The 57251-nt window shown below is 66.3% G+C and carries 51 protein-coding genes and 1 pseudogene (1 of these 52 running past the window's edge); 28 read left to right on the top strand and 24 right to left on the bottom strand.

What is annotated here, in order from left to right; genetic code table 11:
• The 7 genes from KYC_RS29665 to KYC_RS15545 form a co-directional block, all read left to right on the top strand.
• On the top strand, nucleotides 1–5 hold the 3' end of the coding sequence (locus KYC_RS29665; protein WP_008163969.1) for a hypothetical protein. 166 nt of this gene lie to the left of the window's left edge; only the last 5 of its 171 coding nucleotides appear in the window; its start codon lies beyond the left edge, outside the window; its stop codon occupies nucleotides 3–5.
• Nucleotides 6–44: 39 nt separating this feature from the next.
• A complete protein-coding gene (locus tag KYC_RS15570; protein ID WP_008163968.1) occupies nucleotides 45–2303 on the top strand; it encodes a phosphocholine-specific phospholipase C in 2259 nt (752 codons plus the stop codon).
• Between the two features lie 200 nt (nucleotides 2304–2503).
• Nucleotides 2504–3340 carry a hypothetical protein gene (locus KYC_RS15565; RefSeq protein ID WP_008163967.1) on the top strand — a complete coding sequence of 279 codons (837 nt, stop codon included), beginning with the start codon at nucleotides 2504–2506 and terminating at the stop codon, nucleotides 3338–3340.
• A 2-nt stretch (nucleotides 3341–3342) separates the two neighbouring features.
• Nucleotides 3343–4947 (top strand): hypothetical protein, encoded by a 1605-nt coding sequence (locus tag KYC_RS15560; protein WP_043518620.1) that lies wholly within the window; start codon nucleotides 3343–3345, stop codon nucleotides 4945–4947.
• A gap of 113 nt (nucleotides 4948–5060) precedes the next feature.
• Nucleotides 5061–5564 carry a sigma-70 family RNA polymerase sigma factor gene (locus tag KYC_RS15555; RefSeq protein ID WP_008163965.1) on the top strand — a complete coding sequence of 168 codons (504 nt, stop codon included), beginning with the start codon at nucleotides 5061–5063 and terminating at the stop codon, nucleotides 5562–5564.
• On the top strand, nucleotides 5561–6496 hold the full coding sequence (locus tag KYC_RS15550) for a FecR domain-containing protein (RefSeq protein ID WP_008163964.1): 936 nt from the start codon (nucleotides 5561–5563) through the stop codon (nucleotides 6494–6496). The genes KYC_RS15555 and KYC_RS15550 overlap by 4 nt, the downstream gene beginning before the upstream one ends.
• 102 nt (nucleotides 6497–6598) lie before the next feature.
• Complete coding sequence (locus tag KYC_RS15545; RefSeq protein WP_238531942.1) at nucleotides 6599–8992, top strand: TonB-dependent siderophore receptor; 2394 nt, start codon at nucleotides 6599–6601, stop codon at nucleotides 8990–8992.
• 701 nt (nucleotides 8993–9693) lie between these two features.
• On the opposite strand, the gene KYC_RS15535 is transcribed toward KYC_RS15545, so the two are convergent.
• Nucleotides 9694–10470, bottom strand: coding sequence for an IclR family transcriptional regulator (locus tag KYC_RS15535; RefSeq protein WP_008163954.1), 777 nt, complete (start codon nucleotides 10468–10470; stop codon nucleotides 9694–9696).
• Nucleotides 10457–11257, bottom strand: a complete 801-nt coding sequence (locus KYC_RS15530; RefSeq protein ID WP_008163952.1) for an IclR family transcriptional regulator — start codon at nucleotides 11255–11257, stop codon at nucleotides 10457–10459. Before KYC_RS15530 ends, KYC_RS15535 begins: the two co-directional genes overlap by 14 nt.
• A 192-nt stretch (nucleotides 11258–11449) precedes the next feature.
• Here KYC_RS15530 and KYC_RS15525 point away from each other — a divergent pair, with 192 nt between their 5' ends.
• The 6 genes from KYC_RS15525 to KYC_RS15500 all read left to right on the top strand — a co-directional run bounded on the left by KYC_RS15525 (nucleotide 11450) and on the right by KYC_RS15500 (nucleotide 19020).
• Entirely contained in the window at nucleotides 11450–12616 is a 1167-nt protein-coding gene (locus tag KYC_RS15525) for an acyl-CoA dehydrogenase family protein (RefSeq protein WP_008163950.1), read from the top strand.
• 102 nt (nucleotides 12617–12718) lie between these two features.
• Nucleotides 12719–13702, top strand: coding sequence for a Bug family tripartite tricarboxylate transporter substrate binding protein (locus KYC_RS15520; RefSeq protein WP_008163948.1), 984 nt, complete (start codon nucleotides 12719–12721; stop codon nucleotides 13700–13702).
• Nucleotides 13703–13723: 21 nt separating this feature from the next.
• Nucleotides 13724–14695, top strand: a complete 972-nt coding sequence (locus KYC_RS15515) for a Bug family tripartite tricarboxylate transporter substrate binding protein (RefSeq protein ID WP_008163946.1) — start codon at nucleotides 13724–13726, stop codon at nucleotides 14693–14695.
• 3 nt (nucleotides 14696–14698) lie between these two features.
• Nucleotides 14699–15868: an acyl-CoA dehydrogenase family protein gene (locus tag KYC_RS15510; protein ID WP_008163945.1), complete on the top strand. Its 1170-nt coding sequence runs from the start codon at nucleotides 14699–14701 to the stop codon at nucleotides 15866–15868.
• A gap of 18 nt (nucleotides 15869–15886) precedes the next feature.
• Entirely contained in the window at nucleotides 15887–16882 is a 996-nt protein-coding gene (locus KYC_RS15505) for an acrylyl-CoA reductase family protein (RefSeq protein ID WP_008163943.1), read from the top strand.
• Nucleotides 16883–16899: 17 nt separating this feature from the next.
• A complete protein-coding gene (locus KYC_RS15500; protein WP_008163941.1) occupies nucleotides 16900–19020 on the top strand; it encodes an acetate--CoA ligase family protein in 2121 nt (706 codons plus the stop codon).
• Nucleotides 19021–19128: 108 nt separating this feature from the next.
• On the opposite strand, the gene KYC_RS15495 is transcribed toward KYC_RS15500, so the two are convergent.
• Nucleotides 19129–19761, bottom strand: a complete 633-nt coding sequence (locus KYC_RS15495; RefSeq protein ID WP_238531941.1) for a lysozyme inhibitor LprI family protein — start codon at nucleotides 19759–19761, stop codon at nucleotides 19129–19131.
• 267 nt (nucleotides 19762–20028) lie between these two features.
• Complete coding sequence (locus tag KYC_RS15490) at nucleotides 20029–20790, bottom strand: hypothetical protein (protein WP_008163936.1); 762 nt, start codon at nucleotides 20788–20790, stop codon at nucleotides 20029–20031.
• A gap of 65 nt (nucleotides 20791–20855) precedes the next feature.
• Between KYC_RS15490 and KYC_RS29900 the strand changes: the two are divergent.
• Nucleotides 20856–21125, top strand: a pseudogene (locus tag KYC_RS29900) (anti-virulence regulator CigR family protein); the annotation flags it as partial.
• 294 nt (nucleotides 21126–21419) lie between these two features.
• On the opposite strand, the gene KYC_RS15480 reads toward KYC_RS29900, so the two are convergent.
• The gene (locus KYC_RS15480) at nucleotides 21420–22349 is read right to left on the bottom strand and encodes a LysR family transcriptional regulator (RefSeq protein ID WP_043518605.1); all 930 of its coding nucleotides are present in this window, start codon (nucleotides 22347–22349) and stop codon (nucleotides 21420–21422) included.
• 93 nt (nucleotides 22350–22442) lie between these two features.
• On the opposite strand from KYC_RS15480, the gene KYC_RS15475 reads away from it, so the two are divergent.
• Together KYC_RS15475 and KYC_RS15470 are read left to right on the top strand one after the other, a co-directional pair.
• Nucleotides 22443–23423, top strand: a complete 981-nt coding sequence (locus KYC_RS15475) for a Bug family tripartite tricarboxylate transporter substrate binding protein (RefSeq protein ID WP_238531940.1) — start codon at nucleotides 22443–22445, stop codon at nucleotides 23421–23423.
• Nucleotides 23420–25009: a sulfatase family protein gene (locus tag KYC_RS15470; protein WP_008163928.1), complete on the top strand. Its 1590-nt coding sequence runs from the start codon at nucleotides 23420–23422 to the stop codon at nucleotides 25007–25009. Before KYC_RS15475 ends, KYC_RS15470 begins: the two co-directional genes overlap by 4 nt.
• Before the next feature lie 69 nt (nucleotides 25010–25078).
• On the opposite strand, the gene KYC_RS15465 is transcribed toward KYC_RS15470, so the two are convergent.
• The 3 genes from KYC_RS15465 to KYC_RS15455 form a co-directional block, all read right to left on the bottom strand.
• Nucleotides 25079–27490 (bottom strand): TonB-dependent siderophore receptor, encoded by a 2412-nt coding sequence (locus KYC_RS15465; RefSeq protein WP_043518602.1) that lies wholly within the window; start codon nucleotides 27488–27490, stop codon nucleotides 25079–25081.
• A gap of 125 nt (nucleotides 27491–27615) precedes the next feature.
• Entirely contained in the window at nucleotides 27616–28596 is a 981-nt protein-coding gene (locus KYC_RS15460; protein WP_167310258.1) for a FecR family protein, read from the bottom strand.
• A complete protein-coding gene (locus tag KYC_RS15455) occupies nucleotides 28593–29105 on the bottom strand; it encodes an RNA polymerase sigma factor (protein WP_008163922.1) in 513 nt (170 codons plus the stop codon). Before KYC_RS15455 ends, KYC_RS15460 begins: the two co-directional genes overlap by 4 nt.
• Nucleotides 29106–29382: 277 nt before the next feature.
• Between KYC_RS15455 and groES the strand changes: the two genes are divergently transcribed.
• The 3 genes from groES to KYC_RS15440 all read left to right on the top strand — a co-directional run bounded on the left by groES (nucleotide 29383) and on the right by KYC_RS15440 (nucleotide 32502).
• Nucleotides 29383–29670: a co-chaperone GroES gene (gene groES, locus KYC_RS15450; protein ID WP_006221616.1), complete on the top strand. Its 288-nt coding sequence runs from the start codon at nucleotides 29383–29385 to the stop codon at nucleotides 29668–29670.
• A 37-nt stretch (nucleotides 29671–29707) separates the two neighbouring features.
• Nucleotides 29708–31348 carry a chaperonin GroEL gene (gene groL, locus KYC_RS15445; protein WP_008163905.1) on the top strand — a complete coding sequence of 547 codons (1641 nt, stop codon included), beginning with the start codon at nucleotides 29708–29710 and terminating at the stop codon, nucleotides 31346–31348.
• A 209-nt stretch (nucleotides 31349–31557) separates the two neighbouring features.
• The gene (locus KYC_RS15440; RefSeq protein WP_008163903.1) at nucleotides 31558–32502 is read left to right on the top strand and encodes a YihY/virulence factor BrkB family protein; all 945 of its coding nucleotides are present in this window, start codon (nucleotides 31558–31560) and stop codon (nucleotides 32500–32502) included.
• Here the strand turns inward: KYC_RS15440 and KYC_RS15435 are convergent.
• From KYC_RS15435 to KYC_RS15395, 9 genes are all read right to left on the bottom strand, one after another.
• A complete protein-coding gene (locus KYC_RS15435) occupies nucleotides 32499–33545 on the bottom strand; it encodes an Ldh family oxidoreductase (RefSeq protein ID WP_008163901.1) in 1047 nt (348 codons plus the stop codon). The genes KYC_RS15440 and KYC_RS15435 overlap by 4 nt on opposite strands.
• Nucleotides 33546–33554: 9 nt before the next feature.
• On the bottom strand, nucleotides 33555–35075 hold the full coding sequence (locus tag KYC_RS15430) for a mannitol dehydrogenase family protein (protein ID WP_008163899.1): 1521 nt from the start codon (nucleotides 35073–35075) through the stop codon (nucleotides 33555–33557).
• A 60-nt stretch (nucleotides 35076–35135) separates the two neighbouring features.
• Nucleotides 35136–36671: a UxaA family hydrolase gene (locus KYC_RS15425; protein ID WP_008163898.1), complete on the bottom strand. Its 1536-nt coding sequence runs from the start codon at nucleotides 36669–36671 to the stop codon at nucleotides 35136–35138.
• 31 nt (nucleotides 36672–36702) lie between these two features.
• Nucleotides 36703–37569 (bottom strand): fumarylacetoacetate hydrolase family protein, encoded by an 867-nt coding sequence (locus tag KYC_RS15420; RefSeq protein ID WP_008163895.1) that lies wholly within the window; start codon nucleotides 37567–37569, stop codon nucleotides 36703–36705.
• Between the two features lie 33 nt (nucleotides 37570–37602).
• Nucleotides 37603–38349 (bottom strand): SDR family oxidoreductase, encoded by a 747-nt coding sequence (locus KYC_RS15415; RefSeq protein ID WP_008163893.1) that lies wholly within the window; start codon nucleotides 38347–38349, stop codon nucleotides 37603–37605.
• 14 nt (nucleotides 38350–38363) lie between these two features.
• Nucleotides 38364–39773: a TRAP transporter large permease gene (locus tag KYC_RS15410; RefSeq protein ID WP_008163891.1), complete on the bottom strand. Its 1410-nt coding sequence runs from the start codon at nucleotides 39771–39773 to the stop codon at nucleotides 38364–38366.
• A gap of 51 nt (nucleotides 39774–39824) precedes the next feature.
• Nucleotides 39825–40451, bottom strand: a complete 627-nt coding sequence (locus KYC_RS15405; RefSeq protein ID WP_008163889.1) for a TRAP transporter small permease — start codon at nucleotides 40449–40451, stop codon at nucleotides 39825–39827.
• Nucleotides 40452–40515: 64 nt separating this feature from the next.
• On the bottom strand, nucleotides 40516–41490 hold the full coding sequence (locus KYC_RS15400; protein ID WP_008163887.1) for a sialic acid TRAP transporter substrate-binding protein SiaP: 975 nt from the start codon (nucleotides 41488–41490) through the stop codon (nucleotides 40516–40518).
• Nucleotides 41491–41641: 151 nt separating this feature from the next.
• Nucleotides 41642–42349 (bottom strand): FadR/GntR family transcriptional regulator, encoded by a 708-nt coding sequence (locus tag KYC_RS15395; protein WP_008163885.1) that lies wholly within the window; start codon nucleotides 42347–42349, stop codon nucleotides 41642–41644.
• Between the two features lie 172 nt (nucleotides 42350–42521).
• Here KYC_RS15395 and KYC_RS15390 point away from each other — a divergent pair, with 172 nt between their 5' ends.
• The 3 genes from KYC_RS15390 to pyrF are packed head-to-tail and all read left to right on the top strand — an operon-like array spanning nucleotide 42522 to nucleotide 45114.
• Nucleotides 42522–42920, top strand: a complete 399-nt coding sequence (locus tag KYC_RS15390) for a diacylglycerol kinase (protein ID WP_008163883.1) — start codon at nucleotides 42522–42524, stop codon at nucleotides 42918–42920.
• A gap of 48 nt (nucleotides 42921–42968) precedes the next feature.
• Entirely contained in the window at nucleotides 42969–44288 is a 1320-nt protein-coding gene (locus KYC_RS15385) for an NAD(P)/FAD-dependent oxidoreductase (RefSeq protein ID WP_008163882.1), read from the top strand.
• A gap of 7 nt (nucleotides 44289–44295) precedes the next feature.
• Entirely contained in the window at nucleotides 44296–45114 is an 819-nt protein-coding gene (gene pyrF, locus KYC_RS15380) for an orotidine-5'-phosphate decarboxylase (protein ID WP_008163880.1), read from the top strand.
• A gap of 89 nt (nucleotides 45115–45203) precedes the next feature.
• On the opposite strand, the gene KYC_RS15375 is transcribed toward pyrF, so the two are convergent.
• The 6 genes from KYC_RS15375 to ribBA all read right to left on the bottom strand — a co-directional run bounded on the left by KYC_RS15375 (nucleotide 45204) and on the right by ribBA (nucleotide 49655).
• Entirely contained in the window at nucleotides 45204–45770 is a 567-nt protein-coding gene (locus KYC_RS15375; protein ID WP_008163879.1) for a CinA family protein, read from the bottom strand.
• Nucleotides 45767–46273 (bottom strand): phosphatidylglycerophosphatase A family protein, encoded by a 507-nt coding sequence (locus tag KYC_RS15370; protein ID WP_043518608.1) that lies wholly within the window; start codon nucleotides 46271–46273, stop codon nucleotides 45767–45769. Before KYC_RS15370 ends, KYC_RS15375 begins: the two co-directional genes overlap by 4 nt.
• A gap of 66 nt (nucleotides 46274–46339) precedes the next feature.
• Nucleotides 46340–47305, bottom strand: a complete 966-nt coding sequence (gene thiL / locus KYC_RS15365; RefSeq protein WP_008163874.1) for a thiamine-phosphate kinase — start codon at nucleotides 47303–47305, stop codon at nucleotides 46340–46342.
• A gap of 167 nt (nucleotides 47306–47472) precedes the next feature.
• Nucleotides 47473–47976, bottom strand: a complete 504-nt coding sequence (gene nusB / locus KYC_RS15360) for a transcription antitermination factor NusB (protein ID WP_008163872.1) — start codon at nucleotides 47974–47976, stop codon at nucleotides 47473–47475.
• Complete coding sequence (gene ribH / locus KYC_RS15355) at nucleotides 47945–48469, bottom strand: 6,7-dimethyl-8-ribityllumazine synthase (protein ID WP_008163869.1); 525 nt, start codon at nucleotides 48467–48469, stop codon at nucleotides 47945–47947. The genes nusB and ribH overlap by 32 nt, the downstream gene beginning before the upstream one ends.
• A gap of 10 nt (nucleotides 48470–48479) precedes the next feature.
• A complete protein-coding gene (ribBA, locus tag KYC_RS15350; RefSeq protein ID WP_008163867.1) occupies nucleotides 48480–49655 on the bottom strand; it encodes a bifunctional 3,4-dihydroxy-2-butanone-4-phosphate synthase/GTP cyclohydrolase II in 1176 nt (391 codons plus the stop codon).
• A 149-nt stretch (nucleotides 49656–49804) separates the two neighbouring features.
• Between ribBA and KYC_RS15345 the strand changes: the two genes are divergently transcribed.
• From KYC_RS15345 to phnE (KYC_RS15320), 6 genes are all read left to right on the top strand, one after another.
• Nucleotides 49805–50623 carry an HAD-IIB family hydrolase gene (locus tag KYC_RS15345; RefSeq protein ID WP_008163864.1) on the top strand — a complete coding sequence of 273 codons (819 nt, stop codon included), beginning with the start codon at nucleotides 49805–49807 and terminating at the stop codon, nucleotides 50621–50623.
• 13 nt (nucleotides 50624–50636) lie between these two features.
• The gene (locus KYC_RS15340; protein WP_008163862.1) at nucleotides 50637–51449 is read left to right on the top strand and encodes an IclR family transcriptional regulator; all 813 of its coding nucleotides are present in this window, start codon (nucleotides 50637–50639) and stop codon (nucleotides 51447–51449) included.
• Nucleotides 51450–51595: 146 nt separating this feature from the next.
• Nucleotides 51596–52594 carry a phosphate/phosphite/phosphonate ABC transporter substrate-binding protein gene (gene phnD / locus KYC_RS15335; RefSeq protein WP_008163859.1) on the top strand — a complete coding sequence of 333 codons (999 nt, stop codon included), beginning with the start codon at nucleotides 51596–51598 and terminating at the stop codon, nucleotides 52592–52594.
• A gap of 6 nt (nucleotides 52595–52600) precedes the next feature.
• Nucleotides 52601–53371, top strand: coding sequence for a phosphonate ABC transporter ATP-binding protein (phnC, locus tag KYC_RS15330; RefSeq protein WP_008163858.1), 771 nt, complete (start codon nucleotides 52601–52603; stop codon nucleotides 53369–53371).
• A complete protein-coding gene (gene phnE / locus KYC_RS15325; protein ID WP_008163856.1) occupies nucleotides 53371–54255 on the top strand; it encodes a phosphonate ABC transporter, permease protein PhnE in 885 nt (294 codons plus the stop codon). Before phnC ends, phnE (KYC_RS15325) begins: the two co-directional genes overlap by 1 nt.
• A complete protein-coding gene (gene phnE, locus KYC_RS15320; RefSeq protein ID WP_043518597.1) occupies nucleotides 54252–55076 on the top strand; it encodes a phosphonate ABC transporter, permease protein PhnE in 825 nt (274 codons plus the stop codon). Before phnE (KYC_RS15325) ends, phnE (KYC_RS15320) begins: the two co-directional genes overlap by 4 nt.
• A 58-nt stretch (nucleotides 55077–55134) precedes the next feature.
• On the opposite strand, the gene KYC_RS15315 is transcribed toward phnE (KYC_RS15320), so the two are convergent.
• A partial coding sequence (locus KYC_RS15315) for an autotransporter outer membrane beta-barrel domain-containing protein (RefSeq protein WP_043518596.1) occupies nucleotides 55135–57251 on the bottom strand: 2117 nt, incomplete at its 5' end.

Here is a 57251-nt window from a genome sequence, read left to right as displayed (position 1 = left end):
CTTGACACCCTACGCCCTGCCCAACCTCACGCGAGAGTAGTCCAATGACCAAGAGCTCCCCCCCGAATTCTGCCGATGTTTCCCCCGAACTGCCGGGACGCCGGCATTTCTTCCGTGCGTCGGCCAAGACTGCCGGCGCGCTGTCGGCGATGGCTTTGCTGCCTGCGTCCATCCAGCGCGCTCTCGCGATTCCCGCAGCGGTCGAAAGCGGCACCATCAAAGACGTGAAGCATGTCGTGATCCTGATGCAGGAGAACCGTTCGTTCGACCATTACTTTGGCACCATGCGCGGCGTGCGCGGTTTCGGCGACCGCTTCCCCATTCCGCTCGCCAACGGCAAGCCGGTGTATTTTCAGCCTAACCCCACCGTCGGCGGCCCGGATATCCAGCCCTTCCGCCGTGACTCCAGGATAGCCAACGCGCTGATCGGATCGGGCACGCCCCACAATTTTCCCGATCAGCAGGCCGCGTGGAACCAGGGAAAGATGGACCGCTGGATCCAGTTCAAGAACCAGGCGACGATGGGCTTCTATATGCGCGAGGACATTCCCTTCCAGTTCGCGCTGGCCGATGCCTTCACAATTTGCGACGGCTACCATTGTTCTATTCTCACTGGCACCGACCCGAACCGCATCGTTTTCTGGTCGGGGTCGAACTTCAATCCGGAACTTAGAAAAGCGGGCATCAACTGCACGGATACGGATTCCGAGCCCGTCAACTCGCGCTGCTGGCCAAGCCCGTCCGTCTGGGCAGCGGGCCGCGAGCAGCAGTTGGACGGGTCGGGTCAAATCGACCCCCTGACGGGCAACTACAACTACAAGTACAAGAACAGCGCCTTCAAGTGGGACACCTTGCCGGATCTGCTGGAACGCGCAGGCGTCAGCTGGCACATCTACCAGAACATGAACAACAACTGGACGGGCGCCATGCACGGTTGCCTGGCCTTTGAAAGCTTCCGCAACGCCCAGCCGGGTTCGCAAATCTACGAACACGGTCTGACCGGAGGCCCCGAGAAGGCCGACGGCGCTGTCAATTTCCTTGCCCAGCTCAAGCAAGACGTAGCGAACGGCACCTTGCCGCAAGTGTCATGGGTATTGCCCACGCAGGATCTGGCCGAGCATCCGGGCAGCAAGGAAGGCGTCGCCGGCGCGGCCGACTTCATCTCAGACGTATTGGACGCGCTGACGTCCAATCCCGAGGTGTGGAGCAAGACCGCCCTTTTCGTGACCTTCGATGAGAACGACGGCTTCTTCGACCATCTGCCGATGCCTGCTGTGCCGTCCTACGACGCCAGCGGCGTCCTGATGGGCAAATCCACGGTGCCGTTGGATGGCCTGTACTTCGATGCCACCTCAGGCAACTACCTGAAGGCCGAGGACACCACGAGCGGCAAGATCAGGCCGTGGGGCCTGAGCTCACGCGTACCGATGTACGTAGTGTCGCCTTGGAGCAAAGGCGGCTGGGTCAATTCGCAGGTGTTTGACCATACCTCGGTGGGCCGATTCCTGGAGCAGCGTTTCGGCATTGCAGTGGATGCCATCAGCCCTTGGCACCGCGCAGTTTGCGGCGACCTCACCTCCTGCTTTGACTTTGTCAGCCCGAACGATACTTCCGTCCCCAAGCTTCCCGACACGAGCAACTATCCCGCGATCAATGCGGCTCAGAGGCTGCTGCCCACGGCTCCCGTAACCCAGGCCCCGGCCACGCCGCAGCCGCTCTTCCAGGAGGTCGGCACGCGTCTCTCCCGGGCGCTGCCGTACGAGTTGCACACCAGCGCCAGGATCGGCCAGGATGGCGCCGTCCAGTTGCTGTTCAGCAATACGGGCAGTGCCGGGGCGGTATTCCATGTCTACGACAAGCGCAATCTGGATCTGATTCCCCGCCGGTACACCGTCGAAGCGGGCAAAACACTGTCGGACGTTTGGAACGGCGGTGATTACGACCTGTGGGTCTACAGCAGCAATGGGTTCGTACGGACGTTCTCCGGCAACACGCAACGTGGCATGGCTCTCGAAGTGCAGGTCTGCTACGAACTCGCGGCCAACAACCTCTACGTGAAACTCACCAATCGTGGCACCGCCACGGTGCAAGCCGCGCTGCAGGCCAATGCCTACCGCACGGATGGACCCTGGACCTTGGCGGTCGAGCCGGGCACCGTCGCGGAACACCACTGGTCCATCGGCGACAGCGGCAATTGGTACGACTTCACCGTTGCCGCCGAGGGCTTCGAGCGCCGCTTTGCCGGAAGAATGGAGAACGGCCGCGATGGGGTCAGCGACCCCGCGATGGCGCACCATCTCTGACGGACCCGGCATGAACGTCTGGGCCCGCATCCCGGTGCGAGCCCAGACGCGCGGAATTGAAACAAGCCTGGCCCTGCAATGTTACTTTGCGATACATTGCAGGGCTTTGGCAGAAAAAACAGGCCCGGTTGCTCCCCGCCTGCCGCGAAACTCTGATGTCGATGCGCCCGCTCTTATCCCGTTCGTTGCTCCTCCGCCTGATGACCATGCTGCTCTTGATGGGGGGGCTTTCCGCTTGCGCGGTCAAGACGAACTCACGGGGCAACCTGGTCTACAGCGTCGATACCGCCGCCTTGTTTGGCACCGAGATCGGACAATTCCCCTTGCAGGACGGCGGCCAGGGCACGCTGCGCCGCGAAGGCAAGAATTTCTCGGTGAAGCTGTCGGGCAATCAGCGCGTAGTGCCCTTGAACAATGTGGACTCGGCCCGCGTCGCGCGCACTGAAAACGTGGGTTCGCGCACCGTCGTCGTCATCGAGACGCAGCGGCGCAACTGCGACTACCGCTACACCGTGCTCGCCATTGAAGGGTCCGACGTGCTGTCTTGGGACCTGGGCAACTGCCGCGACCGCCCTGTCGTGCTGGCGCAGGACGATCGCAGCGCCCTGACTTTCGATTTCCCGAAGGGCTCGGCCATCGAGCGCTTCGTCTATACGCAGGACGGCCGCATGCGCCGAGGCAACGTGAAGAAGGTGGCGGGCCTGAACCCGCGCGCCAAACCGTTTGCCGACGAATCGCTGTACCCGCCCGGCTATCAGGATTCGCTGCGCCTCTACGGCGTGTATCCGCCCCCCGCCGCGCCCGCCGCGAAATCAGGCAGGTCGGGCCGGTCCGGCAAACCCGGCACGGCAAGCCGCAATGCCGCGGCGCAAACCGGCGCGAACCCGGCCGCGGCGTCGGCCCGGCCCGACTCGGCCTCCGCTCAGCGCACACCAACTGCCGGCGCGCCCCGCACTACCGCCAGCTCGCGCGCGCCGTCCCAGCTGGACCTGCCTGACGAGGAAATCACTTCAACCCGGATCGACCTGAGGGATTGAACGTGAAGCAAGCTCAGATTCGCCAGCTCCTGTTCCTGATTGTGCTGACGGTGATCTACCTAAGCTTCGAATTGGGATTCAACGCGCGACTGCTGGACGTGGTGGGCAGCCGCGCCACGCCGCACGACATCGAAGAACTGGAGTTCTTCGGCCGTACGCTGTCCGGCATCGCCGCCGCGCTGGTGGTGCTGCAACTGCTATTGACGCGCCGCCTTGCCACCGGCGGCCGGCCGTCGTACCTGAAGATCGCCGTGGCATGCGCCGTGACCGCGCTGCTGGTGTTCAGCGCCATCAAGATGCTGGTCAATGTGCTGGTGGACACGCGCGACGGGGATTTCCGCCGCGTCGCCACCAACTCGGGCCTGCTGCAGCGCTCGCTGGTCCAGGGCGACCTGCATCTGGACGGGCTGGTCGACGACGACGTCTACGCGCGGCCCGAGGGCAAGGCGTTCCTGGCCGTGTTCCAGGTGCTGCTGTCCAATATCGACAACCTCGACGAAAAGGTCGAACCCAAGAAGCGCCAGGTCATCCGCACCGACCTGCAGCGGCAGATGAAGACCTTCACATTCGATGACCGCGAAGTGCGCATGACGGCGCCCGGCATACGCGGCTATCACCAGGTGTACACCAGCGTCATGCAGTCCGTGGGCGAGCGGTGGCGGCAGTATGCCGGCGTGCCGGTGGCGAACGACATCAACCTGGCCCGCGAGCAGGACCGCGCCTGGGGCGACTACCGGCGCAGTCTGTCGCGCCGGGGCTGGACGCCCCAGAACGTGCCGGCGCGCTATCAGAGCCGCGTCGTGCAGGACGTGCGCAAGCGCGTCCCGGTGCCGGCCGATTGGCAGCCGCATGACCGCGCCACCTTTAATGAGGCGGTGGCGCAGCAGTATTGGAAGACCATGCGCAGCAAGACCGTGCGGGTTGAAGGCGACGCCATTCCGCCCGGCCTGTCGTACGAGGACTTCGTGGCGCGGCCCGGCGTGCAGAGGCTGCTGCGCCAGACCTTGATGGTGCCGGCCAACATGCCCGTGGCGCCGAACTACACGGACCCGGCCAGCTTCAAGCGCCTGTACGACGGCATGCTGGACCGCGCCGTGGACGAGGCGATGCCGCGTTTTTCCGCCAGCAGCGCGGACTTTGCGCGCGGCGGCCAGCACTATCAGCTGGGCCAGGACGCCGCGCGCGCGGCGATCGTGCCTCCTGTGGCGCTGCTGTGTTCGCTGTTGGGCGCCGTGGGCCACTTCGCCAAACTGCTCTACCTTATCGCCAAGTTGATCGTGTGGCTGCGCACGCCGGCCGGTCAGCAGCCCAGGCGCACCGCGACGCGGGCGGCGGGGCTGGCGCTGGTGTTGACGCTGGTTTGCGTGTGGACGGCGTTCTCGTTCATGCAGAATGGCGTCACACGCAGCGAACTGTTCCAGCAGATGTCGCGCACCGACGCCAGCGACGACGATGAGTCATTGGGCCAGGCCCTGCAGCGCCGCGTGCTGGCCAATATCGCTCATGTAGTGGTGGTGGGCCAGGCCTATACCTATCCCTTTAATGAAGCCGTACGCACGCACGTGCTGGGCGGCTTGCGGTTCGGGTATCACGGGGACCCGGCGTGAAGGTTCGGCCGCCGGTTTGCTGATCCGGCGCGCAATGTTGCGTAGATGCCGCGCAACGATCTAATTAATAGTATTTCTCATTCTTATTGGTTAGACTTGCGGGCATCTTGACCATGCCCGACCCGCTCACCCTCCCCGCGATCGAATCCCTGTACCGCCACCATCACGGCTGGCTGCGGGGATGGCTGTGCCGCAAGGTCGGCGACGCCAGCGACGCGGCCGACCTGGCGCAGGACACCTTCGTGCGCCTGATGGCCGGCCGTCAGGGCGTGGTGCTGCGCGAGGAGCCGCGCGCCCTGATCACCCAAATCGCAAAGGGCCTGCTGGTGGACCACTGGCGGCGCCGCGCGGTGCGGGAGGCCTATCTGGAAGCAGTTGCCCACCTGCCGGAGCCGCAGGCGCCGTCGCCCGAGACGAGCCTCATCATCATCGAGACCCTGATCGAGATCGACGCCATGCTGAGCCGGCTGCCGGCCGTCACGCGCGATATCTTCCTGCTGGCTCAGCTTGAGGGCTTGACGCTGGCCGAGATCGTCACGCGCACCGGCAAGCCGCTTATCACCGTGCGCCGCCATCTGCACAAGGCGCTGACCGCCTGCATGGCGGTTGCGGCATGAGCGCCGCCGAGGGCGCCGTGGACCGCGCTTTGCTGGACGCTGCGGCCGACTGGGTCATCCGCCTGCGCTACGAAACCCCCGATGCCGATACCCGCGAGGCCTTTGCGCGCTGGCTGGGCCAGAGCGACGCGCATGCCCAGGCCTGGGAACGCGCCCAACGGGTGCTGGGCCATTTCGACCTCGTTCCCGCCGGCATCGGCCGCGACGTCCTGCGTTCGCGCGGGCGCCGCTCGGTGGTGCGCGCCCTGGTCGCGGGCGGCCTGCTCTTGCCTGCCGGCTGGATGGCCTGGCGCCGTGCGCCGGTCTGGACGGCCGATCTGCGCACGGCCACGGGCGAACGGCGCGACTGGATTCTGGACGACGGCACGCGCGTCGTGCTCAACACCGGCAGCGCCGTGGACGTGCGTTTCACGGCCACCGAGCGCCGGCTTGTCCTTCTGGCCGGCGAACTGCTGCTGACCACCGGCAAGGACGCGGTCCGGCCCCTGCTCGTGCAGACGCCTTACGGCGACGTCCAGGCGCTGGGCACACGCTTCAGCGTGCGCCTGAACGAGCCTGGCTGCCAGGTCGCCGTATTCGAGCACGCAGTCGAAATCCGCCCGCGCCATGGCCAGCCGCTGCGGCTGGACGCCGGCCAGGCCGCCCGCTTTACCGAGGCGGGCGCAGACACGCCCCTGGCCGCCAATGCTGACGACACCGCCTGGGAGCAAGGCATGCTGGTCGTGCGCAACCAGCGCCTGACCGATGTGGTGGCCGAGCTTGGCCGCTACCGTCCCGGGGTGCTGCGTTGCGACGCCGAGGTCGCCAACCTGCGCCTGACGGGCGCGCTATCGGTCAGCGACACCGATTCGGCGCTGCGCGTGCTGGCCGCCCGCCTGCCGGTCAAGGTGCGGCGCGTCAGCGCCTATTGGGTCACGGTCGGCCCCCAATAAAAAAAGTTTGTCGGGCATGAGCACTTTTTCTTTCTCGTGCGGCTAGGGATAAGACACCGCTTCGGCGGGCGAATTTTCCCAGATGACAGAAAGGACGAAAGAGTGACTGCACGCAATCACGCCGGGTCGGGCCCGCGCAAGCTTTGGACGTTGTCGGCGCTGTGCGGCGCCCTGGTGGCGGGTTCCATGGCCCTCCCGGCCATCGCACAGGCCCGCCCGGTCGCCATCGCCGCCGGCCCCTTGAGTTCGGTGCTCGCCAGCTACGCGGCCGCCGCGGGCGTGCAGCTGGTGTTCGACCAGGCCCAGCTTGCCGGCCGGCAAAGCCCCGGCCTGACCGGCGACTACGGTGTGCAGGAAGGCTTCGACCGCCTGCTGGCCGGCAGCGGCTTTCGCGTGGTGTCCGATGGCGCCGGCGGCTACGCCCTGCGCCGCGAATCCAACATCAGCGAACTCGCCCCCGTCACCGTCTCTGGCGACGCAGTGCGCGCCACCAGCGAGGGCACCGGCTCCTACACCACCGAGGCGGTCACGATCGGCAAGGGTCTGCAGCGCCTGAAAGACATCCCGCAGTCGGTGTCCGTGGTCACGCGCCAGCAACTCGACGACCAGAACCTCAACAGCCTGGGCGACGCGATGCGCAACGTCACCGGCGTGACCGTCGAGACGCTCAGCTCCGGCGGCGGCATGTCGGGCTTCATCTCGCGCGGCTACTCGCTGGACAAGCTCCAGGTCGATGGTCTGTCCACCCCGGCCGGCGCCGGCAACCTCTCGCCGGGCTTCGATCTGGCCATCTACGACCGCATTGAAGTGCTGCGCGGCCCCGCCGGCATCTACCAGGGCACCGGCGAACCCGGCGGCTCGATCAACCTGGTGCGCAAGCGGCCCTTGCAGGATTTCGCCTTCAGCGCCCAGGCCAGCGTCGGATCCTGGGACTATTACCGCGCCGTGGCTGATCTGAGCACCCCCTTCGACAGCGAAGGCAAGGTGCGCGGCCGCTTTATCGCCGCCTACGAAGACCGCGGCTCCTTCGTCGACCGCGTCGAATCGCAGCGCCCGACCCTGTACGGCATCGTCGAAGCCGACCTGACCTCCCGCACCACGGTCGCGGCGGGCATCACTCACCAGCGCATGCGCGCCACGCCTGCCTTCGGCCTGCCGGCCTACGCCGACGGCGGCCTGCTGGACGTGCGGCGCTCTACCAACCTGAGCGCCGACTGGAACCGCATCGAAGAAGAGACCACCGAACTCTTTGCCGACCTCGATCATCGCCTGGATAGCGGCGGCCGCCTGAAGGCCAGCGTCTTTTATCGCGACACCGACACCCCCGTGCGCGACTTCACCTGGCCCAACCGCGCCGTCACGCCCGCCACCGGCGACACCAACCTGGTCGCCTGGTCATACCGCAACCACTGGAAAACGACCGGCGCCGACGTCAACTTCAACCAGCCCTTCCAGGCCTTCGGGCGCGAACACTCGCTGCTGCTGGGCGCCGATTACAGCTACACCCACAAGAATTTCACGTACGGTGGCGGAACGATCTTTCCGACCAACATCTACCGGCCCGTCACCAACATGCCCAAGCCGGACATGGAGCAGGTCAATGGCAACGACGGGCGCGTCAGCGAATTCGGCCTCTACACGCGCGCCAACCTGCAACTGGCGGACCCGCTCAAGCTCGTCGTCGGCGCACGCCTGGCCTGGTGGAAAAACGACGCCCGCAGCAACAACGTGTACTTCGGCGACTTCAGCCAGAACGTTGACCGCATCGACGCCCGCACATCCCCCTACGCCGGCCTGATCTTCGACCTGACCCCGCAATGGTCGGCCTATGTCAGCTACACCGACATCTTCCAGCCCCAGACAGCCACCACCGCCCAAGGCGCCACCCTTCAGCCGCGCACCGGCCGCCAGGTTGAAACCGGCGTCAGGGGCGAATTGCTGGACGGCCGCCTGAACACCCACGCCGCCCTGTTCCAGATCGTGGACCGCAACCGCGCCATGACCGACCCGGACAACCCGCTCTACTCCATCGCCGCGGGCAAGGTGCGCAGCCAGGGCTTCGAAACCGAAATCAGCGGCTCCCCGCTGCCGGGCTGGGAAATCATCGCCGGCTACGCCTACACCAACACCAAGTATCTTGAGGCGCCCGCTGCCACCAAGGGCCAGGCCTACAGCCAGATCACCCCGCGCCACGCCATCAACCTGTGGACCCGCTACCACTTCAGCCAACCCGAGCTGCAAGGCTTCTCGGTCGGCGCCGGCGTGCGCTTCAACAGCGGCTTCTACCAGCAAACCGGCAACGTCCGCTGGGACCAGGGCAGCTACACCACCGTGTCCGCCCAGGTCGGCTACCGCTACAACAAGCACTTCGACGGCACCCTCACCGTCGACAACCTCTTCGACCGCGTCTACTACGAAAAACTCGGCGGCGGCTCGCGCCAGAACTACTATGGCCAGCCGCGCAGCGTCATGCTGACTGTGCGTTATCAGTATTGAGCCAAAGCGCTACCGTCTGAACTGCCCCCGAAGGTCGGACAAGATCCGAGCTCGGGGGTGCTTGCAGCGATAACTGGCAACAAGCGTCTGCTGCACATTAGTCATTGTTTTGCCCGCCGATGCGGGACCGTACGGCATCTGCCGCGGCAAGTCGCGTATTTGACAGCCAAGCCGACCACTGCCGTGATCACCAACATCGTCACAACCGCGGCCCCAAGCACGACGGAATACTCTACGTCGGCCGCCTGCTCACAACATCCGATTTCGACGTTTCGCTCCACCCACTCCCAGATCCACCGCGGGATGGGATTCCAAGCGTCCGAACTGCGGATCCAGATGTAAGCCAATGCCAGGCTCGACACGGTCAACCAGGCCAGTAGCGACAGGCACCGCAGGAATCGTCGCATCAATTCACCCCGCCGCACCGGACATTTACGATCCCATATGCCTTCAGAGTGCTCCCCGCGATAGAGGCCCCGCCGCAGGCGTCGACCGACAGGCCCCGTCCCTTCAGTTTGCTCATAGGCTGGTTATTCAACACGAAATCCCATTCAATCATTTGCCGCTCCACAGTAGTTTGTGGACTTAGCATGACTGTTGGGCAACGCAAAAGCTATCAGCGTTGTCTGAAAAAACCACGCGAGCATCCGCAGGAGGCGGAAGATGCGCCGACGTCCCCGCCCGGGGCGGCCGCCACCGCGTCAGGGCAGTCCCAGCAGCCTTTCGGTCTCCCTGGCCAGGGAGACCAGGCGCGGGCCGATGTCGGTGGCGCGTTCCCCGTAAGGACCGTCGCCTGCCGGCACGCCGCAATTGAAGACGTACAGCAGCGATTGGTAGGACCGTCCCAGCGGCGCGGCAAAGCCGTACGCGTCTGGGCGCCATTCCTGGTTGTTGCCGCAATAGCCCTTGCGCTCCAAGTCGCGGCGCGCTACCGCCAGACTGGGAAAATGCGTCTCGTAATGCTGGGGATCGGCCACGCGCAGCTGATTCAGCACGGTGGCCCGCTCTTCGTCCGAAACTCGCGCCAGCCACGCCTTGCCAGCGGCGCTGGACAGCAGTGGAAGCGAAGCGCCGATATCGGGCCGGGTCTGCAAGGCCTCGTTTGAGCGGGCGGTTTCCACATACACCATCTGCAGGCGATCGCGCACCACCAGCGACACGGCGCCGCGCGCGTGATCGGCCAGTTGCTTCATCAGGGGCCGGGCGAGTTGCCGGATCTGCATGCTGGCCAGCAAGGGGTAGCTCAGCGCCAGCGCCGAAGCGCCCAACCGGTAACGCGCGGGCTCGCCTTCGCGCTGTAGGAAGCCCAATTCCACCAACGTGTGCGTCAGGCGCGCGACCGTGCTGCGCGACAACCCTGTTTGCTGCGCGAAGTCCTTGTTGGCCAGGACAGGCCTGTCGGCCCGAAAGCAGGCAAGGATATCTATGCCGCGCGCCAGCGTGGTGGTGAATTCGCGGTCTGGATCACGCGTCGTCATTCTGACGCTCCAGCATTTTTTCCACCCGCGCCACCAGCGTGAGCAAGCGAGGCGCGATGCGCGCCCGCAAGTCGCCCGCCCGTAGCCGCGTCACCGGCACGCCACAGTTGAACACCAGCGCCTGGCCGTCGACGCGCGTGCGCATGGGCACTGCCACCGCATGCACGTCCGAGTGCCAATCGCCCTGCCCCACGCAATAGCCGTGTTCGGCATAGTCGCGCTGCGCCTGCTCCAAATCGGGCGCATGACGCCGCCAGATCGCCGGTTCCTGGCGCCGCAGCGCCGCCAGCACGGGTTCGACCTCGTCGTCCGGCGCCTGCGCCAGCCAGGCGCGCCCCATGGCCGAGGGCAGCAGCGGCAGCAAGGCGCCGATGTCCGGACGGAACGACACCGCGTCGTGGCCGCGGCAGGTTTCCACGTACACCATGCTCAAGCCATGATGCATGCCCAGCGAGGCCGAGCCGCCTGCCGCATCGGCCAGGCGCTTCATCAAGGGACGCGCCAATTGCCTGACCTTGATGCTGGCCAGGAGCGGATAGCTCAACGACAGCACCGCGGTGCCCAGGCGATAACGGCGCAGGCCGGCGTCATAGCGCAGCAGTCCGCGCTGCATGAGGGTGGTGGTCAACCGGGAAATCGTGGCCTTGGACAAACCGGTGCGGTCCGCCAGTTCTCGGTTGCTGAGCGCCGGTTCGCCGTGCCGAAATGCCTGCAACACCGACAGCCCATGCGCCAGCGTGGTGGCGAAAGCGGGGTCGGCGTGGCGCTCGCCTGGGCGGGTGGTCATGGTCGCGGTCCTGGATGCGGGGCGCGCGCGATATGCGCTTGTACTCCTGCCGATCATAGTGCAGCGGCCGCCATGCAGGCGCGTGTGGCGTTCAAGATATCGAAACATTTGTCTCAAATCCGGCAGCCTTTTGCTAGCCTGGATTCAACACGGCGCGGCACGCACCAGCGCCGGACAAAACGGAGACACGCCATGATCAGGGACCCAGACGGCTTCCCGCCATTCCTCGAATCGCTGCGCCGCTATGTGCGCGAAAAGCTGGTGCCGCGCGAAGCGGAAGTCGCCCGCCTGGACGAAGTGCCGCAAGAACTGGTTGCCAGCATGGCCGCGCAGGGACTGTTCGGCTATTCCATTCCCGAGCAATACGGCGGCGCGGGCATGACCACCGAAGAGCTGATCCTGGCCGCCATGGAGCTGTCGCAATGCTCGGTGGCGTTTCGGGCCCGCGTCGGCACTAACACCGGTATCGGATCCGAGGCGCTGGTGGCGGACGGCACCGACGCGCAAAAGGCCCGGTACCTGCCCCTGCTGGCGTCCGGCGAACTGACCGGCTGCTTCGCGCTGACCGAGCCACAGGCGGGCTCGGACGCCACCGCCCTGCGGACCAACGCCGTGCGCGACGGCGACCACTACGTCTTGAACGGCGAAAAGTGCTTCATCACCAATGCGCCGCTGGCGGGCCTGTTCACGGTCATGGCGCGGACCGATTCGCAGGCGCCCGGCGCCAAGGGCATTACCGCCTTCATCGTGGAACGCGGCACGCCCGGCCTGTCCACCGGACAGCCTTACGACAAGATGGGGCAGGCGGGGTCTCCCGTATCCGCCGTGCACTTCCAGGACTGCCGTGTGCCCGCCGCCAATATCATCGGCGGTCAGGAAGGCCAGGGTTTCAAGACCGCGATGAAAGTGCTGAACAAGCAGCGCATCCATCTGGCCGCGCTATGCATCGGCCCCGCCATCCGCATGCTGGACGACACGCTGCGCTTCGTAGCCGAGCGCCAGCAGTTCGGCAAGCCGCTGATGGACTTCCAGCTGATTCAGGCCATGCTGGCCGACTGCCAGACGGAGATCCAGGCGGCCCGCGCGTTGGTGCTGCAAACCGCCCGCGAGCGCGATGCAGGCATGGACGTCACGCTGAACGCCTCGATCTGCAAATACTTCGCGTCGGAGATGTGCGGCCGCGTGGCGGACCGCTGCGTGCAGATGCACGGCGGCTACGGCTACGTTGCCGACCATGGCATTGAACGCTTCTACCGCGATGTGCGCCTGTTCCGCCTGTACGAAGGCACCAGCCAGATCCATCAATTGACCATTGCCCGCCATACGCTGACCCAGGCGGGCTACGCGCCCGGCCGCTAGAGCTGGCGCAAGACCCGCGTTCGTTTGCACAGGCCTCAGGGCCACCCCGGGACCGCAGCCGCAAGAAGCCGGCGGCCCGCCCAACCAAAGGAGACTTCCATCATGCTGCACAAGCACCTGCCGAAGTGGATCGGCGCCGTGGCCGCCGCCTTCACCTGCGCCGCCCTGCCCCCGCAAGCCGGGGCGGCGTACCCCGACAAACCGGTGAGACTGATCGTGCCGTTCGCCCCTGGCGGCTCCACCGATATCCTCGGCCGCCTGCTGGCTGAAGCCTTGCATCCCATCCTGGGCCAGCCGGTCATCGTCGAGAACAAACCCGGCGCCGGCGGCAATATCGGAGGCGACTTCGTTGCCAGGTCCGCGCCCGACGGGTACACCCTGCTCCTGGCGGCGGCGGGCCCCACCGTCATCAATCCAAGCCTGTACGCCAACATGCCGTTCAATCCGGCGAAGGATCTGGCTCCCATCACCTGCCTGGAACGCGAGCACAACCTGATGGTGGTCACCAAGTCCATGCCGGTGAAGACGCTGCCGGAGTTCCTGCAATACGCGCGCAACAACCCTGGCAAGCTGTCCTTCGGATCGCCGGGCAACGGCTCGCCCGCGCAACTGGCCGGCGAATTGCTCAAGCAGCAAACGGGCATCCAGGCAGAACACGTGCCCTACAAGGGCACTGGCCCCGCCATAACCGACCTGGTGGCCGGCCATATAGATTTCATGATCGACAACATGCCGGCGCTGCTGCCGCAGGTCAAAGCGGGCGGCCTGCGGGCACTGGCCGTGCCCAGCGACCAGCGCGCCACGGCAGCGCCCGACATTCCCACCTTCGATGAGGCCGGCCAAAAGGGTTTCGTGGTGATGGCCTGGAAAGGCCTGATGGCGCCGGCGGGCACCGACCCTGCGGTCATCGAGCGGCTGCACGCAGCCGTGGTCAAGGCCCTGCAGGATCCACAGTTGCGCGCCCGCTTCCAGGAGCTGGGCGCCGAGCCGCTCGCCAGCTCTCCGGCGGAATTTGCCAAACAGATCGCCGACGAAACCGCCTGGTGGGGCAAGCTGGTGCAAGCCACCGGCGCCCGCATCCAATAAGCCGATTGCTGGGAGAAGACCATGCAACGCACTCTTCGAACGCTGCGCGCGCTGGGCGTCATTGCCCTGCTGGGCGCGACTGGCGCGGCCCAGGCCGCCGCCTACCCCGACAAGCCGGTACGCCTGATCGTGCCGTACGCGGCAGGCGGCGGCACCGACACTGCGGCGCGCATGATCGCGCGCAAACTGGCGCCATTGCTGGGCCAGCCGATAGTGGTTGAAAACAAGCCCGGCGGCGCCACGCAGATCGGCACCGCCTATGTCGCCAGCGCCGCGCCCGACGGCTACACCTTGCTGATGGGTACGGCCAACCTGGCGACCAACAGCGTGCTGTACACCAAGCTGCCCTATGACGTGAAGAAAGACCTGGCGCCGGTGATCTGGGCCACGGACGTACCGGTCTATCTGCTATTGCCGGCTGCCAACCCAGGCCGCAGCCTGCAAGACCTGAAACGCGCTGCCGCGCTGCAACAGGGCCTGACTTATTCCACCGCCGGCACGGGAAGCATCCCGCATCTGGCGGGCGAACAGTTTGCACACCAGACCGGCATTGCGCTGCGGCACATTCCCTATAAAGGCAGCAGCGAGGCCGCCACCGCGCTCGTCGGCGGACAAGTCCAGATGAGCTTCGACAACTTGCCCCCGGTTTACGCGCAGGTCAAGGCGGGCCGCCTGCGGCCCATCGGGATCGCGGCGCAGACCCGCAATCCCGACCTGCCGGATGTTCCCACACTGGCCGAGCTGGGTGTGCCGCTGTCGGCCTCGTCCTGGTGGGGCGTGATGGCGCCGGCCGGCACCTCCAAGGACGTGATCGCCCTGCTGAACCGGCAAATCAACACCGTGTTGGCGGACCCCGAAGTGCGCAGCTACTTCACGGGCTTGGGCATGCAGCCCACCGGCGGCACGCCCGAAGCCTTCGGCAAACACATCGCCGATGAAACCGACAGATGGCGCACCGTCGTCAAGCAGGCCGGCGTGAAGATCGAGGAATAAGCCATGCAGCCCCAACAAGAACGCAACGGCGGCGACGCCCCGCAAGACCTGTGCGCGCGCATGCGCCGCTTCGTGGAAGAGGTGGCCATCCCCGCCGAGTCTCCCGCCATCGCCCGCGACGTGGAGGCGCTGGACCGCTGCGTCGCCCGCCTGCGCGTCCAGGCCCGCGAGGCCGGCCTGTATGCGCCGCAACTGCCCAGGGAATGGGGCGGTCTGGGCCTGGGCTGGCGCGCCCTGGCCCAGCTGCTTGAAGAAGCGGGGCGCGGCTTCCTGGGGCCCGCCGCCCTGAACTGCGCCGCGCCCGACCAGCCCAACATGCTGACGCTATTGCGCCTGGGCGCCCCGGCCCAGCTGGAACGCTTTCTCGCGCCGCTGGTGCGCGGCGAACAGCGCGCCTGCTTCGCCATGACCGAGCCCGCGCCCGGCGCCGGGTCCGACCCATCCATGCTGCGCACCCGCGCCGAGCGGCGCGGCGCGCGCTGGGTGCTGAATGGGCACAAGCAGTTCATCAGCGGCGGCGTGGGCGCGGATTTCGCGCTGGTGCTGGCGCGCGCCGATACCGGCGCCACGCTGTTCCTGGTGCCGGCCGACACGCCGGGCTACCGGGTCGTGCGCGACATCGGCATGGTCACGGGCTACCAGATCGGCGGCCACGCCGAGATCGTGCTGCAGGACTGCGAGCTTGGCGACGAGGCCGTACTGGGCGAACCCGGCCGTGGCCTGGAATATGCGCAGTTGCGGTTGGAGCCGGCCCGCCTGTCCCATTGCATGCGCTACATCGGCCGCGCGCGGCGCGCACTGGAGACCGCCCAAGACTATGTGGTGCGGCGCGAGTCCTTCGGTTCCCGCCTGGCGGACCTGCAGCAGATCCAGGCCATGGTCGCGGACTCGCACATCGACCTGCACGCCGCCCGCCTCATGACGATGGACTGCGCCGACCGCATGGATGCAGGCCTGCCGGTCAAGCAGCACAGCGCAATGACCAAAGTGTTCGTGTCCGAGGCCGTGAACCGCGTGGCCGACCGCGCCGTCCAGATGATGGGCGCGTCGGGGCTGTCCGACGATACCCCCGTGGCCATGGTCTGGCAGGAAATGCGCCCCTTCCGCATCTATGACGGCGCCAATGAACTGCACCGCGCCACGCTGGCGCGCCGGCTGCTGGCGCAAGCCTGAACCCCAACGGAGACAAGCATGCAACATCCCGAATTTCAGGCCTACCGGCTGCACGCTGGCGCGGCTGGCGATACGCCGCAAGGCCGTTACGACACGCTGACGCCGGACCAGCTGTCCCCGGGCGACACGTTCATCAAGGTCGCCTATGCGGGCCTGAACTACAAGGACGCGCTGGCCCAGGCCGGACGCGGCGGCATCATCCGCGAGTATCCGCGCATCGGCGGCATCGACCTGTCGGGCACCGTGGTGCATTCCGCCGACCCGTCGCTCACGCCCGGCCAGGAGGTCGTGGTGCATGGCTTCGGCATCGGCGTGGATTGCGACGGCGGCTATGCCGAATACGCGCGGGCCCGGCACGACTGGGTTCTGCCGCTGCCCGCCAGCATCGGGCTGCGCGACGCCGCCGTGCTGGGCGCAGCCGGTTACACGGCCGCGTTGTCACTGCACTGGATGGAGCATTGCGGGCTGACGCCCGAGCGGGGAGAAGTGCTGGTCACCGGCGCTACGGGCGGCGTCGCCGGCATCGCCATCGACATCCTGAGCCAGCGCGGCTATCGCGTCTGCGCCATGTCCGGCAAGCCCGATGCAGAAGACTATCTGCGCGCCCTGGGCGCACAGGAGGTGATCGCCCCGCCCGACCTGTCGGCCGGTATCAAGCCGCTGCAAAGCGCGCGCTGGGCCGGCGTGGTCGATTCCGTGGGCGGCCCGCTGCTGGCCCATGCACTCGCCAGCCTGAAGCCGGACGGCGTGGCCGCCGCTTTCGGCAATGCGGGCGGCGCGGAACTGCCCACCTCGGTCATTCCTTTCATCCTGCGCGGCATCAAGCTTCTGGGCATCAACGCCAACAGTCCGATGCCGCTGCGGCGCATCGTATGGAACAAGCTCGCCACCGAATACCGCCCCGCGCGCCTGGACCTGCTCGCGCGCGTCATCGAACCCCTCGAACTGCCGCAGGCGCTGGCCGCCATGCTCGAACGCGGCAGCATCGGCCGCAGCGTCGTGCGCTTCTCCTGATTGATCCTTGCCACACCATGACTCAGCCTTCCGACACCTCCCTGTCCCGCCTCTTCGATCCGCATAGCATCGCCATCGTGGGCGCTTCGGCCACGCCGGGCAAGATTGGCGCGATGCCTATCACCTTGCTGCAGCAGCACGGCTATGGCGGCCGCATCATTCCCGTCAACCCGCGCGCCGACATCATCGCCGGCCTTCCTGCCCTGCCCGGCCTGGACGCTTTGGACGACGCCGTGGATCTGGTCATCCTGGCCGTGCCCGCCGCCCACGCCGCGCAGGCGCTGGAACGCGCACGGCCGGGCCAGGTCGGCGCCGCCGTAGTGTTCACGTCCGGCTTCTCCGAGACCGGCGCGGACGGCGCCGCACAGCAGGAACGGCTCTGCATCATCGCGCGCGAGCGCGGCATCCGGCTGCTGGGCCCGAACTGCCTGGGCTTCATGAACGTGCGGCGCAATGTCTACGCCACCTTCTCGCCCGCCCCCGCCAACGGCGTGGTCGCCCCCGGCGGCATCGGCATGGTGTCGCAGAGCGGCGCGTTCGGCGCCTATGCCTACAGCATGGCGCGCGAGCGCGGCCTGGGCCTGTCGCACTGGATCAGCACCGGCAACGAGGCCGACATCGACGTTGCCGATTGCATTGAATGGCTGGCGCGCGACGCCGATACTCGCGTCATCATGGCCTACATGGAAGGCTGCCGGGACGGCGCCAAGTTGCGCCGCGCCCTGGCCGCGGCGCGCATGGCGGACAAGCCCGTGGTCGTCACCAAGATCGGCCGCACGCAGGCCGGCGCACAGGCCGCGGCCTCGCACACCGCCGCGCTGGCAGGCGACGACGCCGTGTACGACGCCCTGTTCCGCCAGTACGGCGCCCTGCGCGCGCGCACCATCGACGAATTCTTCAACCTGGGTTATGCGCTGGATACCTGGCAACGCCCCCCGCAAGGCCGACGCCTGGGGATCGTCACCATTTCCGGCGGCGTCGGCGCGCTGATGGCCGACGAGGCCGCCGACATCGGACTGGCGCTGCCTGAGCCTGCTGCCGACACGCAAGCCAGGCTGCTGCAACGCGTACCCTTCGCCAGCGGCCGCAACCCGGTGGACGTCACCGGCCAGGCCGTTTCCGAGCCCGGTCTGCTGCTGGCCACCGCCGACGACATGCTGGCCGAAGGCCGCTACGACGCCCTTGCGGTCTTCTTGGCCGCCGCCGGATCCTCCGAAGCCTTGTGGCCCACCTTCGAAGCCTTCGCGCAGCAGATGCAGGCCCGCCATCCGGACGTCCCGCTGGCGATCAGCGCCCTGTTCCCTCCCGCGCGCCGCCGCGAACTGGAACGCCAGGGCTGCCTGGTGTTCCCCGATCCCAGCGCCGCCATCCGCACGATAGGCGCGGTAGCGGGCCTCGGTGCGGAGCCCACCCCCTGCGAGGTTGACACCAGCCCCGCGACAACGGCCGCCGGCGCCCTGCCGCTGCTGGACACCTACAACGAAGTACAGGCCATGGAACTGCTGCGCGAAGCCGGACTCCCCGCAATGCCTTGCGTGCTGGCCGTTGACGCCGACGCTGCGGTGCGAGCCGCCGCCGGCCTGGACGCTCCCTGCGTGCTCAAAGTGGTGTCGCCCGACATCACGCACAAGAGCGACGTAGGCGGCGTCAAGCTCAACGTGCGCAGCGAGAGCGCCATACGCGACGCCCACGCCGACATCCTGGCCTCGGCGCGCCAGCACCGGCCCGACGCCCGCATCGACGGCGTCCTCGTGGCGCCCATGGCGCCCAAGGGCGTGGAGTGCATCGCTGGCGTGCATTGCGATCCGGTGTTCGGACCGGTAGTCATGTTCGGACTGGGCGGCGTGTTCGTCGAGGTGCTCAAGGACGTGAGCTTCCGCCTTGCGCCCTTTGGCCGCGAAGAAGCCCTGGCGATGATCCGCGAAATCAAGGGCTACGCGCTGCTGCAAGGCGCGCGCGGCGCGCGCCCGTGCGATATCGGCGCGCTGGCCGACGCGCTGGCGTCCCTGTCCCGCTTCGCCCACGCGCGCCGGGCGGACTTCAGCTCGGTGGAAATCAATCCGTTGCTGGCGCTGCCCGAGGGGCAAGGCGCGGTGGCATTGGACGCCGTGGTGATACGGGATAGCAGCCGTGGATAAGGGCCTATCCGTGATGCCTTGAAGGCGTTGCGCCGCATCGCCCCAAAGATCCATCCATGCCGTGCTGTCAATGCAGCACGGCATGGAGAAACGCAATTCGGCTATCGCTCAGCGTATTGGGAAGAACGTGCCGCCCAGGGTTCCGTTCAAGCCGCAATAGGGCGGACCAGATGTACCCGCGCCGGGCGGCTGTTCCGCGACGACCAGCCCGTCGCCTTGGCGTTGCAGGTTCAATACCCAGCCCTTGGTGTCGACGCTCTTGACCTGCAGGCGCTCGGCCTTGGCCTTGCCGGCGGCCTCCACGTTGCACGACCAGCGCCCCTTGTGCGGCTCTGCGGCCGAACCCTCATACAGAATGTCGCCGTCAGGCTTCTTCCAGAGCGTGATCTCGCCGGAGATGTTGCGCCACCTGCCGCTAAAGCCCTTGCGTTCGCCCAAGTCCAGCGAGGCAAGAAACGCATCCCGGTACTTCAGGCGGCTAGCGAGTTCCTCGACCGGCTTGTCTTTGTCGAACGGCTTCTCGAAGGCGTCGTCGCGCACCTTGGTGAAATAGCGCTGGTCGCGCAACAACGCTTCGGCCGTGATGGAGTCCAGCGATTTGCGCGCTTCGTTGTAGCGCTTGGCGATGCTCGCATCGAGCGCTGCGAGTTTCGGATCCGCGCAGATGGCCTTTTCTGCTCCCGTGCGCGCGTTGGCGCAGTCGAACGAAGGCAAGACCTCCGGCGCGGCCGTGGCGGTCAAGGACAGTATGCACAGCGCGGCGGCGCAGGCGGCAGGGATTAGGTTTTTGCTCATCATGGTGTCGCGGATGATAGCGAGAATTCTCGCAACGCAGGGGAAATATCATCCTGCGCTCGGTGAACCGGCCAGGAGGGCTGGCCGGGGTGCGCAAGGCGGCGAGCCCGCGCTCAAAGCAGGCGGCACATTTGTGCGTTCTATCAGGAACCAAGCTGCGCTACGCCAACCAGTGATTCTTGATGCCGTCGGACGGATGGCCGCGCGGTTAACTCATAGCGTCATGACGGCCTGGTCCTCGATCTGGAAAAACAAAGCGCGCGGCCCGAGAAAGCCCGCGTCGTCCAGATACTCGAAAGCGACGCTTTGGCCCGGGGCGGCCACCTGCCCGAAGTGTTCGACCCTGTACATCACGCCCCCGATGCGATAGTTGTGAACCAGCGTCGAAACGTTCGAGTTCGACGTGCGCACGCGGTAGGTCACGACCTCCTCGACCTGGCCGCGCACGCCGTGCTTGTACCGGGCGCGCTTCAGCGTCGGGCTGCGCATTCCCAGGACGAGCCCCATAAGCACAAAGAATGCGGACAGCAGGATCATGGGACCTAGAAACAGGCTACCGGCCAGCGGCAACAGCGCAAGCGCGTAGAACAGCTTGCGCACGCCCAGTTCCTCCTTGCGCACGGCCTGGCGATCGGCATCGCTGACTTCCTCGACCGAATTCCAGGTCTGCGCGCTCATCGGGTACTCGGCTCGCAGCAACACCGGCGGCGTGCCGGGCTGCAGCGTCAGCAGATGCAGGCGCACCGGCAAATCCGTCAGCGCAGCAACCGCCACGGGCCGCAAGCCATTTCGCGTATCCCTTGATATCTCGTTCCAGAACGGCAAGGCCACGTCCACGCGCTGCCCGCCGAAGGTGTAGCAGATGCCAGGCCTCTCGGACGGGCCAAAGCCGGTCAGGTGACCGGCAACGATCTGCTTGGACAGTTGCCCCTTCAACGCCTGATTGAAGCGCCGCCAAGCGCGCGGCAGCCGCATCAATCTGCGTCCAAGAAACACCGCAAAAGCCGCCATCGCCGCTGCACACACCAGAACCACCACGCCACGCAGGTATCACCGTCTCCACCGCCCGGAGTTACGCACTCGAGTATGGACTTTCCGGTTACGGTTCGCTGCCGCCAGGTGTTCGCAAGAACCTGGCGCGCGGTAAGCCACTGCCCCCAGGAATCGCCAAGAAGATGGTGCCAGCCACGATGTTGGCGCGGCTCCCCGTTTATCCGGGCTACGAGTGGAGAGTAGCCGGTACGGACCTCGTCCTTGTAGCGATCGCTACAGCGGTCGTCGCGGACGTCCTCCTCGGCGTTTTTGATTGATGGCCAACTGAGCGCCATCCAGTAAGGCGGATGGCGGCTATGGGTCGCAAACAGTCGGACGATAGAGCGCATTCGGCGCTGGGGACGCCGTGCGGACAAACCGCCAGTCACAAACTGGATCGGCAGACGTTCGTAGCACCAATGAAATGAGTTTCCCCGCACAACTATCCGATCACCCGCCGCCACTTGGATCATCCAGTTTCCGAACGCATATCCGGCACCCACTACTCAGGCTAGCGCCAATCCGCTCACCCGCAGCCCATCGTCTTCGACGCCCTACGGCATCTGGAATAGTTAGCGGACCTCGGGTTCGCGCGCCTGCCCCAGCCAGTCCAGCGCGGCCTGGACTGCGGGCATCCGCGCTCCCTGCTGGCGATAGATGGCGCCGATTGCACCGAAATTCGCGTCGATACGTACAGGCAGGACATCCAGCGAGCCCCTGTCTCGGTAAAACCCCGCGATGGCGGTCGGCATGACCGCGAGCGAATCGCTCTGGCCGATATGGGCCAGAGTCGCCAGCAACGAATTCGTATGTATACGCGCCGGGGGCACCGGCAAGCCGGCCTGCTCGAATGCACGCTCAAGCCGTTCCCGCAACATTGTGCCCGGCAAGGGCAAGATCCACGAACGCCCCCGCAGGTCACGCAGCTGCTGGCCGCGCAGGCTGGCCAGCGCGTGGCCCGGCGCCGATACGATGCATATCGGTTCATCGTGCAGGTGCATTGCCTCACATTCGGCTGGAAGCGGACGTCCGCCTAACCGGCCCAGCACGATATCCAGTTCGTCCACAGACAGCCTGTCCAGGAGGTTGTCCAGCACTCCCTCCACAAGCGTCACTTCCAAGGCAGGCATGCGCTGGCACAGCGCGGCAATCAAGCTCGGCGCCACAGTGACTGCCGCCGAGGGCAGCGTGCCCAGCCGCAGCAATGTGGTTCCGCGTTCCTGCGCAGCCTGCAATTCCTCTGCAACCCGCACTGCCGAGCCAAGCGTGTGGCGGGCGTGCAAGATCATGACGGTTCCAGCAGCGGTGGGCCGGGTGCCCTGACTGGTGCGCTCGAACAAGACATAGCCCACCTGCTCCTCCAACTGCGTCAACGCCTTGGACGCCGCCGGCTGAGACATGTGCAGCCGGCTAGCCGCACGCCCCAGGTTGCGCTCTTCATCCAGAGCAATCATCAATTCCACATGGCGCGGCTTCAAATGCGTACCAAGGCGAGCGGGCATGGCTTAGATAACCAAACAGTTATGGCCTATTAAGTTTATTTCATTTTTTCGGCATGAACGCGCCGCTCATACTATGGTCGCCGGGTCTCAAGAATGGCGTGGCAGGAGACAAACATGAAAACAATATGCGCTGCAATTGCAGCCTGTATCACCCTGGCCTCGCCAGGTGCACACTCTGCCGACGCTTATCCGGCCCGGCCCGTGCAGTTGATAGTGCCGTTCTCGCCGGGCGGCGCAGTGGACGTGCTCGCAAGGCAATTGGCGCAACGCATGCAAGCTCAAGGCTACACAATAGTGATCGAGAACAAACCTGGCGCCGGGGGCAACATTGCCGCCAGCCAGGTGGCGCGCGCAAGCCCCGACGGCTACACCTTGCTGATGGGCACGACCAACACTCACGGCATCAACAGCGCCTTGTATCCCACCATGCCGTACGACCCGATCAAGGACTTCGCACCTGTCGGCATGGTCGCTGAAAACGTTGTGGTGCTGCTGGCGAACCAGAGCTTTCCAGGCAAGACGTTGCAAGAGGCCGTGGACGTGCTGCGGAAGAATCCCGGCAAGTACACCTACGCTTCGCCCGGTGTGGGCACCGTGCATCAGCTTGCGATGGAGCAGCTCAAACAAGCCGCCAACCTGGACGTGGTGCATGCGGCGTACAAAGGCGCGGGCCCCGCCATGAGCGATTTGGTTGCCGGCCATGTGCCGCTGATGATCGGCGGCATTGCGCCGGCCTTGCCATTCCTGTCCGATGGCCGCGTCCGCATCCTTGGCGTCGCCAACACAGAGCGCTACCCTACCCTGCCCGATGTTCCGCTGTTCTCGGAGGTCGCTCCCGGAGTGAGCGTGCGGTCGTGGATAGGCCTGTTCGCGCCGGCCGGTACGGCGGCACCGGTTGTAGAGCGTCTGAGCGCCGATCTGCGTGCCGTGTTGCAGGATCCCGGATTCGCCGCCACCTTACAGCCGCTGGGAATGGCCCCGCGTCCGATAACGCCGCAGGCGTTTGGCGACATGGTGCGCGATGACATGCCCAAATGGAGCGCAGCGGTCAAAGCGTCCGGAGCCACGCAATGAAGCCGAACCGCCCCGTTAATTTCCTGCTGTTCATCACCGACCAGCATCGTGCCGACCACCTCGGCGCCTATGGCAACCGCGTGGTCGCGACGCCTCACCTGGACAAATTGGCCGCTGGTGGATGGCGCGCCGGCAATATGCATGTGGCAACCCCCATATGCATGCCCAATCGTGCCAGCCTGATGACCGGTCGCTATCCGTCCACGCATGGCGCACGGCATAACGGCATTGCGCTATCGCTGCGCAGCAGGACCTTCGTGGACATGTTGCGGTTGGCCGGATGGCGCACCGGCGTAGTGGGAAAGCTCCACCTGCAGAACATGACAGACATTCCACCGTCCTGGCCCGTGCGCGCGGAGGATCGTCTTGCGCTGGAAGCCGTTACGCCGGATACCAGCGGGCGATACGACCAGGAGAACCGGCGCGCCTGGCTGGAACGCGATGACTACGATCTGAGCTATCCGTACTATGGATTTCAGCAGGCTGATCTTGTGGACGATCATAGCGATCAACCGCATGGGCACTACCGCTACTGGCTGCGCCGCAATCACCCGGAAGTGGAGTCGCTGATCGGCTTTGAGGCCGCGATCGCGACGCCGGAATATGAGCTGACTCGCATACGCCAGGCTTGGCGGACCCGTGTTCCCGAGGAACTGTATCCCACGGCCTACATCGCGGACCGGACCATCGAAAAACTGCAGGAGTACGGCCGCGGCGATAGTCCTTTTTTCCTGCAATGTTCATTTCCCGACCCGCATCATCCCTTCACGCCGCCGGGCCGATACTGGGACATGTACAGGCCCGAGGAAATGGAACTTCCGGAGTCGTTTCACGCAGGGCATTCCCCTGCGCCGCACGTGGCCTGGCTGCGGGAACAGCGCGATAGCGGCAAGGCCGTCAGGAATACGCCCGCCATCTTCGCTTGCAACGAGCGCGAGACGCGCGAAGCGCTTGCGTTGAATTATGGATCCATCAGCAATATCGACCACCATATTGGACGCGTGCTGGAAGCGCTTGAGCAAAGCGGCCAGGCGGAAAACACCCTTGTGATCTTTACTAGCGATCACGGCGACTACTTGGGCGACCATCAACTGATGTTAAAAGGCCCCATTCACTATCGAGGCCTGACCCGGGTGCCGTTCATCTGGCGGGACGGAGCCCGCACCACCGGGGGTTCCGCCAGCGATGCACTGGTTAGCACGATCGACATTGCGCCTAGCATCCTGGCGCGCGCGGGCGTACAGCCCTACAACGGCATGCAGGGGCACGATCTTGCAGCGGTCATGTCGGGCCAAGCAGCCGGTGTGCGTGATGCGCTGATGATCGAGGAGGAAGGCCAACGAGTCATCCTGGGTTTCGACCGCCGGATTCGCTGCCGCACACTCCTGGCGGAAAACCATCGCCTAACCATATACGACGGCGCGGGTTGGGGCGAACTATACGACCTGCGCCATGATCCGCACGAGCTGCAAAACCTCTGGGACGAGCCGCAAAGCGCGCAGGTTCGCGCGCGCCTGTTGGAGGCGCTGTCTCGCGAAATGCTGTCCAACATTGACACGAGTCCCTACCCTACTGCGTTGGCGTAATCGCCATGCTGCGATTGAGGTGATCAGATCCAGGGTCCGCTAACGCTAGCCGCAACCCTTTACTCCGCATCACCACGCGTATTCCATCGTCGCGTACATCGTCCTGCCTTGCCCGTACTGGCAACCCATCATGCTGTAGCAAGACGCCACGTACTGCTTGTCGAACAAGTTCGACGCATTCAAGGACAGCGCTAGCCCGCGGCCCGGCGTGAACTCATAACGCAGCATTGCGTCGACCACCGTATATGACGGCACCTTGAACGTATTCTCGCGGTCGCCATAGCTGCTGCCGACATATCGCACGCCGCCGCCCACGCGCAGACCCGCCAGCGGGCCCGCCACCGGCAACCGGTAATCCACCCAGACCGACGCCATCTGCTCCGGCACTCGCACCGGCCGGTTGCCCTGAATGCCGGGCTCCGTGGAACGCTTCACCTTGACGTCGTTCCAGGTATAGCTGGCCATCACATCCAGGTTCGGCGCCAATCCCACCTTCGCCTCCAGTTCCACACCGCGCGAGCGCGTCTGCCCTTCCTGGATGTTGAAGCCCGGGTGCGCGGGATCGGGCGTGCTGACATTCTTCTTGGTCAGGTCGAACAGCGCCAGCGTGTACAGCGCGTTCATCTGCGGCGGTTCGTACTTCAGGCCGATCTCATACTGCCGGCCCATTTCGGGCTTGAAGACCTGATTATCGAAGGTGCGTCCTGTGGCGGGCAGGAACGACTCGGAATAGCTGATGTAAGGCGCCAGGCCCGTGTCGCTCAGATAGACCAGGCCGGCCCGTCCGGTGAATTTCTCGTCGTTCTGCACGGGCGCCGACGCCCAGGTGGCGGTGTTTTCGTTGCGCACCCAGTCATAACGCCCACCAAGCAGCACCACCCATTTCTTATCCAGCTTCAGCTGATCCTGCAGATAGAGACCCGTCTGCTGCACCGTTTGACGGTACTCGCTGGCCGGAAACATCATCATGTCCGTATTGCCGTAAACCGGCGTGAACAGGTCCAGCGGCGCTCCCATGCCCAGCTGCTGCCATTGGGAGTACTTGACGCGGCTGTAGTCCAGGCCCGCGAGCAGCGTGTGATCGACCGGGCCCGTGCCGAACTTCGCCTGCAACTGGTTATCCACTGCCAGCACGTCGCCGCTACCGCTACGCGAATCGGCGAACCGGCTGGCCAGCCGCTTGTCGGCATCTGCCCAACCCAGGACGAACAGCTCGTCGCTGCTGTGTCGCACATGCGAATACCGCAAGTTCTGGCGCACCGTGAAGACATCGTTGAAGCGGTGCTCGAACAGATAACCGACCGATGTCTTCTCATTGACCGAGCGGTCGAAATCCGGCTCCCCGATGTAGCGGTGCCGCGGGATCCTGCCGTTGGGGTTGTCCAGCACCGTGCCTTCCGCAGGCAGGGCGTTGGCGAAGTTTCCAGTCTGCTTCTGGTACTCCGTCAGGACCGTGAATTCGGTGGCGCCGCTGGGCCGCCACGTAAATGTCGGCGCGATGAATGTGCGTTCGTTGTGGATCTTGTCGACCTGCACGTCATTGCTGCGCATCAGCCCGGTCAGGCGGTATGACCATACCCCGGCGTCGTCCAGCGGGGCGCCGATGTCGAATGCCGCATGCGAATAGTCGTGCGTACCACCCTGCACCTGCACCTGATACAACGGCGCGCGCGGCGCCCGCTTGGTGACCAGATTGATCTGCCCGCCCGGATCGGAGGCGCCATACAGCACCGAACTAGCGCCGCGCAGCACCTCGATGCGTTCCAGTCCATACGGCTCCGGTGCGTCCCAGCCCAGGTAATCGCTGGGAAAGCTGCGCAATCCGTCGCGCAGCAGCCGGCCTGTGCCTTGCTGAAAGCCCCGGATGATGAGCTGGTCGGCGATGATCTGCCCCCCCGCCACTTCGCTGGTCACGCCCGGCGTATACCGCAGCGCCTGCGTCACGGTCTTGGGCTGCTGCGTCTCGATCTGCTCGCTCGTCACGATCGACACCGAAGCGGGAACTTCAATCAGCGGCGTGTCCGTTTTGGTCGCCGTCGCGCTGCGGTACGCGATATAGCCGTCCGCAGGCCCGTAGGCGGTGGCCGTGGCGCCCTCCACGAGCACCGGCGCCAGGTGGGTGGCGCTATCAGACGCCTTGGGCAGCGGACGGATCGTCACGACGTTGCCCGAGATGTCGAAGGTGAATCCGCTGCCCGCCAACATCTCGCTCAGCGCACGCGGAGCCGGCATCTGTCCACGAACGGCACTGGCGCGCGCGGCACGGATCATCGCGCCGTCAACGGTCACCTGATAACCGGACTGCGCGCCAAAGATCACCAGCGCATCGGCCAGCGCCTGGGCCGGGATGTCGAAGGAGACCGCCTGCGCCACGCCGGCCTGCGCCGCCGCATTCCCAGGTGTCCCGATGGTCAGACCCGCGATGGCGATGGTGCTTGATACGACGCCGTGCGCCAGGCGCATCCCCACTTTCTTCTTCATTCTAATTAACTCCGATTGTGCGAAATCCCGCCGGTCTGATCAGGTGTCCTGGCCGGGGTCTATCCACACAACGAAGCAGCAAACGGATTTTTCGGTAATTCCCTACGAATCGTGGGGACAAAGGCTCAGGAGGCCTGGCCGTTAAGCGACACGATGAGCAGCCAGGGCGTGATCTGGCGCACTCGGCCGCCGTGCGGGCGCACGATCAGCTCGGCCGCGGCAGCGGGGTCGCTGGTGTCGAAGATGCCCGTCACGCTGAGATCGCGCGGCACATCGCCCAGCAGCACGATCTGGCCTGCGTAACGGCGACGAAGATCCTCGATCACGTCGGGCAAGGGCCGATCGACGGCGACCAGCCGCGTGCGGGTCCAACTGCCCACCACCTCCGGCGCGATCTCTCCCCTGGCCGCTGGCGCATTGGCCGACATGCGCATCCATTGCCCGGTGGCCAACACCTCGCTGGCGGCCTGCGGTTCTGTATGCTCGACCTGCACTCGCCCATGCTTGACCGCGACGTCGGTGTCGCGCTCGCCGATCCGCACGTTAAAGCCCGTGCCCAGGACTGTAACGCGCGTGCCATTGGCGGCCACCTCGAATGGCCGGGTGGGATCGGGAGTCACCTCGAAGAACGCCTCGCCGGCATAAAGCGTGACCTGCCGGCCGGTGGCGGAAATGTCTGCGCGCATCGCACTGCCGGGCGCAAGACGCACCCGGCTGCCGTCCTCCAGGCGAATGTCCGCTTGGCTCGTCGAGTCCGTAATGAAGTCTGCCCGGACTTGCAGCAAGACGATGGGCACGGCCAGCCACGCCAGCGCGGCCAGACAGGCGCCGGCGACCACGTGGCGCAGACGCGGCCGCGGCAGCCTTGCGCGCCCAACGGGCGCGGCAGTTTCAGGCTGCGGACGCTCAGTCGGCAATTGGCGGATCAGCGCATCGACGTGGACCGTCTGGCGCCAGGCGCCGTCGTGCAGCGGATCGGCCATGCGCCATGCCTCGAAGCGCTCACGCAAGTCGGGGTCGCCGGGTTCGTCATCGAGCAGGATGCTCCAGTCCACCGCGGCGCGCAGCGCGGCATCCCAGGCAGCGTCGTGGTCTTCGTGCTTCACAGGCGGCGCGACAAACATTGGATGCAATGCAATTTGGCTTCGGCGATCAATTGATGCGTGAAGGTCACGGACAGACCCAGTTGTTGGGCGACCTCCCGCAGTTTCAGTCCGTCGACGGTATGCAAAGTGAGGGCAAGCCGGGAGCGCTCGGGCAACTCGTCCAGGCTTTCAAGGACCAGATTCATGTCTTTGCGAGCGGAGACGGTCGCTTCCGGCGAGGGAGATCTATCCTGTAGCGTCGCGGCCAGCACCATGGGATCGCTATCGGCCTCGACGCAGTCGCGCTTGCGGGCGCGCAACCAATCCAACGCCAGATTCCGCACTGTGCGGTAGAAATACCCAAGCGGTTCCGCCAGCGAACGCCCCTGCTCGACCGCCTGCACACGCTCCCAGGCGTCTTGCACGATGTCTTCGGCACTAGCGCGATCACGCACGAAACTATCGGCGTAGCTTACCAGTTCGCTTCGGTGCAACTTGTAGAAGCGCACGGAATCAAGTTCGGAACTCACGTGACGGAATCGGTAGGAGTGCCAGTGGGCGGGAAAGGTCGCAATTCTAAATGACAATGATTTTAGTTTCTAGAACTGGCGCATTGGCCGCAGCCGTCCGAACAGAAATTCCAAACTCAATGAAATTCGACATTCCCCAAATATGTAACAGCGCCCCCTCCCCCCCTTGAACCCCGGAACATCATCCCTATAATTAGCACTCGACACCGGTGAGTGCTAACAGCCCTCCCGGGGCTAACCGATCATTCACTTACTTTTTAGTTAACAGGAGTTCCTCATGGCCTTGCGTCCCCTGGGCGATCGCGTGATCGTCAAACGCCTCGAAAACGAGCGCAAGACTGCCTCCGGCATCGTCATCCCCGACAGCGCCGCTGAAAAGCCTGATCAAGGTGAAGTCGTGGCCGTCGGCCCCGGCAAGAAGACCGAAGACGGCAAGATCCTGCCGGTCGACCTGAAGGCTGGCGACAAGGTTCTGTTCGGCAAGTACGCCGGCCAGTCCGTGAAGGTTGATGGCGAAGAACTGCTCGTCATCCGCGAGGACGAAATCCTCGCCGTGGTTCAGTAAACCCCGCCTCAAACGAATTTTCGAAGGAAGCTAAGAAATGGCTGCCAAGCAAGTATTGTTCGGTGATGACGCCCGCGTGCGCATCGTCCGTGGCGTGAATGTCCTCGCCAACGCTGTCAAGACCACCCTGGGCCCCAAGGGTCGCAACGTCGTGCTGGAGCGCTCGTTCGGCGCCCCGACGGTGACCAAGGACGGCGTGTCCGTCGCCAAGGAAATCGAACTGAAGGACAAGTTCGAAAACATCGGCGCCCAACTCGTCAAGGACGTCGCGTCCAAGACCTCCGACAACGCCGGCGACGGCACCACGACCGCCACCGTGCTGGCCCAGGCCATCGTTCAGGAAGGCCTGAAGTACGTTGCCGCCGGTTTCAACCCGATCGACCTGAAGCGCGGCATCGACAAGGCTGTCGCCGCCGCCGTGGCCGAACTGCAAAAGCAATCCAAGCCGGTCACCACCAGCAAGGAAATCGCTCAAGTCGGTTCGATCTCGGCCAACAGCGATTCCTCCATCGGCCAGATCATCGCTGACGCGATGGACAAGGTCGGCAAGGAAGGCGTCATCACCGTCGAAGACGGCAAGTCGCTGGAAAACGAGCTGGACGTCGTCGAAGGCATGCAATTCGACCGCGGCTACCTGTCGCCCTACTTCATCAACAACCCGGACAAGCAAGTCGCCGTCCTGGACGACCCGTTCGTCCTGATCTTCGACAAGAAGATCAGCAACATCCGCGACCTGCTGCCCGTGCTGGAACAAGTCGCCAAGTCGAGCCGTCCCCTGCTGATCATCGCGGAAGACGTCGAAGGCGAAGCGCTGGCCACCCTGGTTGTGAACAACATCCGTGGCATCCTGAAGACCACCGCCGTCAAGGCTCCTGGCTTCGGCGACCGCCGCAAGGCCATGCTGGAAGACATCGCCATCCTGACGGGCGGCACGGTGATCTCCGAAGAAACCGGCATGTCGCTGGAAAAGGCCGGCCTGGCTGAACTGGGCCAAGCCAAGCGCATCGAAGTGGGCAAGGAAAACACCACGATCATCGACGGCGCTGGCGACAGCAAGTCGATCGAAGCTCGCGTCAAGCAAGTTCGCATCCAGATCGAAGAAGCCACGTCCGACTACGACCGTGAAAAGCTGCAAGAACGCGTGGCCAAGCTGGCCGGCGGCGTTGCCGTGATTCGCGTTGGCGCTGCCACCGAAGTCGAAATGAAGGAAAAGAAGGCTCGCGTCGAAGACGCCCTGCACGCCACCCGCGCTGCAGTGGAAGAAGGCGTTGTGGCTGGCGGCGGCGTTGCGCTGCTGCGCGCCAAGCAAGCCATCGCTGGCCTGAAGGGCGACACGCCTGACCAGAACGCCGGTATCAAGCTGATCCTGCGCGCTGTGGAAGAGCCCCTGCGCACCATCGTCACGAACGCCGGCGAAGAAGCCAGCGTCGTGGTCAGCAACGTGCTGAACGGCAAGGGCAACTACGGCTACAACGCCGCGACCGGCGAGTACACCGACCTGGTCGAGCAAGGCGTGCTGGATCCCACCAAGGTGACCCGCACCGCCCTGCAAAACGCTGCCTCCGTCGCCAGCCTGCTGCTGACGGCTGAAGCCGCCGTTGTGGAACTGGCCGAAGACAAGCCCGCTGCTCCGGCCATGCCCGGCGGCATGGGCGGCATGGGCGGCATGGACTTCTAAGTCCCGCTTCCCTTGCAAGGCCTCCCCGGCTCCGGCCGGGGAATGCAGTATCCGAGAAACCCCCGGTCCTTCGCCCCGGGGGTTTTTCTTTGCCTGTTGTTTCAGGCGCGCGCCATTCCCCGCGCGGGCACACGTTTGCCAACAATCTGCGGTTTCGCCGGCCGGCATGCGTCCCTACAATGAAGGCTCCCCAGACGGAGCCCTGCCCCATGCGATTGCCCAAGACCCTGCTGCGTATGCTGCGGCCCTCCGAGATCGGCGGACTGCTGATGGACTCGGCCAAGCAGTGGTCCAGCCATCGCGCCTCCAGCAAGGGAGCGGCGCTGGCGCTGTACATGGTGTTTTCGCTGGCGCCGATGCTGCTGCTGGTGATCGCCGTGGCGGGCGCGTTCTTTGGCGAAGACGCCGTGCGCTCGGAATTGGTCTCGCAGCTGCGCGACCTGATCGGCGAGCGCGGCGCAGAGGTGATCCAGACCGTGCTGGCCAGCGCCCACGAATCGGGCGGCGGCTGGATTGCCGCGCTGATTTCCATCTTCGTGCTGATCTTCAGCGCAACCACTGCCTTCGCGGAACTGAAGGCCAGCCTGGACGACCTGTGGGAGGTGTCGGGCAAGCAGAAGAGCGGCCTGCATGGCATGGTGCACAGCCGCATGCTGTCGTTCGGCCTGGTGCTGGTGCTGGCGCTGTTCCTGCTGATTTCCCTGACGGTCAACGCGGGGCTTGCGGCCGCGCGCGGCATCTATGGCGATCTGTGGACCAGTTCGACTTTCGCGCTGGTGGCTGAGTGGATATCCAATCTGTTTTCTTTCTCGGTCGTGGCGGCGCTGTTCGCTGTGATCTACAAGCTGTTGCCCAGCGCGAAGATCTCGTGGCCGGACGTCATCCCCGGCGCGATCGTGACCGCCGCGCTGTTCTTGCTGGGCAAGTGGGGTATCGGCGTGTACCTGAGCCGGGGCGCGGCCGTCTCGGCCTACGGCGCCGCAGGGTCGCTGATCGCGCTGCTGCTGTGGATCTACTACTCCGCGCAGATCTTCTTCTTTGGGGCGGTGTTTACGCGGCAATTCGCGCTGCGTTTCGGCAAGGCGGAAAGGCCGCGCGCGGCCGAGCCGCAAGCCGCCGGCCCCGCGAATCCCACGCCCGGTTCCGACGCCTAACGCGTGCGCGGCAGCGCCACGCCCAGCCGGCCGCTCCAGTCCTGCATCTCGGCCCACAAGGCCGGCGGCACCGGCAGTCCGTGCTGCAGGCGTTCGGCCTGCGCCGCGGCCTCGGGACCACCCGGCATGCGCGGCGATCCGGGCGCCTGCGATAGTTCCCGCGCCATCCCGGCCACCACCGCGGCCAGCGCCGCGCCGCCGGCGAACCGCGCGGGGTCGATGACGATGAAGAAGGCGCCCAGTTCGCGCGGGCGGTCCAGCGCTTCATACATGGACGAGATGTGCGGTCCGAACGGATTGCCGTTCAGCGGTCCACAAAGCAGCTCGACCATCATCGCCAGCCCGTAACCCTTGTAGCCGTATTCTTCACCGCCCAGCGGGCGTAGGGCGCGCGCGGCTTGCGCGTCGGTGCAATCCTGGCCTTGCGCATCCAGCGCCACGCCCGGCGGCAGCGCCACGCCGTCGCGGCGGGCGTTCATGACGCGGTTCCAGGGGATGGCCGTCGTGGCCATGTCCAGGCAGAGCGGATCGGCGTCCGCGCACGGAAAGGCCAGCGAGATGGGGTTCGTGCCGAAGAAGGGCTCGCGCCCGCCAAAGGGCGCGGCGATGGAGTCCGAATGCGTGAAGGCGATACCGATGTAGCCCTGCCGGGCAGCCGCCCGGCTATACAGGCCGATCGCGCCGCAGTGCGAGGAGTCGCTGACGCCCACCGCCGACACGCCCGCGGCGCCGGCCAGTTCGATCGCCAGTGCATTGGCCTTATGGGCCACCACGATGCCCTGCCCTTGCCCGCCATGCACCTGGGCCGTCGCCGGGCCGGTGTGCTTGATGCCGATCTGCGGCCGGGCGAGGATGGAGCCGTGCGCCACGCGGTTCAGATAGTGGGGCAGGCGTGCGATGCCATGCGAATCAATGCCCCACAGGCTGGTCTGGGCCAGGCTGCGCGCCAGACAGCGCGCGTCTTCGTCGGGGAAGTCCTGAGCCAGCAGGCAATCCGCGCCCCAGCGTTCCCATTCGGCGGCATCGACCCGGCTGGCATCCATGCCCGATTCCTAGATGGCCGCCTGCACGGCGCGGATCACGCCCAGCTCGCGCAGCGCTTCCAGGTGCGTGGTGAGGCTGGAGACGAACTCGGTGGAATCGCCCAGGTTGCCGAACACCGGCTTGAACCTGGCCAGCACCGTCGCCCGCCGTTGCGCCGCCTGCGCAGGCGATGCGGCGCGCGCGGCGACCTCGGCGCGCGACAGCAGCTTGGCCAGCCGCGCGGCGATCGGATCGTGGATGTCGTGGCGGCCGCCCTGCTCGTTCTCGCCGCGCAGGTAGTGCAGCCAGGCCGCCACCGCCAGGGTCAGCCGCTGGATATCCTGACCGGCGCGCAGGCGCTCGCGGATCGTGTCCAGCAGGCGCTGGGGCAGCTTCTGCGACCCGTCCATGGCGATCTGCTTCAGCGGATGCGGCAGCGCCGGATTGGAGATGCGCTCCAGAAAGCGCCGGCGGTATTCCTCCAGTCCCGCGTCGGGGATGCCGCGCAGCGTCGGCGCGATCTCTTCGCGCATCATGGCTTCGACGTAGGCGCGCAGGACCGGGGTGTTCACGGCTTCGGCCATGGTCTGCAGGCCCAGCGTCGCGCCCAGGTAGGCCAGCGCGGAATGCGGCCCGCTGACCATGCGCAATTTCAGGCGTTCATAGGGCGCCGCGTTGCGCACGAAAGTGGCGCCGCCCAGGGCATCCCAGGCGGGGCGGCCCGCGGCGAACTTATCCTCGATGACCCAGTTCAGGTAGGGCTCGCCCAGCACCGGCCAGGCGTCTTCCACGCCGAGCCGGCCGGCGATCCGCTGCCGGTCGTGATCCTGCGTGACGGGCACGATGCGGTCCACCATGGAATTCGGGAAGGTGCAATGGCGGTCGATCCAGTCGGTCAGGGTCACGTCGACCCGCAAGGCGAAGGCTAGCACCAGGCTGCGCAGGATGTCTCCGTTGCCGCGCAGGTTGTCGCAGGACAGCAGCGTGACCGGCGGCAGGCCGCGTTCGCGGCGCAGCGCCAGGCCATGGACCAGGATGCCGATGGTGCTGCGCGGACGCAGCGGGTTTTCCAGGTCGTGCAGGATGTCGGGGTCGTCCCAGCACAGGTGGCCTGTGGCCGGTTCGTGGCTGTAGCCTTTTTCCGTGACGGTCAGGCTGACGATGCGGGTCTGCGGATACGCAATGCGTTCCAGCACCGCGTTGGGGTCTTCGTCGGCCACCATTACCCGCAAGACCGATCCCACGACGCGCAGCTGTTCGCGTTCCTGGCCGTCGGGGCCGGCGTCGCGCACGGCCAGCGTGTACAGGCCGTCTTGCGGGGTCAGGGCGTCGCGGGTGGCGGGGCGGCGCAGCGACACGCCCAGGATGCCCCAGCTGAGGTCGCCGCTGGCCTGCATGGCCTGATCGGTCACGACCGCCTGATGGGCGCGGTGAAAGGCGCCCAGCCCCAGGTGCACGATGCCTGGCGTCAGCCGGCTGCGGTCGTAGCTGGGCTTTTCCACGTCTGCGGGCAGACGCGGCAACGACTCCGTATTCAAACGTTCAAGCATGGATGAGCAACGCCAGATATGGGGGCAACGCCAGGGTATAGCATGCCCCGTGCCGTCTCGCTACATCACCGCGCCAAGTTGCCAGGGAACGAACTCGTTTTGCCCGTAGCCGTGCGTCTCGCTGCGGGTGCGCCGGCCCGACGCGGTCTGCAGCATCAGCTGGAAAATGCGCTCTCCCATCTGCGCCACGCTTTGCGCGCCGTCAACGACTTCGCCGCAATTGATGTCGATATCGTCGGACTGGCGCTGCCACAGCGCGGTGTTGGTGGACAGCTTCAGCGACGGCGCCGGCGCGCAGCCATAGGCGGACCCGCGGCCCGTGGTGAAGCAGATCAGGTTGGCGCCCCCTGCCACCTGGCCGGTGGCGGACACCGGGTCGTAGCCCGGGGTATCCATGAACACCAAGCCACGCGTATGCACCGGCTCGGCATATTCGTAGACATCGGTGAGATTGGTCGTGCCGCTCTTGGCGATCGCCCCGAGCGACTTTTCCAGGATGGTCGTCAGGCCGCCCGCCTTGTTGCCGGCCGAGGGATTGTTGTCCATCTCGGCGTCGTTGCGGGCGCAATACTCCTCCCACCATCGCACGCGCGCCAGCAGCTTGGCCGCCACGGCGGGCGTTTCGGCACGGCGCGTCAGCAGGTGTTCGCCGCCGTAGATCTCGGGCGTCTCGGACAGGATGGCCGTGCCGCCGTGGCGCACCAGCAGATCCACCGCCGCGCCCAGCGCCGGATTGGCGCTGATGCCGGAATAGCCGTCGGATCCGCCGCATTGCAGCCCCACGGTCAAATGGCTGGCCGGGACGGCCTGGCGCTGGACGCGGTTGGCCTGGTCCAGCATGCGCTCCACCAGCTCGATGCCGCGCGTCACGGTCTTGCGCGTGCCGCCGGTGTCCTGGATGTTGAAGGTGTGCAGCATGCCGCTTTCGCGCAGGTGCTCCTGTTCCATCAGGCCGCCGATCTGGTTGGTTTCGCAGCCCAGGCCCACCACCATCAGGCCGCCAAAGTTCGGATGCCGCGCATAGCCGCCCAGCGTGCGGCGCAGCACGCGCAGCGGCTCGCCGTCGCTGCCGGTGGCGCAGCCCGCGCCGTGCGTCAGCGCCACCACGCCGTCGACGTTCGGACAGGAGGCCAGCGCCTCGGGCCGGATGTCGCGCCGGAAATGGTCCGCGATGGCGCGCGCCACCGTGGCCGAACAGTTCACGCTGGTCAGGATGCCGATGTAGTTGCGGGTGGCGACACGGCCGTCGGCGCGCACGATGCCATCGAACAGGGCCGGCGCCGCCACATAGTCCGTGGCCTGCGCACCCTGCCCGATCGCATAGTCGCGCTCGAAGTCCGAGAACTCCAGATTGTGCGTGTGAACGTGCTGGCCCGGCGCGATGGCCTGCCGCGCCACGCCAATGATCTGGTTGTAGCGCCGCACCGGCTCGCCCGCCGCGATGGCGCGCACGGCCACCTTGTGGCCGGGCGGCACCAGGCCCGCAACCGTCACCCCCTCGCTGTCCAGGCGCGTGCCGCTGACGAGCTGCCGCCTGGCGATCACCACGTTGTCCGCCGGGTGGATGCGTATGACTGCCGTATCGGTCTGGGACATGAAAACTCCGGAGAGCAAGGGGGATGTTCGATCAGCCGTCTATCAAGGCCGGATCCCAGGCATGCACGCGCTGGCGCTGTTCGCCCAGGCCGGCGATGCCCAGCTTCATCTCGTCGCCCGCCTTCAGGTAGACGGGCGCCGGCTTCTGCCCCATGCCCACGCCGGGCGGTGTGCCCGTGCTGATCAGGTCGCCCGGGTACAGCGTCATGAAACGGCTGACGTAGGCCACCAGTTGCGCCACGCCGAACACCATGGTGCGCGTGCTGCCGTTCTGATAGCGCTTGCCGTTCACTTCCAGCCACATTTCCAGATCCTGCGGATCGGGAATCTCGTCCGCCGTGGCCAGCCACGGGCCGACCGGGCCGAAGGTGTCGCAGCCCTTGCCCTTGTCCCAGGTGCCGCCGCGTTCGATCTGGTATTCACGCTCGGACACGTCGTTCACCACGCAGTATCCCGCCACGTGCTTCATCGCGTCGGCCTCGCTGACGTAGCGCGCCTTTTGGCCGATGACCACGCCCAGCTCGACTTCCCAGTCGGTCTTAACCGAATCCTGCGGCAGCACGACCGGATCGTTGCAGCCCACCACGGCCGACGTGGTCTTCATGAAGATGACCGGTTCGGCCGGCACCGGCAAGCCTGATTCGGCGGCGTGGTCCGCGTAGTTCAGGCCGATGCAGATGAACTTGCCCATGCCGCTCCAGGGCGGCGCCATGCGTCCCGGCTGCGCGACCAGCGGCAGGGACGACGGATCCAGCGCACGCAGCGCCGCCAGTCCGGCGGGACTCAGCGTGTCGGCCGTGATGTCGGAGACCACCGAGGACAGGTCGCGGACCTGGCCCTGGGCATCAATGAGGGCGGGCTTTTCAGCGCCTTTGGCGCCATGGCGCATCAGTTTCATAGCAGGTTCCTTGTTGCTGCGGTAAATGGGAATTCAATTGGACCAGCCGCCGTCGATCACCTGGGCGGTGCCGGTGGTGAAGGCGGATTCGTCGCTGGCAAGATATACCGCCAGCGCGGCGATCTCTTCGGCGCGGCCGATGCGGCCCATGGGCTGGCGCGCCGTGAACGCCGCTTCCACCGCCGCCACCGGCTGGCCGCTGGCCTGCGCCTGCGCGTCGATGCGCTGGCGCAGCGACGGCGATTCGACGGTGCCGGGGCAGATCGCGTTGCAACGGATGCCCTGAGCGACGTAGTCCGCGGCCACGGCCTTGGTCAGGCCGATCACCGCGGCTTTGGTGGCGCCGTAGGCGCAGCGGTTGGGCGCCCCCTTGATGCTGCCCGCCACCGAGGCCATGTTGACGATGGAGCCCGAGCCGCGCGCCAGCATGGCCGGCAGGCAGGCCCGGATCAGCAGGTACATGGACCGCACATTCAGGTTGAACGAAAAATCCCAGGCATCTTCGTCGCAATCCAGGATGGTGCCCGCATGCACGAAGCCCGCGCCATTGAACAGCACGTCGACCGCGCCGGCGTCCTGCGCCAGCGCACGCACGGCGCGCGCGTCGGTCACATCCAGCACTTGCGTGCGGCAGCCGGACAAGGTTTCCAGCGCGGTGCCGTTCAGGTCCACGGCCAGCACGTCTGCCCCCTCATGCGCGTAGGCCAGGGCCACGGCGCGGCCGATGCCCTGCCCCGCTGCGGTGACGATGGCGGTCTTGCCTTGCAGTCTTCCAGACATGAGCTTGCTTCCTTTTATTTGCCGGCCATGCCCATCGCGGTGGGCAGCCACAGAGTGATCTGGGGGATGTAGGTAATGGCGATCAGCGCCGCGAACAGCGGCACCAGCCACGGCAGGATGGCCATCGTGGTGCGCTCGACGGACAGCTTGGACACCCGCGCCAGCACGAACAGCACCATCCCCATCGGCGGATGCAGCAGGCCGATCATCAGGTTCAGGGTCATGATCAGGCCGAAGTGGATGGGGTCGATGCCCAGCTTCAGCACGATTGGCAGAAGAATGGGGACCAGGATGGTGATGGCGGCGATGGTGTCGATGAAGCAGCCCACGATCAGGATCAGCACGTTGGCCATCAGCAGGAACACCCACTTGTTCTGCGTCACGCTCAGGATGGCGTCGGTCAGGGCCTGCGCGGCCTGTGTCGTGGTGAGCAGCCAGGCGAACACCGAGGCCGCCGTCACGATGAACAGCACGGACGCCGTGGTCTCGATGGTGTCGAACGAGGCCTTGGCCAGGGTCCGCAACGTCATGGAGCGATACCGCACCAGGCCCAGGAACAGCGCCCAGAGCACGGCGGCCACCGCGGCCTCGGTGGGCGTAAACCAGCCCAGCGTCATGCCGCCGATCAGGATCACGGGCGCCATCAGCGCCATGACGGCCGAGAAATTGAACTTCCAGTCCAGGAGCAGCAAGGCGGCGAAGGCGATGCCCGTGGCCAGGTTGGGCGAAACGCCCGCCAGCGTCATCAGCCAGATGGCCAGCGGGAACGACAGCACGATCAGCACTTCCAGGCCCGCGCCGGCCAGCCGCTTCCAGTTGAAGGCGACGTCGCCGCCCCAGTTGTTGCGGCGCGCGTAATAGGCCACCGTGAACATCATCAGGATGGTCAGCACGAGCCCCGGAATGAGTCCGGCCAGGAACAGCGACCCGATCGACACATTGGCCATCATGCCGTAGATGACGAAAGGCAGCGACGGCGGAATGATGGGGCCCAGCGTGGCCGACGCGGCAGTCACACCCACCGCGAACTCGGTCTGGTAGCCGTGATCCTTCATGGCCTTGATCTCGATGGTGCCCAGGCCCGCCGCGTCGGCGATGGCGGTGCCGGACATGCCGGCGAACACCACCGACCCGACGATGTTCACCTGCCCAAGCCCGCCGCGCATCCACCCCACCAGCGCGACCGCGAAGTTGTAGATGCGGCCCGTGATGCCGGCGATGTTCATCAGGTTGCCCGCCAGGATGAAGAACGGCACGGCCAGAAGCGGAAAGGATTCGACGCCCGCGATCATGCGCTGCGCGATCACCACGTCCGGCACGCTGCCAGAAACCAGGATGAACAGCAGGGAGGCGCCGGCCATGGAGACCGCCACCGGCAGCCCCATGATCATCAACAGCAGAAAGGTTCCAATGAGTATGCCCATGCATCGCTCCAGGTAATGCACTGCGGTTTCTTGGGTGCAGCGGCTCGCGGCTCAGTCCGGCGACTCGTAGGCCGCGGGGTTTTCCAGGATCGAATATCCCTGCCGCCAGTTGCGCACGGACACCTGCAGCGACCGCAGGAACATCATGGCGAAGCCCGCCAACGCCACCCAGTACACATAGGCCTTGTTCCAGAACAGCGTGGTCATGGGTTCGTCGCCCACCAGCACGATGTAGCGGTAGGTCAGCCACACGGCATAGCCGAAGAAGGCGGTGCGCAGGATGTCGATCAGCGTGGACAGCGCGCGGCCGGCCGGCCTGGGTAGGTAGCGGTACAGGAAGTCCACCTGGATGTGGCGACAGGCGCGCACGCACATGGCCGAGCCCAGGAACACCACCCCGATCAGGCAATACACCGCCAGCTCTTCGGTCCAGGCGTAGGAATCGTTCAGCACATAGCGGGAGAAAAACTGCAGGAAGACCAGCAGCGCCATCGTCCAGAACATGGCCAGGCAGATCCAGTCTTCCGGCTGGTAGCCGGCCAGGCTGACCTCATGGTGATCGGCCTCTTCAAAGCTCTGGACGATCTCGTCCACCGAAGCGGCCTGGTGCGAACCGGGCGGTTGCGGCGGCGCAGGGCTGGCGGCCGCCATCGGCGCGGCCTTCGCGTTGGAATGCATGGAGTTCCCCTCGTCCGGATTCGGGTGATGACTGGCGGGCCGCCGTGGCGGCCCGCCTGGCGGCCTACTTCACCGCCTGGATCTTTTCCCAATCCGACTTTTCGTAGCCGTACTGCTTGAACGGCACTTTCTCCAGCACGGTGTTGCGGAAGTCGTCGATATTGACCTCGGCCACCGTCAGGCCGCGCTTCTTGAAGACCTCGACCATCTTCTTTTCGGAAGCGGCCACTTCCGCCGACGCCTTTTCGGCGGCCTGCTGCGCCACTTCGGAGAAGATCTTCCTGTCCTCGGCGGACAGGCTCTTCCAGAGCTTTCCGGAAATGACCGTATTCAGGTGATCGACGATGTGGCCCGTGAGGATGATGTTCTTCTGCACTTCGTAGAACTTCTTGGCCTCGATGGTGGTCAGCGGATTTTCCTGCGCTTCCACCGTGCCGTTCTGCAGGGCCAGGTAGACCTCGGCGAAGGCGATGGGCGCCGTGTTGGCGCCACAGGCGCGCGGCATTGCCAGATACGCGGCCACGTCGGGGACGCGAATCTTCAGGCCCTTCATTTCGCTGCACTTGTTGAACGGACGGTTGGACGTCGTCTGCCGCGTGCCGTAATAGGTGGTTGCGACGATGTGGTTGCCGCTCTTTTCGTCGTAGCCGCTGGTGAGTTCCTTGTAGATGTCGCTCTTGGTGTAGGCGATCAGGTGCTCGGGGCTGCGGAAGGTGTAGGGATAGTAGGTGACGCCGATGCGCGGAAAGGTCTTGGCGGCGAAGCTGGATCCGGAAATGATCATGTCCACCGTGCCCAGGGTCAGGCCCTGGTTGATATCGTTTTCCTTGCCCAGCTGAGAGGCGGGATAGACATCAATGTGATAGCGGCCGTTGGTGCGCTTTTCGATTTCCTGGGCCGCCCACACCGACGAGGTATGGAAGGGCTCGGAAGTTTCGTACACGTGCGCCCATTTCAGTTTGGTCTGGGCCAGCGCGGAGCCGCTGACGGCTAGCGCGACGGCGGCAAACAGCACTTTGATAGCGTTGCCTGGCTTCATGTTGTCTCCTCTCTTTGAGGTGGCGGGCGCGGCGGATGGAATCCTTGGCCGGACCGCGTCATGTTTTACATATGGATTTCACCTACTGAGCTGCACCTTCATACTGCGACTGCGATCCGCCGGCGCCAGCGCGCCGCCGGGTGTCTGCTATCTAGCGCAATGCCTCGGCCGCGCCGGGCCAACTGGCCGTCAGGCGGTCGTACGAGCAGGAAAGATGTTCATGCATGGCCGCCCGCGCGCCTTGCTCGTCGCCGGCGGCGATGGCGTCTATGACGCGGCGGTGCTCGGTAATGGCGACGGCCCAGCTGTCCGGGTTCTCGAAGTAGTCGCCCAGCTTCACCGACAGCGGGTTGTGGCGTTCGTCGAACAATTCGCCCACCACGCGCACCAGCACAGCGTTGTTGGCCATTTCCGCCACGCGCAGGTGGAACAGGCGGTCGCCGCGGATGGGCACGCTGCCGGCGCGCGCCTCGTCTTCCATGGCGTTCACGGCCTCGCGCAGGCCTTCCACCAGCGCGGGCGCCGGATTGAGCGCGGCCTGCGCGGCCAGTTCGCCTTCGATGGTGCGGCGCGCGCGGATGGTTTCCAGCGGGCTTTCGGCGGTCAGGCTGGCGCTGGGCGCACCGGCCAGGCTCCGCACGTAGACGCCCGAACCCATGCGGACTTCGACCCAGCCTTCGACTTCAAGCGCGATCAGCGCTTCGCGCACCGACGGGCGCGACACGCCCAGTTTCAGGGCCAGATCGCGTTCGGGCGGCAGGCGCGCGCCGGCCGGGAACTCGCCTGCCTCGATCAGCAAACGCAGCTGGTCGGCGATCTGGCGGTACAAGCGGCGGGGCTCGATGGTCTGAATCGGCATGGAATACAGCTGGATGAAAGGGCAAAAAGGTAAAGTGGCCTTACCAATTGACCAGAATCCTGCGCCTGCTTCCGTTGGGTCACAATTAGGGTTTGCCCAAAGGCTCGCGACGTGTCACGCGGGCAACCCTTATCTGTTAAAAAGCCGCCACACCCGGCTTTCTTCCGATTCCATGACCCACGATCCGCAACACTCGCCCTTCAAAAGCACTGGCGGCGCGCGCCGCGTCCTGAATGCGCTGCGCTATTCCTGGCAGGGCCTGAAGGCGGCCGTCAAATACGAGGCGGCGTTCCGCCAGGAATTGGCGCTGGCGGTCCTGATGATCCCGGCGGCGTTCTTCCTGGGCCGGACGACGGTCGAGGTCTTTTTCCTGGTGGGCGTGGTGATCATGGTGCTGGCGGCGGAACTGCTGAATTCCGCCATCGAGGCATTGGCCGACGCGCTGTCGGTCGAGCGCCACCCGCTCCTGGGCCGGGCCAAGGACCTGGGCAGCGCGGCCGTAATGCTGCTGCTGATTTTCGCCGGAGCGGTCTGGGTGGGGGTGGCCATCAGCCGTTTCGTCATGCATTGACACGGGTCGCATCCTATCGGGGATGCGACGCTATTTATACTGGGAGCCATGATGCCTAAATCGACGTCAGCACCCTCTGAGCGCATCGTCATCGTCGGCGGTGGCGCGGGCGGCCTGGAACTGGCCGCCAAACTGGGTCGCATCCACGGCCGCCAGCACATCACCCTGGTGGACAGCCGCCCCTTCCACATCTGGAAGCCTTCGCTGCACGAAGCGGCCGCGGGCACGCTGGATATCCACCAGGAAGGCCTTTCCTACCTAATGCTGGCCCACATGGACGGTTTTACGTTCGCGCAGGGCTGGCTTGAAAGCGTCGACCGCGAACGCCGCCTGATCACGGTGGGCGCAGTCAACGACGCGCAGGGCCAGGAAGTCCTGCCGCGCCGCGAACTGGCGTACGACACACTGGTGCTGGCGCTGGGCAGCACCTCGAATTTCTTCAACACCCCGGGCGCCGCGGAACATGCGGTGACGCTGGACACCACCGAAAACGCCGAACAGTTCCGCCTGACCATGCTCAAGGCCATGGCGCAGGTGGACCTGGCCAAGGTGCGCGATCCCTCCGCCCGCCTGGACCTGGTGATCGTGGGCGGCGGCGCCACCGGCGTCGAACTGGCGGTGGAGCTGACCGAAGCCAGCCACGTCGTCAGCGCCTACGGCCTGCCGAATTTCCGCGCTGAACGCGACCTGGCCATCACGCTGGTCGAAGGCGCGCCGCGCATCCTGTCGGCGCTGCCGGAAAAAATCTCGATCGCCGCGACCAACCGTCTGACCGAACTGGGCATCCGCGTGGAAACCTCATGCCGCGTGTCCGAAGTCACCGGCAATACCGTGCGCACCGCCGACGGCCGCGAATTTCCGGCCCAGCTCTGCATGTGGGCGGCCGGCATCAAGGGTCCGGCCCTGCTGGCCGACCTGGACCTGCCCCTGAACAAGCTGGGCCAGCTTGAACTCAACGAACGGCTGGAAACCCCCGATCCGCACATCCTGGCCCTGGGCGACTGCTGCGCGGCGCCTTGGCGCGACGGCCGCACCGTGCCGGCCCGGGCCCAGGCCGCGCACCAGCAGGCGGACTACCTGGCCAAGAAGCTCACGGCCCGCCTGCGCCACGCGCCCGAACCCACCGCGCCCTACGTCTACCAGGACCACGGTTCCCTGGTTTCGCTGGGCCAGGACGCCGGCGTCGGCAGCCTGATGGGCAAGCTGGCCGGACGGGGACTGTTCGTAAGCGGTACACTGGCGCGCTTGATGTACATGAGCCTGCACCTGATGCACCACCGAGCGGTGCTGGGCGCCTCGCGTACCGCCTCCCTTGCCCTGGCCCGCCTGCTCATGCGGCGCACTCGCCCGCGGGTCAAACTGCACTGAACTCCCCATGAATTTCCTGCAAAAACTCGAACACGCCTGGACCACCAGCAACTCGCTCCTGCAAGTCGGGCTGGACCCCGATCCGCAGCGCTTCCCCCGCGAATTGCAGGACAAGCCGGACGCCATCTTCCAGTTCTGCCGCGACATCGTCGACGCCACCGCGCCCTACGCCTGCAGCTTCAAGCCGCAGATCGCGTACTTCGCCGCACACCGGGCCGAAGACCAGCTGGAAGCGCTGTGCCAGCACATCCGCGACAAGCACCCGGACCTGCCCATCGTGCTGGACGCCAAGCGCGGCGACATCGGCTCCACGGCCGAAAACTACGCCCGCGAAGCCTACGAGCGCTACCAGGCGCACGCCCTGACCGTCAGCCCCTACATGGGCCTGGACTCGGTCGAGCCCTACCTGGCGTGGCGCGACCGCGGCGTGATCGTCCTGTGCCGCACGTCCAACCCCGGCGGCTCGGACCTGCAATTCCTGAAGATGGACAACGGCGAGCCCCTGTACTTGCACGTCGCGGGTCTGGTGGCCGACAAATGGAACGCCAACGGCCAATGCGGCCTGGTGGTGGGCGCCACCTTCCCGAATGAACTGGCGGCCGTCCGCCAGCGCATCGGCGACGCCCTGCCCCTGCTGGTGCCGGGCATCGGCGCCCAGGGCGGCGACATCACCGCCACCGTGAACGCGGGCGCCAACGCCGCGCGCAGCGGCATGATGATCAATTCGTCGCGCGCCATCATCTACGCCAGCGGCGGCGACGACTGGCGCCAGGCCGCCGCCACCGCGGCCAAGGGCCTGCGCGACGCGATCAACGCCGTGCGCTGATCCGCGCTCCGCAAAAAAAGCCGCCGCGCCGTGTGCAATCGCACGGCGCGGCGGCTTTTTATTTGGCGCCGATACTTCAGCGCCGGGTTTCAGCGCCGGTTGATCGGCGCCCCCACGAATTCCAGCACGGCGCGCAGCGCGAATTCCACCGAGGCCTGGCGCACCTGCGCGCGATCGCCGGGAAACACGTGCGTCACCGCGCGGCTGCTGATGCCGTCGCCCACCCGCTTGGCAAAGCCGAAGCACACCATGCCCACGGGCTTGCCCGGGGTGGCGCCGCCGGGGCCGGCGATGCCGGTGGTCGACATGGCCACGTGCGCGCCGGGCACCGCCAGCAGCACGCCGTTGGCCATTTCAAGCGCCACGGGTTCGCTGACCGCGCCGAAGTGATGCAGGGTGTCGGGCGACACCTCCAGCTCGGTCACTTTGGCGTCGTTGCTGTAGGTGACGAAGCCGCGCTCGAACCATTCGCTGGACCCCGCCACGGCGGTGACCGCACCCGCCAGCAGGCCGCCCGTGCAGGATTCCGCGGTGCCCAGCATCCATCCCTGGCGCCGCAGCACATCGCCCAGCCGCTCGGACAGGCCGAGGATGGTCGCTTCCGACAATTGCGCGGCCGTCAGGTTGGTCCGCGCGCCTTCATGCTGATCGTTCATCCCAAGACTCCTGTGCGGGCCACCAGCGCCATCACCAGCAAGGCATAGCCGGCCGCCACGATATCGTCCCACATGACTCCAAAGCCGCCCTTGACGTGGGCGTCGAAGAACTTGATGGGCGGCGGCTTGACGATGTCGAACGTGCGGAACAGCACGAACGCCAGCGCCTGCGCCATCCAGCCGGCCGGCGTCAGCCACAGCACCAGCCAGAACGCCACCATCTCGTCCCAGACCATTCCGACATGATCCGACTGCCGGAGTTCGCGGCCGACGCGATGGCAGGCCCAGCACCCATACAGGAAAGCCAGCGCCAGGAACACGCCGATGGCCAGGTCGGTGGCCGCGGGCGCCGCGGCCACCCAGATCGCCCACGCAAGGAGCGTGCCCCAGGTGCCCGACGCCGGCCGGATAAGGCCGCTGCCGAATCCGAAGGCGATCAGGCGGCCCGGATCCCGGCAAACCCAGGACAGCGCGGGGTACGCGGCCCGGGAACGATCGCGCATGGAAGTGGACTGCTTGTCGGTGGAGGACATGGGGCGTTGAATCAGCAAACGACGGGACACCGCGGATCAGGCCGCGGGAAAGTGATCGAAACCGGCAGGCAGGTCCGCCAACGGCCGGCCCTGCGCGTCCAGGACGGACAGGCCAGCCTGCGGCAGGATTTCACCCACGCGGGTCACGCGCGCACCGGCTGCCGCAGCGGCCGACACCACGGCGTCGCGCCGGGCAGCCGGCGCGGTGAAGCATAGTTGGTAGACATCGCCGCCGCCCAGCAGGGCGCGGCGCAATGGCGCGGCGTCCAGGCCCGCCAGGGCGGGCGCCGCAGGCAGGTCTGCGAACTGCAGGCGGGCTCCGGCCCGGCTTGCCGCCAGGATGTGGCCCAGGTCCTGCAACAGGCCGTCGGACAGGTCGATCGCCGCGTTGGCGATGCCGCGCAGCGCCAGACCCAGGGCCACCTGCGGCTGCGGCCATTCCAGCGCGGCGCGGGTGGCGGCCAGCAGCGGCGCATTGGCGGGATACTGCCCGTCCAGCAGGCGGTAGGCCACGTCGGCCGCGCCCAGATCGCCGGACACCCAAACGTCGTCGCCGGCCTGCGCGCCGTCGCGGCGCAGCGCCTGGCCGGCCGGGACCGCGCCGAACACGGTCACGCTGATCGCCAGATCATGCGCGCTGCGGGTGGTGTCGCCGCCAATCAACGGACAGCCGTGGGCCGCGGCCAGCGCGTGGAAGCCTTCGGCGAAGGCCGCCAGCCAGGGCTCGTCCAGCCGCGGCAGCGCCAGCCCGAGCACGCAGCCGATCGGGCGAGCGCCCATGGCCGCCAGGTCGGACAGATTGACCGCCAGGGCCTTGTGCCCCAGGGCTTTCGGATCGACGTCGGGAAAGAAATGTCGGCCTTCCAGCAGCAGGTCCGTGCTGGTGGCCACCTGTTCGCCCGCCGGAACGGGAAACAGGGCGCAGTCGTCGCCCACGCCCAGCAGGCCGTCAGGCGCCGCCCGGGTGAAATAGCGCGCGATAAGGTCGAATTCGGACGCCAAGGCAACTCCGCAGTCCGGCGAAGCAGCCGGCACCAAAACAAGACGCCCCAAAAGAGTTCGGGCGTCACAATTCAAGACGCCCTCCCCGATCCAGGCCGCGCGGAGCCGGCTCCGCCGGTCCGCAGAGGCGCCCCCCCTGGGGGAGGCGCGCGGCGCCTCGGGGGGGCCTACCTTTTAGCTGCAGCCTGGACTTCGTGCGCGCGCACGTCGGCGGCCAGCTTGTCGAGCACGCCGTTGACGAACTTGAAGCCGTCGGTGCCGCCAAACGACTTGGCCAGTTCGACGGCCTCGTTGATGGCGACCTTGTACGGCACTTCGACGTGATGGATCAGTTCGAAGCTGCCGATCAGCAGGATGCCGTGTTCAACGGGCGACAGCTCGGCCAGCGGGCGGTCGACGTAGGGCGTGAAACGTTCGCGCAGGGTGGGCGCTTCGCGCAGCACGCCATGCAGCAAGGTCTTGAACCACTGCGAATCGGCCTCGGAGAAATCCTCGGTGTCGCGCAGATGGGCGTCGATCTCGCCGGCGTCCTGCGTGCCTTCGCCGCCGCGCAGCAGCCACGCGTACACGCCCTGCAGCGCGAATTCGCGCGCACGGCGGCGCGCGCTGCGCGCGTTGGCGCGGGCCTGCGCCGCGCTATCAGCGCTGGTCGTCGTCTTCTTCGTCGTCAAAATCTTCGTCCTCGTCGTCTTCGTCTTCTTCCTCGGGTTCCAGCGCCGCCACCAGATTGGCCATTTCGACGGCCACCTGGGCGCAGTCGCGGCCCTTGCCGGCGGCGCGGGCTTGCGCCTGCTCGTCGGTGTCGACGGTCAGCACGCCGTTCGCGACGGGGATGCCGGTTTCGAGGGAGATGCGGGTGATTGCCGTGGCCATTTCATTGCTGACCACTTCAAAGTGATAGGTTTCGCCGCGGATGACCGCGCCCAGCGCGATCAGTGCGTCGAATTCAAACGTTTCGGCCATGTGGGACAGGGCGACGCCCAGTTCCAGCGCGCCGGGGACGGTGGCGACCATCACGTCGCGCTCGTCCACGCCGAGTTCGGCCAATTCCTTCAGGCACGCTTCGAGTTCGGCCTGGCCGATCTCTTCATTGAAGCGGGCGCGTACGATGCCGATGTGCAGCCCTTCGCCGTTCAGGTCGGGGGTAAGGATGTAAGGGTTCATGTGTCGGCCTTCAGTGTGTTGCGGGAGTATTCAGCGGGTCGCAATCGTAACCCGTAATGGTGAGCGAAAAGCCCGCCATGCTGGGCATCTTGCGCGGCCGGGCCAGCAGCTTCATCTGGCCCACGTTCAGGTCGCGCAGAATCTGGGCGCCGATCCCGTAGGTGCGCAGGCCGAAACGGTCGGCGTTGGCGGGATTGGACTGGGCCTTCGGGTCGTTCCAACCGGCAATCTGGCCAAACAGGTGTTCCGTGGAAGACTGGCAGTTCATCAGCACGAGCACGCCGGCCGGGGCGGCGGCAATGGCCTGCAGCGCCTGGGCCACGCCCCAGCTGTGCGGACTGGCGCCGGTATCCAGCACGTCCAGCACGGACGCCGGCTCGTGCACGCGCACCAGCGTCTCGGCGTCGGGAGTCACATTACCATGCACCAGCGCCAAATGGGCGGAGCCGGTGGCGGCGTCTTCGTAGGCGACGGCCTCGAAGGTGCCCCAGGCTGTCTGCATGGAACGCTTGCCCACGCGCTTGACGATGGATTCGTGTTCGCTGCGGTATTGGATCAGGTCGGCGATGGTGCCGATCTTCAGGCCGTGCTGGCGGGCGAATTCCACCAGGTCGGGCAGACGAGCCATGGTGCCGTCGGGCTTGAGGATTTCGCAGATGACGGCGGCGGGCGTCAGGCCGGCCATGGCCGTCAGGTCGCAGCCGGCCTCGGTGTGGCCGGCGCGCACCAGCACGCCGCCGGGCACGGCGCGCACGGGGAAGATGTGGCCGGGCTGGACCAGGTCGGACGGCTTGGCGTCGCGCGCCACCGCCACCTGGATGGTGCGGGCGCGGTCGGCGGCCGAAATGCCGGTCTCGACGCCTTCGGCGGCTTCGATGGACTGCGTGAAATTGGTGCCGTAGCGCGTGCCGTTGCGGGCGGCCATCATGGGCAGCTCAAGCTGGCGGCAGCGTTCCTCGGTCAGGGTCAGGCACACCAGGCCGCGGCCGTGGGTGACCATGAAGTTGATGGCGTCGGGCGTGACGAATTCGGCGGCCATGACGAGGTCGCCCTCGTTTTCGCGGTCTTCTTCGTCAACCAGGATGACGATACGGCCGGCGCGCAGCTCGGCGATGATCTCGGCAACCGAAGCGATGCCGAAGGATTCCGGCTCGGAGCCGGGCAAGGAGGACAACTGGACGGACATGGCGTGACACGTAAACCAGGCGGGAAAGCCCGGATTTTAGCGCCCCTGGAGGCGGAACCCCTATTGGCCCCCGACGGCCCCGTCCGAAAGAGGGCATCCGGTTAAACTTTCGCCCGGAGATCCCCCTTAGAAAACCAAGGAAAAACCTCATGCAAGCCCTTGCGGCCATGCCTTTGAACGTCGCCGCGGCCGTCCGCGTCGTCCTGACCGACATCGACGACACGCTGACCACCGACGGACGCCTGCCGGCGGACGCATACGCGGCGCTGGAACGCCTGGAACAGGCTGGCATCCAGGTCGTGCCGATCACCGGCCGCCCGGCCGGCTGGTGCGACCACATCGCCCGCATGTGGCCGGTGCGCGCCGTGGTCGGCGAGAACGGCGCTTTCTACTACGCCTACGACCGTCAGGCCCGCCGCATGACCACACATTACTGGACCGACGCGGCGTCGCGCCAGGAAAGCCGCAAACGCCTGGACGCCATCCGCGACCGCGTGCTGGCCGAGGTGCCGGGCAGCGCCGTCGCCAGCGACCAGGACTACCGCGTGGCCGACCTGGCCATCGACTTCTGCGAGGACGTGCCCGCCCTGCCCGACGAGGCGATCAGCCGCATCGTCCAGATCTTCCAGGACGCCGGCGCGCAGGCCAAGGTCAGTTCCATCCACGTCAACGGCTGGTTCGGCGACTACGACAAGCTCACGATGACCCGCACCATGTTCCAGCGCGAATTCGGCGCGGACGTGGCAACGGCCCTGGACAGCACGCTCTTCATCGGCGACTCGCCCAATGACGAGCCGATGTTCGCCTACTTCCCGATCTCGGTCGGCGTGGCCAACATCCAGGCGCAACTGCATCGCCTGACGCACCGCCCCGCGTTCGTGGCCGCCTTCCATGGCGGCGCCGGCTTCGTCGAAATGGTCGACCGCCTGCTCGCCGCCCGCCAGGCATCCCAAGTCCAGACGGCCTGAGGTCCTACCCAACGTGGCTACTTCCAAGACCGCTGCGCCCGCCAACGACGGCCGCCGCAGCATCCAGTCCATCGAGGTGGGCGTGCCGCTGCTGGCTGCGCTGGTCGACGCCGGCAAGCCCCTGACCCTGCGCGACCTGGCGGCCGGCGCGGGCATGACGTCCGCCAAGGCGCACCCCTACCTGGTCAGCTTCATCCGCGTGGGGCTGGTGCAGCAGGACGCCGCCACCGGCCAATACGAGCTGGGCCCCTTCGCCCTGCAGATGGGCCTGGTAAGCCTGCAGCGCCTGGACCCGGTGCGCATCGCCATGCCCGAGATCGCCAAGCTGCAGTCGGAAATCGGCCACACGCTGGGCATCGCGGTGCTGGGCTCGCACGGCCCCACCATGATCCACATGACCGAAGCCAGCTACCCGGTCCACGTGAACATGCGCAAGGGCACGGTGATGTCCATGCTGCATACCGCCACGGGGCTGGTGTTTGCCGCCTGGCTGCCGCCCAAGGTCAGCGAGCACTACATTGCGCGCGAGGAAGGCGACACGGCCGTCATCGCCAGCGTGCCGCCGCCGCGCAAGGCGTCGCGCGCCAACATCGAGGCGCAGCTTGCCGACATCCGCGTACACGGCATGGCGCGCGCGCTGGGCAATCCGCTGCCTGGCGTCGACGCGCTGTCGGTGCCCGTGTTCGACAACACGGGCGGCATCGTGCTTGCGCTGACCAGCCTGGGCCCGACCGGGCTGTTCGACGTGTCCTGGGACGGCGCGATCGCGCGTCCGCTGCTGGCCTGCGCACAGGAAATCTCCCATAAGCTGGGCTTCCGGGGCTGAACGCACTTCGCGCAAAAACGAAAATAAAGCGAACAAAGCGAACAAAAGACGAAAACAAAGGCAGGGACTTTCCCAGGTGTGCCGTCCCTAGTTGTGTGTTTGAATTCAGCAAAGATTCAATTCATACCTACAACAGGAGACACACGATGCAAGCCTTGCGTCTTTTGCAAGCGGCCACGCTGGCCGCCTTCGCTTTCGGAGCATCCGCCGCCCAGGCCGCCGACACCTGCTCCAACCGCGGCGATCTCGACCAGATGTACTGCGACTCGAACAAGGACCTGGTCGCCGACACGCCGACCGACGCGTCCAAGCTCAAGACGCCGTCCACGCTGGTGTTCACCTACACCCCGGTGGAAGATCCGGCGGTCTATGAAGACATCTTCAAGCCCTTCACCAAGCACCTGTCCGAATGCACGGGCAAGCGCGTGGTGTTCTACCAGGTGCAGAGCAACGCGGCCGAAATCGAAGCCATGCGCTCGGGCCGCCTGCACGTGGGCGGCTTCTCGACGGGGCCCACCGCCTTCGCCGTGAACATCGCCGGCGCCGTGCCGTTCGCGGTCAAGGGCTACGCCGACGGCTTCCAGGGCTACAACCTGATCGTCATCGTCAAGAAAGACAGCCCCTACCAGAAGCTGACTGACCTGAAGGGCAAGAAGCTCGCGCACACCGCGCCCTCGTCCAACTCCGGCCACATGGCGCCCGTGGCGCTGTTCCCCAAGGAAGGCCTGACGCCCGACAAGGACTACAAGGTCATCTTCTCGGGCAAGCACGACCAGTCCGTCATGGGCGTGAACTCCGGCGACTACGACGCTGCCGCCGTGGCGTCCGACGTGTTCAAGCGCATGGTCGAACGCGGCCAGGTCAAGGAAGCCGACTTCCGCGTGATCTACACCAGCGAGAAATTCCCGACCTCGTCGTTCGCCTACGCGCACGACCTGGAGCCGAAATTCCGCGACCAGATGCTCAAGTGCTTCTACGACTACCGCTTCCCCGCGGAAATGTCCAAGGCCTTCGACGGCGCCGACCGCTTCTATCCGGTGACCTACCAGAAGGACTGGGCCATCGTCCGCCAGGTCGCCGAATCCGGCGGCGAAAGCTTCAACCGCGCCGCCTACGACCGCGAATCCGCCAAGAGCAAGAAGTAATCCAGCATGACGACGTCGCTACGCATTTCCGGCCTGGTCAAGGAATACCGGGCCGGCCGGCCGGTACTCAACGGCATCGACCTGCAGATCGCCGGGCAGGGGCTCACCGCCATCATCGGTCCTTCGGGCACCGGGAAAAGCACGCTCCTGCGCTGCATCAACCGGTTGATCGAACCCACCAAGGGTGAGATCGTGCTGCAGTCTCAGGACGGTTCCGTGGACCTGGCGCACGTGCGCGGCGCGTCGCTGCGCCGCGCGCGCCGCCGCATCGGCATGGTGTTCCAGGAATACAACCTGGTCGAACGCCTGACCGTGATGGAAAACCTGCTGACCGGACGGCTGGGCTATACCTCGGCCGTGAAGGCGTGGATGCGCCGCTTCGAACCCGAGGACATCGAGCACGCCTACAAGCTGCTGGACACCGTCGGCCTGGCCGGGTTCGCCGACCAGCGCGCCGACGCGCTGTCGGGCGGCCAGCGCCAGCGCGTGGGCATCGCCCGCGCGCTGATGCAGCGCCCCCAACTGCTGCTGGCCGACGAGCCCACGTCCTCGCTGGATCCCAAGACCTCCGTCGAGATCATGGAGCTGCTGTCCGCGCAGGGCAGCGCCACCGGCATCCCCGTTATCGTCAACATCCACGACGTCGAACTGGCCCGCCGCTACGCCACGCGCATCGTCGGCATGTCGGGCGGCCACGTGGTGTATGACGGCGACGGCCAGGGCCTGGACGCGACCATGCTCAAGACCATCTACGGAGGCGAGTCTTGGCTGGAATGATGCAACCGCGGGGCGCCCATCGCCCCTTCGCCATGTCGGGGCGCGCCAAGGCCGGCGTGCTGCTGCTGGTGCTCTACACCCTGTATGCCGGCGCGCAGCTCGACTTCAGCTGGACGCGCTTCGAATCCGGCATGGGACACGCGTCGACGTTTCTTGCGCGCATGTTCCCGCCCAACTTCGAGAAGCCCGCCACCTTGTGGAAGGGCATCGCGGAAAGCCTGGAAATCGCGGTCCTGGCGTCGGTGCTGGGCATTATCCTGGCCCTGCCCGTCGGCCTGCTCGGCGCGCGCAACCTGATGCCCGCGTGGATCTCCTGGCCCGCGCGCTCGCTGGTCGCGCTGTGCCGCGCGCTGCACCCGGTCATCGTCGCCATCCTGTTCGTCAAGGCCGTGGGCTTTGGCGCGCTGGCCGGCATCCTGGCGCTGACCGTCGCGTCCATCGGCTTCATCGGCAAGCTCTTCACCGAGGCCATCGAGGAGATCTCGCTCAAGCAGGTGGAAGCGGTGCGCGCCACCGGCGCGTCGTTCGCCAACGTCATCGTGTTCGGCGTGCTGCCGCAGGTGTTTGCCCGCTTCATCGGCTTCGCCACCTACCAGTTCGACTCGAACCTGCGCAACTCCACCATGGTGGGGATCGTGGGCGCGGGCGGCGTGGGCGGCACCCTGTTCTCGGCCTTCCAGCGCTTCGATTACGACTTCGTCAGCGCCATCCTGCTGACCCTGATCGCCATCATCATGCTGGGTGAAATCCTGGCCGGCTTCGTGCGGGCGGTGTTCCTGGACAACCTGGGCTTCGACCGCATCCTGCAGAGCCGCTTCGCCGGCGCGCGCGGCGTGGGCACCAGCAAGCCGACGGCGGCGCGCAAGGCGGAGGTGGACGAATGAACGCCCACGTTTCCCCCTTGAACCCCGCCGGCCAGCCGCGCGTCTGGCAGCGCTACAGCATGGGCCAGCGCCTGCTGCGCTTTGCGCTGTACCTGCTGGTCGTGGCCGCCATCGTGCAGGCGATCCGCGGCGTGGAGGTCATACCGGAGTTTCTGTACGACGCCCCCGAGCAGATGGCCGATCTGTTCCGGCGCATGTGGCCGATCGACTGGGCCTACTACCCGGACGGCGTGCACAACGCGCTGATCGAAACGCTGCACATCGCCACGCTGGGCACCATCCTGTCGGTGATCATGGCCGTGCCGGTGGGCCTGCTGGCGGCCAACAACCTCACGCCCAGCAAGACGATCAACATGCTGGCCCGGCTGATCCTGGTATCCAGCCGGTCGGTCAACTCGCTGGTGTGGGCCCTGTTGTTCATCGCCATCTTTGGCCCCGGGGCGCTGGCCGGCACGCTGGCCATCGCGTTCCGCTCCATCGGCTTCGTCGGCAAGCTGGTGGGCGAAGCCATCGAAGAAGCGCAGCGCGGCCCGATCGAGGCCGTGACCGCGACCGGCGCCAGCAAGGCCTCGGTGATCTGGTATGCCTACTGGCCGCAGATCCGCCCGGCGTTCTGGTCCATCGTGCTGCTGCGCTGGGACATCAACGTGCGAGAATCGGCCGTGCTGGGGCTGGTCGGCGCGGGCGGCATCGGCATGGCCCTGGACACGGCGCTGAACCTGTTCCAGTGGGACCGCGTGGCGCTGGTGCTGGCCGCCATCTTCGGCGTGGTCGTGCTGGCGGAGATCATCATTACCCAGGCCCGCAAGCGCATCCTCTGACGCGCTGCGCCGACCTGCTTTCCCCTTGGGCCGCCCGGCGACGGGCGGCTTTTCTTTTTCAGAAGCGGACGCTGACGCTGGCCCGAACCCCGTGGTCCTGGGCCGAACTGGCGAGCTGCCCCTGATACGACAGTCCGACGGCGGCGTTTCCCGAAACCTGGATGTCCAGCCCGGCCTCGATCACCGCGCTGTTCTTCGCGATGGGCGCGCCGGCCACGGTAAAGGAAGGGCCCGCCGAATAGGCCTGGGTGGCCGTCGGCCGGACGTCTCCGAAGGCGTGGCGCCAGCCCAGCGAACCCCGGGCCGAGGCTTGCGCGCCGCCCAGTTCGAAGCGGGTTGCGGCGCGCGTTCCCAGCGTCGTGAACGTGGTCTCGCTGGTCTGGCCCTTTGCGTGCAGCGCGGCCGCGCCGCCGCTTTCGGTATAGCCGTCCGTCCTGAAATTGACATAGGCCAGGTTGGCGTACGGTTCAAGCGCGACGGACGGCGTTTCAATGCGGTAGCTCAGGTCCGCGAACACCTGCGCCGTGCGGCCGTCGTAACCGGCCTTCAGGCGATCCGAGAAGCCGGCCATGGAGACCGACCTGCGGGTAGCGATGTCGTGCCAGCTATAGGCCGCGCCGCCGCGCAGGCCCAGCGCGCCCCACTGGCCGCCGCCATAGGCGCCCAGGTGGTAGTTGTCGCTGTCGCCCGAGGACGCCCGGTCGCGCACGTCGAAATCGCTGCGGCTGTAGCCCGCCATCATGCCGACGCGCCAGGCCTCGGACACCGGCGCATCCACGCCCATCAGGAAGCCCCCGGTCGAACTGCGGACCCGGGCGGCGTTGCCGTCGCCGTCCACATGACTCCAGGAGCCCATGCCCTGCAGCCAGGCGGCGGCTCCCCGGGTGTTCGGGGCGGCCAGCCGCGCGCCGTCGCCCGCCGCGGTCAGGACCGGCGCCGACACGGCGCCAACGCTATCCGCCGCCGCCCCTAGGCGGGCGCCGATGGCGTCGCGCACATAGCGGCTGTCCTGCAGCAGCACCGTCTTGGCGGACGCGTGGATTTCGCCCGACAGCTGATCAAAGCTGGATTGCAGCAGGCCCCTGTCGTCCGGCATCTGGACCAGCGCGTCATAGACCGCATGCCCGCTTGCAAGGCCAAGGCTGTCGATGGCGCCCGCCGACGCGCGCTGGTTGCGCGTGGCCGCAGCCGAGGCCATGGTCCGTTCGTTGCGCGCCAGGATCAGCGATACGCGGCGCGCGCCGTAATCGTAGGCCAGCGACGGCGTCAGGAACGCGAAGTCGGACGTGACCGAGTCGAAGCGGCCAGACAAGCTGCCGTCCGCCGCCAGGATGGTGTAGCTGGCGCGCGGATCATAGTTGCCGCTGGCGCCGATATGCGCCACGGCGCCGCCATTGAGCGTCGCGTTGCCCGTGACATGGACCAGGTCCGACTCGCTGCCCGCGGGATTGGTCTCGACAGCAAAACGCGCGCCCTGCTCGACCACCAGATCGCCGTCGACGGTCAGCGTGCCGATGGAATTGCCGGGCGACAGGATGCCGCCCGCGGCAACCGTGATGGCCGAGCCCGCACCGGACCCGACCGTGCCCGAGCCGCCCAGTACCCCGCCCGCGCCGATGCTGATCGAACCGCCCAGGCGGCCGTTCGTGGCCAGCCTGCCGCCCTGGATGAGGGTGCTGCCGGTAAAGCCCGAACTGTCTCCGCTCAGGCCCAGCGTGCCGGAGCCAGCCTTGACGAGCGCCCCGCCGCCGGAAATGGCGCCGTCGAACACGCCATCGGCGGCCTGCTCGAACACCAGCGCGCCGTCGTTGACGACATTCCCCCGGATCGAACTTGCCGAGCCGACCAGCGTGCCGGCCTGGATCCAGGTGTTGCCGTAGGCGTTGCCCGCATTTCCCAGCCGCAGCGTGCCCGCGCCGCGCTTGATCAGGTCGCCGCCGCCCGACACCGTGCCGGCAAGTCCCAGCGTGGCGCCCGCCGCCACGTCAAAGCTGCCGCTCTGCGCCAGCGTGATGGCGCGCGACGTATTGAAGGAGGCCGCCGCGGCCAGCGCGCCGCCCTGGAATGTCAGCCCCCCCGCCGCATCGCCCAGGTTCGCGTCGCGCGAAACCTCCAGGGTGCCGCCGGCGATTACGGTGCCGCCGGTGTAGCGGTTGTCGTTGCTCAGCACCAGCG

Source organism: Achromobacter arsenitoxydans SY8, from assembly GCF_000236785.1.
GTDB classification, from domain to species: Bacteria; Pseudomonadota; Gammaproteobacteria; order Burkholderiales; family Burkholderiaceae_B; genus Achromobacter; species Achromobacter arsenitoxydans.
Note: the sequence above shows the minus strand (reverse complement) of the source record. Positions and strands in the feature narration are given on the sequence as shown.

Excerpts from the sequence above, each read along its gene's own strand:
- KYC_RS15570 (WP_008163968.1), top strand. The coding sequence starts at position 45 with ATGACCAAGAGCTCCCCCCCGAATTCTGCCGATGTTTCCCCCGAACTG.
- KYC_RS15565 (WP_008163967.1), top strand. The coding sequence starts at position 2,504 with ATGACCATGCTGCTCTTGATGGGGGGGCTTTCCGCTTGCGCGGTCAAG.
- KYC_RS15555 (WP_008163965.1), top strand. The coding sequence starts at position 5,061 with ATGCCCGACCCGCTCACCCTCCCCGCGATCGAATCCCTGTACCGCCAC.
- KYC_RS15550 (WP_008163964.1), top strand. The coding sequence starts at position 5,561 with ATGAGCGCCGCCGAGGGCGCCGTGGACCGCGCTTTGCTGGACGCTGCG.
- KYC_RS15535 (WP_008163954.1), bottom strand. The coding sequence starts at position 10,470 with ATGACGACGCGTGATCCAGACCGCGAATTCACCACCACGCTGGCGCGC.
- KYC_RS15530 (WP_008163952.1), bottom strand. The coding sequence starts at position 11,257 with ATGACCACCCGCCCAGGCGAGCGCCACGCCGACCCCGCTTTCGCCACC.
- KYC_RS15525 (WP_008163950.1), top strand. The coding sequence starts at position 11,450 with ATGATCAGGGACCCAGACGGCTTCCCGCCATTCCTCGAATCGCTGCGC.
- KYC_RS15520 (WP_008163948.1), top strand. The coding sequence starts at position 12,719 with ATGCTGCACAAGCACCTGCCGAAGTGGATCGGCGCCGTGGCCGCCGCC.
- KYC_RS15515 (WP_008163946.1), top strand. The coding sequence starts at position 13,724 with ATGCAACGCACTCTTCGAACGCTGCGCGCGCTGGGCGTCATTGCCCTG.
- KYC_RS15510 (WP_008163945.1), top strand. The coding sequence starts at position 14,699 with ATGCAGCCCCAACAAGAACGCAACGGCGGCGACGCCCCGCAAGACCTG.
- KYC_RS15505 (WP_008163943.1), top strand. The coding sequence starts at position 15,887 with ATGCAACATCCCGAATTTCAGGCCTACCGGCTGCACGCTGGCGCGGCT.
- KYC_RS15500 (WP_008163941.1), top strand. The coding sequence starts at position 16,900 with ATGACTCAGCCTTCCGACACCTCCCTGTCCCGCCTCTTCGATCCGCAT.
- KYC_RS15490 (WP_008163936.1), bottom strand. The coding sequence starts at position 20,790 with ATGCGGCTGCCGCGCGCTTGGCGGCGCTTCAATCAGGCGTTGAAGGGG.
- KYC_RS15480 (WP_043518605.1), bottom strand. The coding sequence starts at position 22,349 with ATGCCCGCTCGCCTTGGTACGCATTTGAAGCCGCGCCATGTGGAATTG.
- KYC_RS15475 (WP_238531940.1), top strand. The coding sequence starts at position 22,443 with ATGGCGTGGCAGGAGACAAACATGAAAACAATATGCGCTGCAATTGCA.
- KYC_RS15470 (WP_008163928.1), top strand. The coding sequence starts at position 23,420 with ATGAAGCCGAACCGCCCCGTTAATTTCCTGCTGTTCATCACCGACCAG.
- KYC_RS15465 (WP_043518602.1), bottom strand. The coding sequence starts at position 27,490 with ATGAAGAAGAAAGTGGGGATGCGCCTGGCGCACGGCGTCGTATCAAGC.
- groES (WP_006221616.1), top strand. The coding sequence starts at position 29,383 with ATGGCCTTGCGTCCCCTGGGCGATCGCGTGATCGTCAAACGCCTCGAA.
- groL (WP_008163905.1), top strand. The coding sequence starts at position 29,708 with ATGGCTGCCAAGCAAGTATTGTTCGGTGATGACGCCCGCGTGCGCATC.
- KYC_RS15440 (WP_008163903.1), top strand. The coding sequence starts at position 31,558 with ATGCGATTGCCCAAGACCCTGCTGCGTATGCTGCGGCCCTCCGAGATC.
- KYC_RS15435 (WP_008163901.1), bottom strand. The coding sequence starts at position 33,545 with ATGGATGCCAGCCGGGTCGATGCCGCCGAATGGGAACGCTGGGGCGCG.
- KYC_RS15430 (WP_008163899.1), bottom strand. The coding sequence starts at position 35,075 with ATGCTTGAACGTTTGAATACGGAGTCGTTGCCGCGTCTGCCCGCAGAC.
- KYC_RS15425 (WP_008163898.1), bottom strand. The coding sequence starts at position 36,671 with ATGTCCCAGACCGATACGGCAGTCATACGCATCCACCCGGCGGACAAC.
- KYC_RS15420 (WP_008163895.1), bottom strand. The coding sequence starts at position 37,569 with ATGAAACTGATGCGCCATGGCGCCAAAGGCGCTGAAAAGCCCGCCCTC.
- KYC_RS15415 (WP_008163893.1), bottom strand. The coding sequence starts at position 38,349 with ATGTCTGGAAGACTGCAAGGCAAGACCGCCATCGTCACCGCAGCGGGG.
- KYC_RS15410 (WP_008163891.1), bottom strand. The coding sequence starts at position 39,773 with ATGGGCATACTCATTGGAACCTTTCTGCTGTTGATGATCATGGGGCTG.
- KYC_RS15405 (WP_008163889.1), bottom strand. The coding sequence starts at position 40,451 with ATGCATTCCAACGCGAAGGCCGCGCCGATGGCGGCCGCCAGCCCTGCG.
- KYC_RS15400 (WP_008163887.1), bottom strand. The coding sequence starts at position 41,490 with ATGAAGCCAGGCAACGCTATCAAAGTGCTGTTTGCCGCCGTCGCGCTA.
- KYC_RS15395 (WP_008163885.1), bottom strand. The coding sequence starts at position 42,349 with ATGCCGATTCAGACCATCGAGCCCCGCCGCTTGTACCGCCAGATCGCC.
- KYC_RS15390 (WP_008163883.1), top strand. The coding sequence starts at position 42,522 with ATGACCCACGATCCGCAACACTCGCCCTTCAAAAGCACTGGCGGCGCG.
- KYC_RS15385 (WP_008163882.1), top strand. The coding sequence starts at position 42,969 with ATGATGCCTAAATCGACGTCAGCACCCTCTGAGCGCATCGTCATCGTC.
- pyrF (WP_008163880.1), top strand. The coding sequence starts at position 44,296 with ATGAATTTCCTGCAAAAACTCGAACACGCCTGGACCACCAGCAACTCG.
- KYC_RS15375 (WP_008163879.1), bottom strand. The coding sequence starts at position 45,770 with ATGAACGATCAGCATGAAGGCGCGCGGACCAACCTGACGGCCGCGCAA.
- KYC_RS15370 (WP_043518608.1), bottom strand. The coding sequence starts at position 46,273 with ATGCGCGATCGTTCCCGGGCCGCGTACCCCGCGCTGTCCTGGGTTTGC.
- ribH (WP_008163869.1), bottom strand. The coding sequence starts at position 48,469 with ATGAACCCTTACATCCTTACCCCCGACCTGAACGGCGAAGGGCTGCAC.
- ribBA (WP_008163867.1), bottom strand. The coding sequence starts at position 49,655 with ATGTCCGTCCAGTTGTCCTCCTTGCCCGGCTCCGAGCCGGAATCCTTC.
- KYC_RS15345 (WP_008163864.1), top strand. The coding sequence starts at position 49,805 with ATGCAAGCCCTTGCGGCCATGCCTTTGAACGTCGCCGCGGCCGTCCGC.
- phnD (WP_008163859.1), top strand. The coding sequence starts at position 51,596 with ATGCAAGCCTTGCGTCTTTTGCAAGCGGCCACGCTGGCCGCCTTCGCT.
- phnC (WP_008163858.1), top strand. The coding sequence starts at position 52,601 with ATGACGACGTCGCTACGCATTTCCGGCCTGGTCAAGGAATACCGGGCC.
- phnE (WP_008163856.1), top strand. The coding sequence starts at position 53,371 with ATGCAACCGCGGGGCGCCCATCGCCCCTTCGCCATGTCGGGGCGCGCC.
- phnE (WP_043518597.1), top strand. The coding sequence starts at position 54,252 with ATGAACGCCCACGTTTCCCCCTTGAACCCCGCCGGCCAGCCGCGCGTC.